This window comes from Spartinivicinus marinus (assembly GCF_026309355.1).
Classification (GTDB): Bacteria; Pseudomonadota; Gammaproteobacteria; order Pseudomonadales; family Zooshikellaceae; genus Spartinivicinus; species Spartinivicinus marinus.
The window spans coordinates 5106108-5163778 of the sequence record NZ_JAPJZK010000001.1 but is presented as its reverse complement, the minus strand read 5'-3'; the positions used below and the strand labels follow the sequence as shown (position 1 = coordinate 5163778).

Genomic DNA, 57671 nt, shown 5'->3' with positions numbered 1-57671 from the left:
ATGGAAAACCAGGCACCGGTAAAACCACTCTAATTCAAATGATTGCTGGATTACTCCACCAATATTGCGAAGTAGCAGGATATCCTTTTTATTATGAAAACTTTGGTCCTGACAATATTGACTCCTACCAAGGAAAGTCCGGCCAAAATGCCAAACAATTTATTCGTAATATCACCAACCCTCAAGTCATCAGTTTTGGTACCATTGACGATATAGACCAAGTAGCTGGTAAACGGGGTGATAAGCAAAGTTCTGCGGGTCAACAGGAAGTAACTGCGGTATTAATGGAGTCGTTTGCCGGTTCTGGTACCCGAGTATTAGGCAATTGCAGTTTTGGGCTATTTTCTAACTATCCAGAGAATGTTGATGATGCTTTACGCCAACGTGCCAGTGCTCGATTTTTAATTGATGGCCCACAAACCAAGGCAGATTATATTGATATCCTCGCTTTATTGTTAGGTAATAATCATACCATTCCGACTGGTGATGTTGAGCTATTCGCCAGCCAACAAATACAGCAGTTGATTCAATCTAACTACGAACAACATAACTTGCCCCAAGAAGAAAAACTGCTGGATGTTTATCAGCAAACCATTAAACAGCTTGGCTGCCTAGACTCATTAGAAAAACTTGGCCACTACTTAAAAAACATCCAACAAGCCGATGAGCGTTTCACCGGTCGGGCTATTAAAAACATTACTGATGCTGTCAAAGTACGCAGCATGGATTTTGATATGCCTGATGAGTGGTTTAGTGAGCCTGAATTATTTCTGCATAAACCCTATGATGAAAAACTACAAATGATTAAGTCCTTGCAGCAACCAATTACCGCTGAGATGGTTCTGCAGGAAATCAATCGCTATGCCGACTCTGAGTTTCGCTACGCCGCCTCATCTGATGAAGCATACATCAGCGACCGGGTGAGACAACTGACGTTAGAACAGCAAGTTCAACAGCAGTTTGCCAATCAATCACTCTCTCCCGTTAATAAGTAACAACGAACTAAGAGCACCCCATGAAATTGGATAGCGTACCAGAAAAATTGCTCTATGGTGACTTAATGGAAGTCACCAGCCCGCATTTAATCAACCGTTACAATAGTGCACTTACGCTATTAACAGGCAAGACTACCCAACTAACAGCATTTCACATCGACTGTAGTGGTTATTCACCAGAAGTGGCAATGGAGCTAAAGGAACCTGACTATCTTGATGATGCAGGAGCCAACCCCAAATTTATTTTATTATCGATAGCGCAACGAGATTTACCTTCTCTCAGTGAGTACTTCTCGTCTACCAGTGATTGTCTAAAACGGTTTATCAATGATAATCACCTAGCATTATTTACTTTAACAGCCTTAGATGCTATCTACGGTGAAATAGACAACAAGTTATATCGTATACAATCAATAGACGATATTATCAATGTTGATGAGGTGCAATTTCAAATTGACACCCCTAAACAGCTTATTTCTAAGGCGCTCAATTTACAGCAAATGATCGAGCAGCTATTAAACGAAGATAATCAACGTTGGTTAGATGATGATTATCTGCAAACCATTATTCAGTTAGGTAAAACTGTAGGTAATGTGCAACTGAATAAAATCGTTCCTGATACGCTCAACTACCAACAAAATAATTACTATACCTCTCATATGGGTGGGATTTACGTTTTTAAGGATACTCGCCCCAAACCCACCTTAATAACCATAGACCCACAATTTCCAAAAGATCAGTTACCTAACGATTGTAAGCACATTCATGGCCATGAATATCAAAAAGTTTCTCAGTTTTTAATTAAATATGGCTTAATAGAACCACTACAGAAAAGAAAACTGCAACAAAAGGTAGACCAACTTCGTTTTAAAAAACATCAGGTGATTATTGACCACTTAATTTCTATCGGCCAGTATTGCGACAAGCGACTCACTGAATTTCAGTTAAAGCAATTTATTAATCAAAATTTTGAAGACTTACCAGAAAGCTTTCATAAACTGCATGATTTAGTCGCCGCTATTGAACGACAGGAAAGGACTATTCCAAATAAAGACGAGTTAATGTTTCATACTTGCCAGGTTGCCAATAGCCCTAGAGCACAGCAATCTTACCGCACTATCAATCATCTGTTGAGCCATTACACGCCTTATAATTACTTACGGCTATATGTGTTTAATCGGCCCCGCTTTAACTTAGAATTCAGTCAATGGCCTGAAGCAAAACAACAATATGTTATGGATTACCTACAGCAACATCAGGCGATGATTGAAGCAACCACAAAAGCTGAACAAAAGGGCTCATAATGAGCCCTTTTGTTCAGCTTGATCATTACCGCTAAAAATGATTCATAACGGAGGGAATCAATTACTTGCGAACAATTTTCTTTTCAGACTGATAATCTATCACTGTAATGGGGCTATGCCGGCTCATATACTCACTGAGCACCTCTGCATCGACAAAGCCACTATTAACATAATTAGGATGATTATCTAGTTTGGGATACCCATCGCCGCCTGCGGCAATATAACTATTTAAAGCCATCCGATAAGTTTTTGCTGGGTCAATTGATTGACCGTTAATGGTGGCTTTAATCAGTTTACCTTGCTTTATCAACAAATGAACACCAGAAAACTGTGCAAATGCACCCGAGTCTGCTGGCTTAGCAGCTAACACCTTGAGGTAGTCCAATAACTCTTTACCCGTTAAATCGACCTTAGCCACTAAATTACCAAATGGCTGTACTTTTAAAACATCTTTATAGGTAACAGAGCCTGGCTCAATACTGTCACGTATTCCTCCAGAATTCATGACTGCTAAATCTGCCTGCATTTTTTCTTGTTGTGCCTTAGCAACCAGCTCACCCAAATTAGTTGGCTGGAAACGGACCACATGACGATCGCCTTCTAGTTTACCATCCAGTTTAGCAACCTCTTTACCTAACTCCACCTGCCCTTTTTCCTGATATGGCGTTAAAAAGGCTTTCAACTCACTGTCTTCAGCAATTACTTGGCCGATTAGTACCCGCTCTTCTTTATTACCCTGCTTAACCTTTTTCTTTAAATTAACCGGAATAAGCTGGTAGTTGGTCAGTGTTAATTCTCCACCTTTAAACTCAAAGTCAGCCCGACCAACATACTTGCCCCATTCATAGGCCTGTAAAATCAATGTGCCATTTTGCTTATCTGGTTTAAATAAAGGGTCTTGAGAGTGACCACCCACAATAACATCCAACCCTTTCACTTGCCTCGCTAGGCTGACATCACCGGGTGCATTAATACCATGCTTGGCATTAGGGTAATGCCCCATATGGGTTACCGCAATAACCACTTGAGCTTGCTGCTTTAACTTAGGGACTAATTGGCTAGCTTCAGTAATTGGGTTACGAAAATTAACCTCACTAATATATTCCGGATTACCTAATTTAGCAGTATCTTCTGTTGTTAAACCTAAAACAGCAACTTTTAACCCATCTAAATTAAACGTGGTATGAGCAGGAAACAGCCGTTTACCCTGCTGATCATAAATATTGGCCGATAAAAATGGGAAGTCGACCCAAGTCTGCTGTTTATGCAATATCGCTAGTGGATTATCAAATTCGTGATTACCAAGTGCCATCGCATCATAGCCTAACCGTTCCATTCCTTTAAAATCTGGCTCAGCATCCTGCAAATCGGATTCTGGCACCCCTGTATTAATGTCCCCCCCAGACAATAACAACACATGGCCACCCTCGGCAGCAACCTCTCGACGAATTTGGTCAATTAAGGTTTTTCTTGCGGCCAGCCCATATTCACCATGGCGGTTTGGCCAAAAGCGTCCATGGTGATCATTGGTATGTAACAAAGTGATTTTGTATGTTTTTTCATCATCATACGACGCAGGCAACCATGCACAACTCGATACCACAGCCGCTGCAGCAGCTAATACCCCTAACCGATATAAACGTGACTTCATTATGTATTTCATATGCTTTACTTATTTTCTCAGTTTTTTAGGCAGCCGCTACTATACCAAAACCATTTGTCACGCTAAATACATAAAACACATGATCTAAACTAGAATGGTAAGTTAATAAACAAAGCGTTGGATGAAAGATATCTTGTAGGCTCACCCCTGATCGGCGCTCGATTATAAGTGTAATTTGCAATATCAATCACTTACCAATATTAGAATGAGGGTTAAAGAATGCGTATATGGTTATTTCTTGTTATAAGCCTAAGCTTTCCCCTATTCGGAGCCGAGCCCGTTAATTTTTGTGATGATGAAGCTGGATGGCCCCCTTACTACTACCACCCCCGAGTGGATGGCAAACCTGATCGAAGCAAAATTGTTGGATTTAATATTGACTTAATGAAAGAAGTCGAAAAAATCACCGGACTTAAATATACACTAGAATTAATGCCATGGAAACGTTGCTTAGACTCCGTAGCGAATTTTGATAAAGAGAAGAAATATGAAGCCTTCATGGACGGCACTTACAATAAAGAGCGTGCTGAGAAATATTACCTAACCACCTCTGTTTATGAAACTCACGAAGGCATTTGGTTTTCTCAAAAAAAATACCCTGATGGCATTCCAATTACCAAATTTACTGACTTAAATAACTTTAGTATCTGCACAATACTAGGATACAACTCAGACATTTGGTATGAAAAGTATCAAATAAATAAGACCAAAAAATTTGTTTGCTGCCCTAAAGACCCGTTAGGTGCTTTGAAAATGGTGTCCCTGGATCGATGTGATTTATTAATTAGTAGCCTGGAACCCATCTTTGGTAGCGTAGCTATTGGTCAATATACAATCCCAAAAGATATTAAAGGTATTCCACTAATAGGCGCTGAAACAATCAACTTTTACTGGTTTGTATCGAAAAAATCCCCCAGAGCTTATGAACTGACGACTAAGTACAGTCAAGCTATTACCATTTTGAAAAGTAATGGGGTAGCGGAAAAGATTCTTCGTAAGTACATTCCCAAGTAAAAAGGGTAATTGACCAATACGTGGCTATGATTTTCAGCAAGTACAGTAATAGCCCCATTGCGCGTAAGTTTCTGTTTATAACGATTGGCGTTAGCACTTCTATTGCACTCATTATTACTATTTCCCAACTTTTATATGATTACTACCATGATATCAAACGCATAGAAAATACCTTACAACAAATCAAGACAACTAATGTGCCAAGTCTTGCTGTATCGATATGGGAGGTCAATGATGAGCAAATTAGTATACAAACCCAATCTTTATTAAACATACCAGAAGTAGATCGTGTTGAAGTTATACAACTTAATAGAAAAAATATCTCCCAAGGACAAACTTCCGCTGAAGATAAAAACTATATTAAAATTTACACATTTAAGTTAACATTTAAAGACACTAATAAAAAAGAAACCACTCCTTTAGGCGAACTAAAAATACACTACAACTTTAAAACGGTCTACTCAAGGCTGCTAAAAAAACTAGCGTTAATCTTTTTTTCTAACTTCGCCAAAACTCTGATTGTTTCATTTACTATACTGTTTATTTTCTGGAAGTTGGTTACCAAACACATTGTAAGTATATCAGAGCAGTTAGGCCAATATGAGAAAACACTTGACAAAAAACTAACCATTTCACTCACCCACCAAGAGGATCTAGGTGAAATCAATGAGCTTATTATGACTATTAATAAGCTTTGTAGTTATGTTTCAACGTTAAAGGAACATTCCAAACCGCCTGAATCCACTGACGCCCATGTCAATGAATACCAATTACTTTTTGGTTTAGAACAAAACTTAGCGACAGGCCTAATAACCGCGATCAATGAGGAATTCATAAAAGCCTTAAAAGACTTAAACGAATTAACCACCATCGTTGACAAAATAAATAAAAACGGTATAAAAAATGAAAATACCAGCAACTATATTCAACAGCTTATTGAAAGCATAGAAGCTTATAAGCACAAATACAGCCAATTTTCCAAGTTATCAAAACAAATTAAACTCGCCTATCAACACAGCACTATTGATAAGCAACTCTACTACAAAAACGATTTGATTGAATTATGCAACAACACATCGTTATTCATTAATAAAAATGATTTAATCATCGATGACCAAGTTGTATTCAGCACAAACTTTGCACCACTAAAAATATCACTGCAGATTATTTTTTCCCTTATTAAAGACATCGATGATCCAAAGTTAATACAAACCCGAATTTCAAAACAAAGTATGAATATGAATATAATGATATCCTATTTGCTATTACATCAGCCCGACGATAGTGATCAAGCATTATTGAACAAACTAGACTTTGCAATAAACACTATCGATACTTATATTAAAAACCAATTACAAGGTTATTTTTATCGTGATTTGACGGGTGAAACAACTGTAAATTGGGTAATGGTTTTTCCCTCACAGGTATAACCTGTTGATGTCATTTAGCTCAAAAGCTTTCAACAACATTGATCTGAATAACCCCTAATTTTTTCAAAACGCCAGTGGCATTATCCAGTGAATGGTATAGTTTCTCGTGACCATGTTGATCAGTTAAAGGGAACTGATGACCACTTAAGTCTTCCACCACTACTGCCCAGCCATTCCCTGTTTCACTGATTTTGAGTAATCCTTCCCTTACCTGGTGACAGTCCACCATGGATTGTAACTTGGCATATTCCATACTCACACCTATAACGATGGCTACTTCCTAAAGTATAGCTAATATAAAAGCTATGCCCTTCTCGAATGATTTTTAGGGTTTGTTGTCGTCGCTTGACCATCATGGATGATGGGAATGCAGTTCATACAGGAGTACTTTACTGCCTTCGCCCCCATTATTTATAAATACATAAACTCATGGGGCCTCATCGCTCGACGGCCGCCCCTAAAAACCATTCACTTTGGGTATATATTTAGCCTCATTAAATATCCGTTAAACAAGGTAAGCTTATGGATGACCCTGTTTCAGTTTTACGTATGGCAGAACGCCTCTTGGTTGTCTTAATTGGGGGGTTCACCATCTATTTGGGTTATCGATTATTTTTTCATTTACCATTAGAAAATAATCAATCAGGCAAACTGACATTGCCTGGCGTTAAAATTGTACTTTCACGGGTTGGACCAGGTACCTTCTTTGTGGCATTTGGTAGCTTAGTGCTCTATTACTCACTGACTCATGACGTGGAGATTTCTCGTGTAAATACCCAAACAGGTCATTATCAATCAACATCAACAGAAGCCTTTATTGGTATGGCACCAGTCCCTAAACAGCATGCAGTAAAACATTTACAAAATACACTGGAAACAAGAACAAGGATATTAACAACCATCGAAATGCTAAACTGCGCAAATCATTTACTGAAACAACAACCTTCAAACAATAATACTCAGCAGCAAATTGCCTTAGCGATACGCAATGCCAAACAAGTGCTACTTCTTTCTGTATGGGATATTGAACAGTGGGGACCCGTTAAACAGTTGAGCACAATTACTTTCTCTGAGTACCCTCCGCCAGTCAAAGCATTATTTGATGCACTTTATCCAAACTGTTCCCCATGAGCTTATTTATTCATATTGTTTGGCTTTTATTATCCTTAGTTACATTTTCAACAGCAGCCCGTGACTATAGCCAAATGTACTCTCAGGAAACACTCCAACAGGCCCATCAGGTTTATACACCAAATGTGCATGGCATGTTATTTAGTGATATCGCAGGCTTTTTAACTAATAATGAACTAACCAGCTTACGTCGTGTCAATCTCCTACAACCCTGGTATAGAGCGAATGATCCGTTTGAGTTTGCATCAAATCCAGTCACTGGAGATCTACTCGCACCCACTTTATCAGTTAAGTTTCTTGATGACCTAGCTATTGCTGTTGTATGGTTTGAGCGTTTTCATTGCGATAAAAAAATTGTGTTTGACTATATCGCAGCACTTGATTTCAGTCATTTAAAACTACCAACTCCATTGCAAGCACTGGGGATACCAACTAATGCCTATAAACTTGACCATTTTGTTGATGACGTTTCGCAAAAAATACTTAAATCAGCACTAACATTTATTATTTTACACGAGCTGGGCCATATTCATTACCGGCATCGGCCCTATCATACGATAAATAGCGAGCAAGCCATCGCTCAAGAAATTCAGGCTGATCACTTTGCAATCAATATTTTGAGGAGAATGCGCCTGCCTCCAACAGGTATGGTCGTTTGGTTTATGGCAACCAGCATGAGAGACCCGCTAAAAGAGGGCTCACCCCAGCAAACACATCCATTAACTGGGCAGCGACTTCAAGCTATAGTAGATGCCCTAAGACTTAATCCAAATGATTTTATTGAACCTGCAAATAAAGCTACCATGACGGCCAGAGATATACGGCAGCTTGCTAATGAAATTGAGACAATTGCCAACGGACTTGCTAACCCTAAACTTCGTTCACTATTACAAAAAAGAGGTAGTGAGATTACTTTATTACCGTTAGCAAACAACTGTAAAAAGCCTACAAAAAAATAACTTTAGGGCACCTCTAATTTATTCATGGGCTAATAGCCAGATTTTCATTAGTTTTGCCAGTTGTTCTTTTTCTTCTTCACTAAAACAAGCCAACATTTGTTGTTCATTTTCAACATGGGCTACCACAGCAGTATCAACTAGCTGCAAACCTGCTTCAGTTAACTCAATCAACAAACTTCTGCGGTCTGTTGCTGAAGGCTGACGCTGAATAAACCCTCGTTGCTCAAGTTTATCCAACCTTGCTGTCATGGCCCCAGAAGTTAGCATGGTAGTATTATAAAGCGTTGTCGGTGTAAGTGGTTGGCCGCCTCTTTTTAAAGCAGCCAATACATCAAACTCAGCTAAAGTTAAACCATACGACTTAAGCACGGCTTTTATTTTTGGTTCAACAATGCTGTTCATTCGGCTTAGCCGACCAAAAATAGCCATTGGGTTTGCATCCAAGTCAGGCCGCTGTTGTTGCCACTGTTCCAACACCAGATCCACATGGTCTTTTTTCATACATTCCACCATAGATGAAAAATCTGAGCTAGTCTGCCAGCGCTTAACTATTTTTGAAAGTACAGGAAGTAGCTTGACACTATCTTTATACTAATTTACTTTACATAAAGATAAATGATTTACAAGGAAATGCAGTACGATGAAGTACCTAATTGCTGCCCTTACGCCTATTTTCTGGGGAAGCACCTATGCCATTGTTAACTTATGGCTAACTGACTTATCTCCATTATGGGTTGCTACTTGGCGTGCATTACCTGCGGGCATCATTCTAATTTTATTGACACCTAAATCTTTACGGACCCTTCCCGTCAGTGCAGGCAAATTAACTGGCCTAAGCCTGCTTAATATTACTGCATTCTTTGCACTACTCTTTATCGCGGCTTATCGACTACCAGGATCAGTTGCTGGTACCTTAACTTCAACGCTACCACTACAACTGTTGTTACTTAACTGGCTTTTTAACAAAATCAGGCCCGCTTGGTCTTGGTTATCGCTTTCAACACTTGGAGTTGCAGGGATTGTATTACTATTAAATCCTTCTGCTAACCTAGACCCTATTGGTGTGATGGCTGCCTTAGGCGCGACACTATTAATAGCTACATCAGCCACTTGGGTACAGCGCTGGCAAGTTGAGAATATTATTGGTTTGACCGCTTGGCAGTTACTGATTGGAGGCCTATTACTAGTGCCACTGGCTTGGATAGTTGAAGGCCCTGTACAAATCCCAGCTATAGATCAAGTACCCGCCCTTTTATGGCTAAGTCTAGTCAACACCCTGTTAGCTTACTTGATTTGGTTTTGGTCTTTAAAACATTTGGGTAGCCATATCATTGGCTTATTGGCTTTACTTAACCCAATCACTGCTGTTGGGTTAGGCCTGTTACTGGTAGGCGAGTCGTTGTCTTTTATACAATGGTTGGGTGTGGCACTTGTGTTAAGTGCATTGATTTTAATGAAGGTAATTAATCGCAAAAGCCTGGTTAAAGCAAAATCTTTAAAAGGCACCGCTTCGACCAAAGTGAGCTTCCGAGAGCGTAGCTCAACTTAACTTTTTAAATCTGATTAACTGACTACCTCACTTATTAAGAGGTAAGCCTATGTCAGTTTCCCCCACATTAGAAAGCGTTGCAGCGGCGTTTAAAACTTGGCGAAATAACCCTCAACTGGGTCGCAAGCAAGTTCCACTGACCCTTCGCCAACAAGCCATTGCATTGCTGGCGAATTACCCCATATCCCAGGTGATTAATACCTTGGGGTTAAGTCACTCAGCATTAAAGCGCTGGCAACAGTCAACACCCGAAGTCGATGAGGCTCCTGAGGCTAATCAGTTTATACCTTTACCCGAGTCACCAGAAACACCCTCCTTGTTGTGTGTGACCGTGTGTATTGGCGACGATACTCAACTGGTGGTTGAAGGTGAATTAACCAGCCATCAGCTCAGTGCTGTCGTGCGAGAATTACAGGCGGTGCGAAGGAGGTAAGCATGATTGCATTAACAGCCACCTCACGTATTTTATTGTCTACCCAACCGGCGGATTTTCGCAAAGGCATTGATGGGTTTGTTGCCTTATGCCAGCAGGTTTTAAATCAAGATCCTCGTTCAGGCGTGGTATTTGTTTTCATTAATCGGAGTAAGACCATGGTTCGAGCGCTCCACTATGATGGCACCGGTTTTTGGCTAATGACAAAACGGTTATCAAAAGGGCGTTTTTTAGGCTGGCCTTCAGGAACAGCCCCTATCAACCCGTTGGCGGCTAAACAACTCAGTCTTTTATTACGAGGGCAAGCGTTAACACGAATAGTGCCTTTGAGCTAAATAGTGCAGCATGATTTTCATTATACGACTTGCGTGTTATGTATAAAGGCGTATGCTACTGGGTGAATAATAAAAAGGGATTGCAGTGACTCAAACCACTACAATTAATCGCACAGAACTTCAAGCACTGAAGCAGCGGATTAGTGAAGCCCAAGCTTATGGTTTATCGCTGAGCCAAGAGGATAATCAGTATATTTTAGATGCGCTGATGACCCTTGAGCATTTACAGCAACAACTGCATACCCACTCAATTACCCTCCATAAGCTGCGTAAATCACTGGGTATTGAAATGAGCTCTGAAAAGCTACGTGATTTATGTGGGGAAAATACCACAGCAGGTGAGAGCAAGGACAAGCTGGCTAAGCCACCCCGTCAGCGTCCCCCTAAACCGAAAAGCACCACACCACCGGTGACCATCAATCATGCGCTAACTCAATACCAAAGTGGTGAGGTGTGCCCTGCCTGTGAAATAGGAAAACTGTATTCTACTAAACCCGCCCGTTTGTTGCGTATTACCGGTCAGAGCCCCTATGCCCGAGAACTACACTTAGCAGAACAACGCCGCTGTAATGCGTGCGGAGCCTATTTCACTGCCCCTTTACCTGAAGCGGTCACCGTGGATGGTGAACCACAGCAGCAATATGGTTACTCAGCGCGCTCATTAATGGTGTTAAGCAAATATTTTGCAGGCTCACCTTTTTATCGGCAAGAATGTTTACAAGGGTTGTTAGGAGTCGCCATCAGTAGCTCTACCTTTTATGATCAAAGCAGCTATGTGGCAAATGATGTGACGCCACTGTTTGATCGGCTAAAAGAGTTAGCGGCTAATGCCGTCGATTATTTATTAGATGATACGGGGCACCGCATATTAAAACAGGGCCCGGTGATGAAAAAGCGGCTTAAACAGAAAAAAGCCAAACGACGAACAGGCATTTATGCCTCAGGTGTGATTGCGAATTTAAGCAATCAGCACCAAATCGTGTTGTTCCAAACCAATGTGGGTCATGCCGGTGAGCTCATTGACGAACTGCTGGAAAAGCGTTCACCTGATCAACCCCCGCCCATTTTAATGAGCGATGCCTTAGCCAATAATAACCCGCAAAGCGGTTGCGAAACCATTCGCTCGCTCTGTAATACCCATGGGCGCCGCCAATTTGCGGATGTGTTTAATCATTTCCCCACACAGGTGGAGTATGTGCTTAAGCAATACCAAACGATCTGGCTTAATGAGGCAACAGTTGTCCAGGAACAGTTGTCACCTGAACAACGGCTAGCCTATCACCAGACTCACTCTTTGCCTGTGATGGCTGCGCTACGAGAATGGGGTAATCAATTAATCCAAAGTGGCAAAATTGAAGACAATAGTGGGCTAGGAAAAGCTATCTGTTACTTTGATCGACACTATGAGGGACTTACCCGGTTTTGTACCCATGTAGGCGCGCGACTGGATAATAACTTAATGGAAGCGATGTTAAAACTCATCGTTCGAGGTCGAAAAAATAGTTTATTTTATAAAACACAAACCGGTGCCAATGTAGCGGATGTATTGACTTCAGTGATTGCTACCGCTGCCAGTGCAGGAATTAACGTGTTTGATTATTTAAATGCCATTCAACGTAATAAAGCGGCTGTTAAAGCCAATCCTGATCAATGGTTGCCATGGGATTTTAAGGCAGAAAAATAAATTAATTTACACTAAGTCAGCCATTTTAATTGTTTACACTATCCGCTCGGAAGCTCACCGACCAAACACAAAGCAGTTTAAAGGGCTCCTTGAATAATGCAGCAAATACATCTGCTGCATTATTGAATTGTTTAGCCTTACTAAAACAGGCTAACTAAACTGCATATTCTCAACTTCTCTTCGTTTAGCCGCTAAATTGACAAGGTACTGAATATTATCTTCACCAAAAATAATACCAGCATGTACGTCTTGCCCAGCTTCTAAGGCAGCTGCTTGACTAAAATCTTGAGCATCATACATTTTTAATGTGAGTTTCGGATTATTTTCTTCAAAGTCAGGTATGACTACCTGCAATTTTTCACCATTCGCATAAGGGGCAGTGCCCTCTATCACAAAGTCATTGCCACTAAAATAATATTCCGCCCCGATGCTGATATTAAACGGCAACCAGAGGGTAATATCATCATTTTCATTGACGTCCAGTGTTTTTACCCCCTTGGCAGCTGCTGTGAAGCGCACCTGATCCTGTCCACCCTGTGGTTTAATACGATCATTGCCTACCGAAGCAATAATGATATTATTGTCCTCACTCCCCAAAATCACATCGGTTGCTTCCGTGTCGTTAACTGTTAACTGTTCAGCCGTTGCTTGTATCGGCTGATGCCGCTCATTACCAACATGTTCGTGTAAGTGATCCTGGTCAATAATAAAGTGGAAATAGGTTAATAATTGCGCTTTTTCTTTATCATCAGGATAATAGAGCTCTCCTTTACTAATATCCGTCATTACCCCTTTATCTTTGATGATACGCTGAAATTCAGCAACAGACACCCCCTGTGTCTGATGGTTAGTTAAGCGATTGCCCGGCCCAGACCCACTATCAACAATTAAATGCTGGCCCCTAGCCCCATCATAACGAAACCACATGCCTTTTAATGGTTCTTTATCATCAGCGTCCTGATAAATACGCCAAGTAGTAGGGTCCACTATAAAAGATTGGTTCTTATCAGCGGTATCACCAAACAACCAACGCCCATCTTCCAACACCTTAGCTTCATAAGGCGCAATGCGGGTATTTTCCTGATTGGGGTCTAAGCGTTGCTGGCTATTTTCCAGGGTGTTAAATACTACACTATGATTATTGATATCATAGTGTGCATTCGTATATCGATTCCCCTGTAAATCATAAACATCCCCCGTTAAGGGGCTAGCAATCATGCCATTAGCAAAACGCCATAAGGGACCATCCAGCTGCGCTAACCCTACCGCTGCCTTATCTATTTCAGAAACACCTGCAGGCTTTGTTAAGCCTTGCTGTGATTTTGCCTCAAACCCATAGACAGATAACTGCCCCTGAGCATTGGTATGAAAGCTGGCTACCCCATCGTCAAACTGGGCAACAAAAGAGGTATAGCCCGGTATCTGTCCAACAGCTAATAAAGCGTATTTATCTTTGCTCATCCATAAGGTATTACCAGACTGTTGAATATCGGCAAAGTTAATTCCTTTAAATCGTAACTGACTGCCATCATTAATCGTATCTAAAGCCACTCCCACACCTTTATCAACATCCATCAGATTCAGTTGACTACCAGCTGCGCGAATATGAAAAGTTCCATTTCCTTTTAATGACAGCTGGCTCTGAGCAGTCGATAAATTAACCTGTTGAGTTTCCCTATTCACATAGTGAATCGTTTGTGGCAATAGTTGGGTTAACGATTGAGCTTGTTGTGTGAGCGATGCTAATTGGCTTGGGCCAAGGGTAATAGCAGAACCAGTCTGTCCCTGTACATTTAACACAACAGAAGAGCGATCTTCAATACGCATAAATCGACTATGGTTTTGCTTATCCCGAATACGCATCCCTTTGCCATCATTCGTAGCAAACACTTCCAGATTATCTAACGCCACCCAATCAGTTAAATCAATAGTATTGGCTTTACCTGAGGATAGATTGCCATTGTTAATTCTCAGTGATTGTACATCTTCCGTAATATAAAAGGCGTTATTGTCTCCTTCTGATTTAACGACGCCTTTTTTGCTGGCAATATGGAAAATATTATTTTCCCCTTGACCGGTTCTTAGCTTCAGGTTATCAGCATTGCCTAAAATAAATGTTTTATCAGCAATGGTGGGTTGGCCTGCCACAGTTCTTAAATCTGCATCAATTTCGGCAGTTTTCGAATTACCCTGAATTAATAGGGTTTCTGTTTCTGCTGCAATAAGACTTGAGCCAGTAGCCGTTTCAGTAATTTTTACAAAGGGTTCTTGTCGCTGATCATATCCAATAGCTATTCCACCCAATCCAGAGTTATCAAAGTCCCTTTGAAGCCTGACGCGTATTGCATTAGGACTTTCCTCAATTTGCTCATCAGCCACTGCGGAAATACTAAAGCCAACTGTATCTCTCCCCTTATTACCTACAAAAGAAACTTGGTTATTTGGACCTCCTTCTTTTGCATCAGGCTTTATTGCTGGTGCAACATAGCGAACCACGTCCGAGTCATCACCACCAATATAGAATTGATCAACCGCTTCATCTGTATAAAACGTATTTTGCTTATTCCGAAAGCCTTCTACCATTGGCACATCATTATTAGGTTTTTTATAAGTAGATAAAAAAGTACGAGAGCCAGTATTAATCGTTTCTTCTAATCCTAACGCACCTAAATTGCCTGTTTTAGAATATTGGCCAACATCCCAATCAAAGCCACTTGGGTTTGGATCAAAGGCTTCGTTCACATTAAAAAACGTGACCTTTTTTCTATCACCAAAGCCTCGTTTTTCTGTTAGTACATAAGCTGGATTAGTCCTTACCTGGTGTACTTCATCACCATGTTCATCTTTTTCTTTAATCCTTAGGGTATGAGGGTATTTACCAAATAAAAATAATTCACTGGTCGGGAATAGCCCAGAAGTATCGGTGACTGAATCGCCTATAGTTCTAAAAACCTGTTGTGATATCTGGTCCTGTTCTGCTATCAATTGTTTACGCGCATTAATCGCTTTTTGTCGCCGAGCGTCTTGTAACTCCTGATGCCATGACGTTTTATCATCCAGACCAAAGAATGCTGCCGCCCCATAGCCTAACTTCTCATACCAGGCTAACGGGCGCACCTCCTTTTCAAAGGTATCAACCGTTTTCGCCGCTTGAATACCTTGACTGATAGCAGATGCCACTAACGCACCTACAGCCAAGAAAGGTCCTGCAGGTGTTGCAGCAAAGGCAACAGCCGCTAGCCCTAAAGCACCACTGGCAATGTCAAATGTTGATGAGGCAATTCCATAACCGTCACCATTTCTAATCGCAGCATCTAAACCAAACGCGCCATTAACAATATCAAAACCACTGGTAATCACTCCTAAAGGGCCTGCAGCTTTGCCGAGTTTACCTAACTTGCCAAGCTGGGATAAACCATCTGAACCACCAAATACTTTTGCCAATGCCTTAGTGGCAGAACCCGCTTTTGGTAATTTTAAATTAAATTTCTTGGCTAAATCACCCACACTGGCAACACCCGATAATACTTCTTCGGCTGCACCTAATAACGTTGATGATGCTTGTAAACGCTCTAATGGTGAATTACCAATCCCATATTCACCGAGAATTCTTAAACCATTGGCAGTACCAAATGCTGAGTAAGCGGATAGTGCTCTAGACCCTTGACCACTATCAATGATTTTTTTCCGTGTTTGATATCGTTTCTGTACAATATCAGCCAAGTTGAGTGTTAATTTGTCTGCTTCCGACAAATTTGAAACCGCATTTGCATCCACTGACCGAGTCACTGACTCTGCTTGATTGCTATTACTAGAGCCTACTAGATTGTTTCTATCGTATGTTATTTCATAGCTACCACCTGCATTAATATTGATTTCAGTAACATGTGGGCCAGCAAAAGGATCTACAGCAGTTGTAGTATCTGTATCAGGTTGGTTGTTAAGTTTGCTGATAATCGTTGATTTTTGATTGTCAGCCCAAGCACTTAGCTGACCAAGAAACTGATCATAATCATTGGTTGTTGCCAACAATGCTTTGGTTTTATCAACAAATGTTGTTTCAGATTGCGTTAATGGAGCCGTGGTTGCTGTAGTGAGCCTTGCGTTTTGCACTAAATGCCGATTACGAGCAAAATTAGTTGAGTCATGCAATAAGGCCAATGTTGCTTGGTCAAAGTCCCAACTTAGTCGATGCGAAGCATCACCTAACAACGCATCTGTAAAGTCAGTGGTACTGGTAATTGGTTTGCCATCTACTTTTAAGCCAAGTGTATAAGCCTCTGATTTTTTTAGGCTAACCCAGCCGTTTTTCTCACTCCACACACTAATGGTGGCATCGTTGGCCTTGATCCGCTCATATTCGGTAACAACCTTGGTTACACTACGATCAGCTGGATTATAAGTACCTTGACCCACCACACTGGGTCGATTTGTCTGGCTGTCTTGTGTCATATAATCAGGCGCTGGTTCGTAAGGTGGTTGTGCAGCTATTTTAAATTGCTGGGCAAACTCTTTTTTCGCCACAAATACTTTAAATCCACTGCCATTACCTTCTGCTGTCACCAGCTTTTTCAAATAATCATCAATTGCTCCATCTTGTTGATGATGTTTATTATGAAATGCTTTAATTTGCTGGCCCTGGGCATTATACACTTTCACCTGATCATGTTGGCTACGCGTTAACGTATAAACCGGCAACCAATGCTCGCCCACCTGTTGCATAATGACTGCTCCACCCGCACCAGGTTGCTTCATTTGACTAGCCGCTTCTGATGCCGCCTGAGAGGCTGACGCTTTCCCTTTAAAACGGCTATGATCAATGGTTTCAAATAAACCATTGGTACCAAAGTTAGCCTCTTTACCTAGGTTTTCTTGATAAGCATCAAAGTGAGCGATATCAGCGAGTTCCTGTGGTGAAGCCTGACCGGAGGCTTCCAGTTGACGAATCTTGGCTATTTCCTGGCTATTCTTCACAAAATCCTTTTGCCTGGCATGAGCGCTTTGACCTAAATCATTATAAATTAACTGTAGTGCACGCCCTCTATTTTGAAATAACGATGAAATGCCACGGGTTTTATCAGTAATATCGGAAACACCTAATTTATGGTTGACTGTTTCGGTGTAAATGGAGTTTGTGAACTTCATTTCATTAGTGCTATTCACACTAATAAATACCGCTCCTACTCCTCTTTTTTGTTTAATGTTTCTATCTTCTAGCAAATTATAACCAGACAACTCAAAACTATCTTTATTATCTAAAACAGCCTGAATTTTATTTTTATCTGCTTCTGACAAAGACTCAAAAGTCTGACCAGCAAGGATATTATTGATTTCTTGATATTTATTATCCCGTAGCCGAAACTCAACATTTAGCGATGTTGTGCCACCTTCTGTTTTATGTTTTAACGCATTCTGTAGTCGCCACTTAGCATCTGGGTCATTTTGGAAGAATCGCTCTAAGGAGGGATACTTTTTAATGGTGTTATTAAGACTATCCGCTGTCAATGGTATACCTGTAATGTTGACAAATCGATTGGTCTTAGCAATATCATCTGCAGGCAAAACATCCGTTGGTTTGGGCGACTCGGTTGGTTTAGTTTCACCTTTTAGATCAGGAAGTTTTTTTTCACCAAACGTATAGCTAAGAAACGAACCACCGACTGTTGATGAAATAACACCATCGGGGCTGATGGAAGGATAAGTCACTTTTGTTGGCCTACCCCATAAAAAGCCTGATATTTTAAATTCTGTATCAGAAAAATAACTAGACAGTTTGTCGTTCTGATAAGTTAAACTAAAGTCAGGCTTATCGGCATCAAAGGCTGAGTCTGCTTTCCATCGCAATACGACATCTTTGGTCACATGCAAAGAGATACCAGGGACGAGCCCAGCGGATTTGCCCAAGCCTACCGCACCTGAATCCCCCGTATTAAATGGAGAATCAACCCCACCACCAAACTTACCTGCCAAGTCACCTTCAAGCGTCAATGGTTTTATCTCAAGCTCTTTACTGACTTGAATAGTATTTTTACCATTTGGTTTGCGCTGGGCATTCTCCACTACCCAGCTCAAGTCTAGTTTTCCTGAGCCATCTACATTCGCCAATTTATTAATAAATGTTGTTAAGTTTTCGTCACTAAAATAAGCTGAAGCTCGTTGATCCCGTTTTGTTTTAGCCAGTGTAGCATCCACTTCCACATGAGCACCTAACATGTATTTTTCACCTGGCTTTGATGCATAACCTCCTACCTCTAAAGTAAGCCCTTTAAAGGTTGACGTGCCTCCCATCGTTACTTTAACGCCTGCAGCATCACGACTAAACTGAATACTGTTATCCCCTTCTACACCCGTTTTGACCATTACACCAATATCACCAATGCCTGAAGGGTGAGCCCAGACACCCGTGCTTGGCCATTTTAAGTCGATACCACCTCCTGCACCTAGCGAAAAACTGGCCCCTTCTGGCATCGACTGAATAAACTTATTAAATTCACTGGCAATGGTTTGGTTAGATGCATTGGATGGCAGCCCAAGTAAACGCTTTAACTGTTGTTTAGCACCATCACGATGAAACAACTCAGCACTATCGGCTACATTACGTTCAATGTTTTGCTGAACCGTAGGATCACCACGAAATAAATTCCGAAAGGCAGATTTAATGTTTTTTGCACTTTTAAACCAGCTAACAACGGTGGGTACAACCCCTGCTTGGTTATTAGTATGTGAGCCTTTCTGGTCCTGATCAAAAACCCCAATAGCAATATCCACTTTGCCCAGTTTACCCGTGGTATACATTCGTTCCCAGACACTTTCCCAAGCGGTTTTATCTTTTGTGCGGGTAGTTTGTTGTTCATTAGCGCCTTGCTGCCCATCAACTGCTTGTTGTACACCATCAGAAGAATGGTTTAACAGGGCATCTAAAATTTTTCTTGCGGCAGGGCTCCAACGATTTATTTGATTGATTTTACTTCTGTCATTCGCATCAGGGCGTTCCTCATCTTGGTTTGCTTCAGCAACGGTTGCCTCAGATGCTTGTAAAGAAGACTTGGATTTAGTTAACAGCTTGGTGAGCTGTTTCATGGGTAATTTGGGTGTATTAATCCCTTTATGACTATTAACTGAATCGTCACGCTGATCCAAATCAGACTGGGTAATAGGCTGGTTTTTATCTGAGTTCACAGAAGTTGTTATTATCATAGATTGCTCCTATTAATTTAGAACTCAATCACTTGGTACCCAACAACCTCCTTGTTACACCAGTTAGTTTGAATTTTTTAAGTTAACGAATGATTGATTAAACAAACTGCATATACGTAAAAAACACTATATTGTTTACTCATCAATCAATGTACTATTTCTGAACAGCCTTCCCTGCTTGTAAACTTTTGAAAACTTAACCTACATTATGCAAGTATTTTGAGGTCACCAATACTTAGCTAACCCACTATTTGTGTTATCTAAATCACGTTAATTTCAGGAAAATCACTTTTTTATGTGGGTAAATTCATATAATCGCTTAAAGCAAACAGCAATTCCTAATATATTACACTTTTAAATAAAATGATATTATTATAGTAACCTATAATGTTGCTGTACCTGTTAAATAATACCGTTTATCCACCTTATTAAAGAATTTACCCACTATTAAAAAAAAATCTAAGCAAACTATTAGTTTAGCTTCACATTTTTTTTCCATTAGGCTCTTTTTTTTCTTGAAAAGTACAATTACAGTCTTCTTACTAAATCCAATCTGATTAGGAGAAAAGCAATGAGTGGTGTACAAGGTATTACTGGTTCAGGCTGTGTTCAACAAACCCAACCAACATGTTGTCCTCAAGATAATAGCCAGGGAAAAGGAGATAAAGGCATAAGTCAGGATGACATCATGAAGTTGATACAAATGCTAATTCAACTACTGATGCAAAGTATGCAAAATAACGACAAAAACTCAGAAAGCAACCCAGAAGACAATAGTCAATGTGGTAGTAAAGGGCCAGAGCAGTCTTCTGCCAGTCCAATAAAAAGTGCGGAGTCTTCAGCAAGAAGCTGAAGATGATTAAGGGCACCTCTGAAAGAAATCTTTTGAGAGATGCCCTTAAATATGGTTATTTTTAAAAAATTAAGCCTAATACCCAAAAAAAAACCAGTAAAAATTAAATATCACTTATTATTAAACAAAATTTGATAAAATGTTTTTTGGTGCTCTACCCAGTAAATACATATAATCATCACTGACGGCTGCAAAGTGATTATTCATTGCTGCCATAGTTAATAAAATAAATTGATTACTATAATAGTAAGAATAACCTAATCTACTATAAAACGACTTTAGGTTATCAATTGACACATTTTTATACAAAAATGGTGTATTAAGACATTGGTTAAAAAGAAAAGATAGCTCCTCCAAATCATAGTTTGTAGGACCTGTTAGATGAATCTGATGGTATTGCTGATCGCATTCAAAACCTAAAAATATAAGCATTTCCGCCAAGTCGTCAAGCATAAAAAAATTAATACGTTTATTTTCAATAGCATCATAATAGATTTGGTTAGATAATATAAATAAAAAGGGGTGAATGAACGAGTCAAAGCAAACACCAGGTCTAATATAGAAAATTTGACCTGATGAAGCAAAGCTGTTATTAACCATGTTTTTTATTAAACATGCATCATATTCATGAGGAAAGGAGTACAACATCGGTTGATAGACGACTACTTTGTCAGGTGTATAATCAGCAATATTCTTAAGCTGACATTTAAGTCGATTAACATATTGTTTAGAGGCTATTGGCGGACATAAAATATACAATACGTGTAAGTGAGATTGGTTTGGCAAAATAGATTTATTACCCAAACTCATAGAATAATAATGAGTAGACTCACCAGAACAGATTATTACTTGACCAGCTTTTTTCTTATGACCCAGCTCACTAAGCAGCTTTTGTTCAATTTTATCATAGTTGAATAAATCAATAATCATAATCAACACCCTATACTGCCATCAAGCGGCTATACTCTTATAAGTCTGGCTATAGTTATGATCAACCAGTTACCGCGTTTAGTTATAAGTTTTTATTATTAGTTATTGCCGTACACAATATTGATTTTATTCTTCTCTTTTTGTCGGTATTTTTTTACTATTTTGTTGATACTTTTTATATATATATCGGGGCCTCTTATATAAATGACAGACTCCAATGGATGGTGCTTGATTGTAAATTTACTGTCATAAACCTCCAATTCTTTTAGCAAACTTACTAGTTTACGATAACTAATGTTTTCTATACTCAGAATTTCATTTTTAATATCATCTTGTTTAATAATGTATAGTTTATATCCATCAAAATACCAAGTGGCTCTAGCCAAACGACAGAGGTAGTTCAAGTATTCTAAGGCAGTCATTTCAGGCAAATCGATAGGCTTCACTCCATTAAGATTATCCTCTGGTAGTTCTAATGGTGTATCCATATTGAAAGAAAAGTCAAGTAAAGCCTGCTTTATTGAACGGTCGTTACTTTTAAACAAGTAAGGTGTATCTGCCCAATCAGGTTGAGCCAAAGCAGCATAACTACTGATTAATAAAAAAAATAAAACTAACCCATTAGTTAATTTCATAGTTGATCGTATCGATAATATTCAATTGATAGTCAGGATGAAGCTCTTCTAGCGATAAGACATAGGCATAAATTTGGTTTTGTCTTAATAGCTTAAACAAATAGCGCCTAATCTCCTTGGAAACAACAAACACCGCCTGTTGTTTATCTGATTCAAATGGGAAGTTAGCCACTTGCTGGCTTAAATAATTAAAGAGATTCTGGGTTTGTTCCACTGGCAAGTCAAGAAAATAACTACTACCCGTAGCACGAATAGAGTCTTCAATGATTTGTTCCAGTTGGTAACTTAATTTGTATGCGGTAATTTTTCTAGAGTAAGCAAATTGGTTAGATATTTGCAGAGCCAGATCAGTTCTTACCAGTTCAGCCAATTCTTCTATATCTTGCTCATTTTTTCCATGCTTGACCACAGCCTCAAGAATCGCTCGAATATGCTTTAGTGGTACTCGTTCATCCAATAACCGTTTAAGTAAATCTGCTAACCCAGCTATTGGTAGCACTTCTAATGTTTCACTCACTAGCACACTATACTCTAAATTGATTTGATCAAGAAGTGAACGAGTTTCTTGAATACCCATAAAATTTGCAGCAAAACGGATCAAGGTGTTTGATAAATTATGGTAAAAAAATGACATCGCTTCAAAGGCAGGTCCCATATTGCCACTATCATACCTATTGGGATCAACTAGATAAAACTGATGATAACCCCAGCATTCGTTAACAGGAGTGAAATCTTTTTCATTATAAGACTCAGGTAATTGTTTGAGTATTTTTTTATCTTTGTAAAATGTTCCTTCATATAAAGGGACATCATCTATAGCAATGAGATAATGATCATTTTCAATCTTTGAATCAATGAATTGTCTATGGGAAGGTAAACGTATTCCAAACACACTGTGAAAGCTTTCCTCAAATATCTGAAATTGTCTAACAAAAATCTCATCTTTACATAGAAAGTCTAAGGTAGGAGAAACCTTGATAGTGATACCTGGAAAAGGCTTATATTTTTCTTCATCGGTTAAACTATCATCTCTATCATCAAACCAGGCGACTTCTTTTAAAGCTTTTTTGTTTTTTTCTTTAAAAATAATGTGAGTGCCTATTGCTCCTAGGCTAGCTCCAATCATTATGAATAAAAATGTAGGAAATCCTGGGAGAAAAGCAAATACGAAAAGTAAGATACCAGCAAATACCAGACTTTGAGGATAAATGGATATCTGCTTGGTAATTTCTGTACTTAAATCATCTTTTTCTTCATTAACAACCCGAGTGATAATAATGCCTGCTGCAATAGAAATAAATAATGCAGGTATTTGTGCTGTCAAGCCATCTCCAATCGTTAGAATAGAATAAATATTAAGTGCTTGGTTAAACTCTAGCTGATGCTGTGCCATGCCAATGGAAAGCCCACCAATTAGATTGACTACAGTAATCACTAAACCAGCAATTGCATCACCTTTAACAAATTTCATTGCTCCATCCATAGAGCCAAATAATTCACTTTCTTTCTGTAAATGGGATCGACGTTGTACCGCCGTGTGCATATCAATCATCCCACTCCGTAAATCTGCATCAATACTCATTTGTTTCCCTGGCATACCATCCAAAGAAAACCGAGCACATACTTCTGCTACCCGCTCTGAGCCTTTAGTTATTACAATAAACTGTACCAACGTGATTATTAGAAAAATAATTAGACCAACTGCTACATTTCCCTGAATAACAAAATCACCAAATGTAGAAATAATGTCACCCGCTTCCGCATCAAGTAAAATTAACCTGGTTGTTGTTACCGACAGAGCCAAACGAAACACTGTAGCAAATAACAACACTGCTGGTAATGTAGTGAAATCAACTGGGTCTCTCAGGTAAATTGCTACAATAATTGTAATAACTGCAAAGCTGATATTTAAGGCAATCAATAGGTCAACTAACAAGGTGGGCAATGGAATAACCATCATTACCACAATAAGCAGAATTAGCCCAACAAAAATAACATCTTTACGTCCACTAAGAATGGTAAATATTTTCTTTTTATTAAGGTGACTAGCTATATTCATCAGAGTTAACCAAAATTAGGTTGTTGAGCTAATCTTTTCACTATGTTATTAACCGCTGTCCAACTAATTGCAAATTTTCTACTTAAGCTAGCAATGGGGTATCGTTCAGAAAACTCTGCCACACGCTCCTCGAATGACGTGGTAAATCGCGAACGAGGATTTGCCCAGTCAACCATTAAAGAATGACAGCCATGGTTAGAACAGTTTACTCTAGGCACCATCGCAGTAATATAAGTTTTAAAATCACATGTGTCTAAATGCCGCCATTTACGGGTGCGTTTATCGTAACGTGAACATGACTCACCACAAATTGGACAAGAAAAATGTGCTTCATCCTTAAAATCAATAAAAATGTAAATAAGTCTTTTTTGCTCATCAACATGGACTGCTGGTATATACCAAGGGTGTTCTAACGATAATAGCTTAGAGAACAGATCAACATCATACATTATTATCTACCTCAAACTGCTCTTCAGTTTAGTCAGCTGGCGGTTAAAATACACTTTATCAGGAATAACCTGCATTAATTCATGCAGTTTTTGCGATTGACCTGATAAACTATAAACAATCGCTAAATTATATAAGGCATTTTTTGGATAAACACGTGAAGCAATTAATTGCCTTAAAATCTCTTCTGCCTCATGATATTGCCCCTGTAATAAGTATGAAACAGCTAAATTATTATATACTTGCTTATCATTACTATTTTTAGTGAGCAATTTTCTATAATAATTTCTTGCATGCTGGTACTTACCTAGTGAATCCAACGCAACAGCCATACCATTAAGTGCTTTATAGTCATTTTCATCTATTTTTAATGCTTGAGCAAAATGATTCATGGCTTGATGGGCATTGCCATGTTGTAGAGCAACTTTACCCATACCTACCCATGCAGCCACTTGTGTTTTGTTATCTTTTGTTGCTTGCTGATAATAAAACTCGGCATTTATTAGGTCACCTAACTTCAGGTAATTTTCAGCCAGTTGCAAGGCAACTCTAGCTTCTTTTCGCTGTTGATAGAGTGGCTGCAAAATCTTTATTGCATTGACATAATCATCAACAGAACTCGCAGTTGCTGCTAATTCTTGATGAGGTTTAGTATAGTCAGTTGAAATTGCTGTTTCTTCTGTAAAAAAAGCCCTATCAACGCCTTTATTTAAAGAGCAGCCTGTTAATAGAATAATACTAATGAGTATAGTTACATTTTTCATTAGAATACATGCCCCACTGATGCAGGTAACTTAATGGCATTATTATTTGGCTTTCGGCTAATTTTTCGTTCAAACGTATTAGGTAAGCGAACTGACTCAACCCAACTGTCTTGATAAGATTGCTGCGATAAATCGTAAACTTCAGGTGTTACGATTACAATTAATTCTTTAGACGTTTGGTTTTCCTTTTTTTGCTCAAATAAGCTACTAAGTAAAGGAACACCTTCTAATCTGGGTACATTACTTCGCTCAATTTCCTTTTGCTTATAAAACAACCCACCAATGGCAAAGCTTTGGCCAGATAAAAGTTCAGTTGTTGAAGTAACTCTTCTTACATTATACCCTGGTAATACAGTTTGCCCATTATTATAAGTGACTGGGCTTTGATTACTCACTTCCGCGTTAAAGCTAACATGTATTCTATTACTAGGTAATAGCTTGGGTGTGAAATCAAGAATAATACCATGGGACTTATAGCTAACATTAGAGAAACCATCTTGGTTAATAATTGGGATAGGTGTTTCCCCACCCACTAAGATTTTTGCTTCTTGGCCACTAAGAGTAGTTAAGCTAGGCTCAGAGACAATGGATACTAAACCTTTTTGGTGTAATACATTGATTATCGATGAAATATCAGTTTTTGACGTATTAAAGCCAATTGAGCTTGTAAAACTACCTGCATCCACAACATTGTTTGCATTAAAGAAACGCAAAGCATTACCAATTGCTAATGTATAATTACCAAGCCTAAAAAGTGATCGCCAGTTGGTTCCAAATACTTTGCTTAAGTCTTCTTTAACTTCAACAATTTTAAGTTTAAGGTTAATTTGTAAATTATTTTCGACTTGCGTCTTGTCAACTAGGTTTATCGTTTTTGGTATAAGTGTTTGAATTCTATCAATCGCTTGTTTTTTATCAGATTCAGTTTTAAAACTCCCCTCTACAACCAAGTTGGTTCCATTTATTCTTAACATTAAAGCGTTATCTCTAATTGTATCACTTATTAAATATTTTAACTTATTAAGATCATAATAAACTTCAACATGCTTACGCCAATACTCATTACCATCAACATCAATAGCAATTACATCAGTACTTCCAATACCAATCGGAATCAGATAAAAGCTATTCTCGCCAATCTGCTTTAACTTTGCTATATTATCAGACTGAACAAACAGTGTTTTTACTTGACTTTTTACCGAAAGAGTGAACCCTTTGTCTAAAGATAGGTAAATCTTATCTACCTTAGAGTAAGCATTCGTGATGAACAACACATGAGCTATTATTAATATTATTATTTTATTCATTATAGCCAACTATACTGGTTAAATAAGACACTGGTATTGGTTCACCTATTTTAAGATTATCAAACAATTCTTTAGCAATCTTTGCGTTATTTACAATTTTCATATTTTTACTTCGTCCATAAGCCAAGATATTTTTAATACTGGATTTGTCGGCTTTACCTACAACAACTGGCATCTTATCCTGCTTGATAGATAAAGCTACAGCAACGCCATTATTGTCAGTAATAACAAAGTTAGCACTGCTTAGTCCAAGTACTTCACCATAGTTAAGTAACTCATTACCTTGCCGTCTAATTTCAGACTTAGCTTCTGGGCTTCCCTGAGTATCTTTGGTTTCTTGTTTTAGCTCATATTGAGACATTTTCATTTCTTTTAAAAATAGTTTTTTCTGAACGATCAAATCTACTACCATATAAAAAGCCAACATTAATACGATAGCAATAATTATTTCTTTTAGCGATTCCTGCAATAAGTACCAAAAACAATTTTTCCCACACTCAACGATATTAAGCGCATCATTTATATATTTCATTACAATATAAGTTACTATGCTTGCCACTAACATGGTTTTTATAAAATTAAATATAAACTCAATTAAATTCTTCTTCTTGAATATATTCTTTAAATTTTCTACTGGATTAATTTTCTTTACTTTAGGCTTTAGCGGTTCAAAAGAAAAAACAAACCCTGAGAAACCAATACTTACTATCAAATTAACCAAAATAATTAACACATACAGAGGAAATATAAAACTCCAAAAAATATCAGACAATACAACCAAAAATGACTCACTTTTTATTAAAAAACTATACTTAGCATCTGCTGCTATATTTACAAACTCGGCAAGCTTCTCATTTAAACTTGCATAAAATATAAATACATATACAAGCAAGCAACTAATAACGACAAAATTTGAGACTTCTTTGCTTTTGGGAGCCTGACCTTTTTCTCTCGCTTTATCTAGCTTATGATCAGTCGCTTCAAAAGATTTTTCTTGACTATCATCACTCATGTTATTATTTTCCTCACAAGTGTAGAATAATAATCAAAATCCATATACTCAATAAAATCGACCTTATTAATTAGTAATATCATAAACCCAGATATTATAATTGCTTTTACAGGCATAACCAGCATTGTAGGATTTAATTGCGGTAATTGCTTGGCTATCACCAAAGTACAAACATCTACTAGAATTGAAATAATGATCACTGGAGCAGTGATTAATACTGCTATTGAGAATAATTCGTTCAACAATATAAAGGTAATTGATATATCACTTTGATCATAAACAGGATAAAAGTCTATAATTGGCCATACTTTATAACTTAGTAATACATATTGAATGACTTCTAAAAAATACCCAGAAGTAAACATCAATATGACAATATAATAACCCAACAATGAAGAAGTTGCAGTTCCTTCTCCACCACTCAAAAATGCACCACTGTATGGCAATTGTGCACCTTTAAATGCATCAAATAATGAACCAGATAAATTAAGTATCTGAAATGGTATTGTAAATATAACTCCCATTACTATACCCAGTATAATTTCTTTAAAGTTAATGCTAACCAAACTCACTGGATCATTTATTTCACTTATATCAATATCTGCATATATATAAGGCACCAGTGACAGTGATATTGATATGACAATACCTGTTTTTACTACTGCTGGAATATTTTGTTTACTGAAATATATAAACCCAAAAAATACACCAGCTAACCTTGGCACTGGCAGTATCACCGAGTAAAATAGCTCAAGTAATACATTACTATTATTCATTTACTGAGTTGCCATTATTTCAAAAATTTTATCTGTATAACTTGTAATCAAGTTAGAGGACCAACCAATCGTTGCCATTAGTACAATAGAGATAGTAATAATTTTTACGCTCATTGCTAAAGTCTGTTCTTGCACTTGAGTAAGCGCTTGAATCAAGGCAATGATTAGTGATGCAAATGTTGCTACTAAAATGGGTGGAAATGATATTATTAGCACTAGCCATAAACCTTCCACTACTATAAACTGTATTAGATCACTACTCATTGCTCATACATACCCTATTTAAATACTATAACTTAGTAGCAAGCTTTCAATTAAAGTTGTCCAACCATCAACTGATACAAACAACAACAACTTAATAGGAAGTGATATTAAAGAAGGAGACATCATCATCGACCCCATTGCAAGCAATATATTTGTTACAACCAAATCTATAATTAAAAATGGCAAAAAAAGTAAAAACCCTATTTCAAATGCCCTTTTTAACTCACTTAACACATATGAAGGTATGACAATAAATATTGAATTTTCCTCAGCTTTATACTTAAAATCTTCTGGCCATACTTCTTGACTAACAGTGATAAACATTTCTTTTGATTCTTCTGTAGTAAACTTGTTTAAATAGGATTTTATTGGTGCACTTACTTTATTTACTACAACATACCATTGTTTTAAATCTTTATTAGAAAAGTCTTCACCATCAAATTGTTGTACTGTTTTGTCAATTACTGGTGCTATTAAAAATATACTTAAAACTAGAGCTATGCCCATTAATAAGATACTTGGTGGTGCTTGTTGTAAACCTATTGCATTACGTAATAGCATAAAAACGATGCTTATCTTGGTAAATGCAGTCATCATTACAACAATCAACGGTAAAATTGATACAAAAAAACCAATTAATATATAAGGTATTGACTCTTGCATAACACTTTACTTTTATGAACACAAACTAGTTATTTTCACACCATAGTGGTCTTCGATCGCCACTAGTTTACCTTGACCAAATCTATAGCCATTTACATAGATATCTATACTTTCATTAAGTTGCTTTTCAAGCTTTATATATTGATTATCACTAAATCCTGATAAATCATCTACATTGAGAGTTAACTCATCAATAACAAATGATATTTTTGCTTTTAAATTACTCTTATGGCTTTTCATAGTCATGTCTTTATACCAATTGTTATTTAGTTTGTAACTGCAGTTATTTTGGTGTAGCGTTAGCTTTGAAAACAGGTTATTTTGTGGTTCCCAAAGTCTTATTTCACTATCTGCTGTATTTAATAAAACAATATCTCCTTCACTAAGTGACTTTATTGAAGCAATTTCTCCATATAACCTATACTGTTCTACTAGACATTTAAAATTAATTTTATTAGTATTTTCTAGATCAAGATACTTTAACCACTTTCCACAGCTGATTTTTATGTAACCATTTTTTATTTGCTTGATTTTCAACCACATCCAATCGACTAATTGTGGTTGCTTCGAAATACCTATAAAGTGAAAGTCTGTTATTTTAATGTATTTACTAACTTCTAAAACCATTCCTTCAATAAATATTTTTTTTAACTTTTCGTTTAAATATTCGACACCTGTATATATTTTTTTGTTAACTAAATATTCATTAACTATTTCTACATTTATTGCTACTACTAATAAGTTGTTTTTATATAACAATTTTAAGTAAATAAACTTTATTGACTTTATTTCTGTTTCAACTTTTTCGATAGGGAAAATTGATTTATTTATAAACTGATAACCATTATTAACTAAGTTGTGCTTAGCACACTCTTTAGTGTTTTTATTAGACAAAAGGAGCTTCTTGATTTTCATAAATCAATTCATACTTATATATTTTTCGGCTAATAGCTAATTTTTTTTGTTTAACATCGGCTAACTCTTTATTTTTTTCATTAAGCCTTTGTTGGAGCTTGTTTGTTTGGTGAGAATTATTATCAATCTTATTATTAAAATATTTGATATTCAATTTATTATTTTTTATTTCCTCAAGAGAGGTTGCTTTGTCTATACGATTGATGCATTGCTTAATTTCACTATAAAGCTTTTGTTGTTCCTGTTCTTGAATGGATATCTCATTTTTTAGAGTGGATATTTTTTTTTCGATGCTTTGTATTATTTGGCAAAGCGTTAGCTCTTTATAGCGATAGATATCGAGGAGGGATTGGATGGATTTGGCTATTGTGGGCCAAGTTGTATTAGCCATTGCATGGTTTCTTCCATATTAGTTTTTTCTGATAAACCTTGCTGTAAAAATTGATTAATTGCATCTTGATTAGCTAATGCTTGATCAAGTTTCTGATCATTACCAGCTTTATATTCACCAACACGTATAATAAACTCATTTTCTTTTATCATGCTCAGTTGACTCGTTACTGTGTTTGCAAGGCTAAGCTGTTGCTCATTAACCAATTGAACCATTAATCGACTCTTACTTCTCAGTACATCAATAGCTGGATAATGCCCTTTTTCAGATAGTTGTCGTGATAAAATCAAATGGCCATCTAGCAGCGAACGAGCTTCATCAGCAACGGGCTCATCAGGGTTATCCCCTTCCATTAACACCGTATAAAAAGCTGTGATACTGCCTTTATTGGTTTTACCTGGTCGCTCGACCAATTGAGCCATACGCAAAAATACAGAAGGTGGATAGCCGCCTCGGGCAGGAGGCTCTCCAGCCATTAAACCCAGCATCCGCTGGGCCCGCGCATAACGCGTTAAACTATCGAATAGTAGCAACACTTTAAGCCCCTGGTCACGATAATGCTCAGCGAGTCGGGTGGCTGAATTAGCTGCTTTAACCTGTTCTAAAGGTGTTTTATCTGAGGTGGCGCAAACAATAATAGTTCGATTAATTCTCTCTGTATCTTTAATCAAATTCACAAAGTCTTTTACCTCACGACCCCGTTCACCAATTAAAGCAATTATGACCAGGTCTACTTTGGCATGAGCAATCAGCATTGCAAGTAGCGTTGACTTACCAACACCAGCCGCAGCAAAAATACCTAAGCGCTGACCAACACCACAGGTGCTTAAACCATCTATAGCACGCACACCTGTTTCAAAGGTTTCATCAATCTCTTGTCGATCCCAGGGAGATGGTGGCTTGGCTTCAATATTGATTGTAGTAGGTTGCAAGTGCTGTAAATGAATACAGTTGAGAGCTTCTCCACGATAATCAATGACTTTACCAAACAAAGCCGATGACACCTGTAAGGTTAAACCTTCATCCAACTTAACCACTTGAGCACTTAAACTCAGTTGAGAAATATGGTCTGTTGGTGCTAACACAGATTTGTTTTGTTCAACTGATATGACTTCGGCAAAAAAAATTTTTTGATTAAAGTGATCAATGATTTTACATAGTTCCCCTAGCTTTAAATCGACCAAACCTGTCTCTATAGTTGTTTGCGAAACCTTGGTTACAGCACCCGCTTGGCTATAGGAAACAAGCTGGTTTAGCTCAGAAAGTACTTGTGAAAAATATTGATCTAACATCAGGGCATCTCTAATAATAGAAATTCAAATATTATTATTGGTTGCTTGACTCAACTGCTGTTTTGCACGCTCTAATACTTGATTCAATAGTTGCGTTTGAGAAGCATTATCGGCAACAATTGTCATGTCTTTGGTCTGAATAATAAACTCATTTGGCTTTAAGTTGATATCGGTCTTAAAGAATAATCCTTTACAAATAGGATTTTCAGCAGACTGCAAATTAGTTTTAGCTTCAGCAAGTGTATCAGGGTGAACCACTATCGTTACCTCATTTGCTCTAAGCAAACTAGTGAGCTCATCATGAAGCACCTTATTAATCCTGGCAGATACCTCAAGTGTTCCAATCATTTTGTGATGTAATTGTTTTATAAGCGCTTCAAAAAAAGGAATAGCTGAAGTAATTAGTGATTGCTTCATTAATTTACTAGTTAGCATTTCATTTACCATATGCTCATAGGCATGAGTATAGGCATCATAGTAAGCCTGCTGTTTAAGCTGCTGGGCTTGTTCTTGTGCTTCAGCTATCAGTTGTTGAGCTTGCCCTCTTGCCTGCTCAATTTTATTATCTAATTCTAACTTTATTTTATCCGCAATCTGTTGTGAGGTAATAATTTTATTATACTCATTACTTTTTATAACTTGTAAAGTCATTATCTATCCAGCACCCAGTATAAGTTATCAAAATATTGGCTTTGATTACAAAAACTTGAACAAAAATAACGATGAGGAAACTTTAATTTCATACGTACTGATAAAGGATTGGGTAACATTAATAACCATGTGCTCATCATTTCACACAACATAGCGTAAAGCTGTCGCCTTAAGGTAAAGTGGTCTCTAACAATTTTCTTAATTTTTTGTTTTGGTGGGTTACTAATGATAAGTGATAAATCATCTTCTGTGATAAGCTTATTGAGAGCTATCAGTTTATTTTTGTCCATAACAGCACAAAGTGAATTATAGTAATTACGCAAAGCTGCCATATAAAAAGCTTTAACAATAAAACTTCGTGATTCCAGGGTTAGCTTCAGCTCCAGCTTATTATCAAAACTGTAAAAAAACTGATTATTATAAACTTTTTTATTAATATAGAGAGATAAATCTCTTATGTATATTTCATCATTTAGTAAGCGTTTATGCAAAGCGCTATTGATTTTATAATGCCGACAAGCAACTTTAGCTAGCTCATTGGTATGAGAGTAACTAATTGGTCGAAAGTTTAAGTCAACAACTTTACTTTCCATGGGCAAAATTCTGTTCATATAGTCGAAACCCAAGTAAAGATATACCTACAATAGAGCACATAACTAGCAGTGTGATTAATAAGTTTACGCCTGTGCTCCTTCCATTACTTTCATTACTTTCATTACTTGCTACTATACCCATCTCACCGGTATTAGTTTCAGTTATATAAGGAAATACTGTAACAGCCACATTCTTGTATATTACTCCAGTGATACTTTTTGCTACCATTTGCTTTATCTGAGGTACGTAATGGTTAACATTATACTTAGGCAATGCTTTTATCATAACTGAGGCAGTATTTGGTACTTTAGTCTCTTTTGAATAACGTTTCTTTTTATCATTAATCACTATATGAACACGTGCCTCTACCACTCCATCAATCATCGAAATAGTATGGCTCAGTTCCTCACTTAATGCATATACCGTTCTATTTTTTTCTTCCATTTGACTAGAAATTAAACCGTCTTTCTTAAATACATCACCAATACTTGCATATTTCTTTTTTGGTAGTCCATAGCGTTTTAATACCATTGAAGCCTTTATAAAGTCATCTTTTTCAACTAAAATTTTTATTCCCAGCTTTTTTGTGGAAACCACTTCAGAATTTATATTATGTTTAAAAAGTGTGACCGAAACTTCATTAGCTTCCCTTTCTGTAAGCCCAGTAACAAGTTCTTTATCACAGCCATACAGCAAAAATAGTAACAATAGAAAGTATATCTTTATTCTCATGATACTCTTGTAAGCTCATTTATTTTTGTTGAAATACCACTTACTAAGTTTTTACAAAAAGCAAGGTTAGCCATTTTTTTCGAGTAACTATAATTTTCCAAAACAACTTTCTCTGAAAATTTTATATTATTAATTATTTCCTCTTTATAACTCTCTGGAATATTATCATTACTCTCGATCATTCCTATCCATTTGGCTGCTTGTTTTTTATAGTTATTAAAGATGTCATTCATGCTAAGTGGCAGAGAACTTGAAAGAAACCTGTAAAGTTTTGGCAAAGCTTCAATTTTGTTTATCTCATTTAACCCATTGAAATCACCCATGGATTTATAAGATATTTCTCTATTTGAAGCAATTTGTAGCTCAGCTTTAGTGAGATCTACTTCACTGGCAATTGGAATCATAACACCCTCTTTTTTAGCTATCCCATCTCAGCAAAAATAATTTTGATATTGTCTTTGCTAACTAACTTTCCTTCCAGCATATTTTTTGCCTCATACTTAGCCTCGTTTACTTTTCCAGAAGCAACCATCGCATAAAGCAGAACAATTCTTGCTTCTTCTAAACAGTTAATTGATTTTTCAAGTGTATTTTTTAATATGCGAATAGCTTTAGAGAAATTACTGTTCATTATTTCTATTAATGCATATCCTATATCACTAGCTGCTGATAATGGATAATTTTTTGCCAGTGCATCTAAAATAGATTTCGCCTCATCAATACAACCATTTTCAATTGCCTTGAATGCTACTTTGACAATTAACTCTCGAATATTTTCTGGTATTTCGTAACTAACCTGAGTCATGACATGCACCTTAAATTACCAGTGTAATTTTCTTATCTTTCTTAACAAATTGTAGTTTTTTTTGTTTAATACTATCTAGCTTCCACCCTGATGGAAGGGTTTCTCTAACACTATATTTAACCTTATCGGACAACTTAATATAAGGTTTATTCCCTCCCCAAGTTGAAATCAGCTTTAGCTCCTCAAAAACCAACTTATTCAAGTCAGGCACAACCATATCAATATTATTAATTTCGTATTTTACTTCTATAGTTCTCAATATTTCAGAAACCAACTTACTATTTATTTCATTGTGCGGCACATAAGCTAAAAACTGCCCTAATTTATAATCAATCTCTATAAAACTCTCTATTTTATGATTTTTTAATAATTTAAGTAGAAAACTGTTTATCTTACTTATAGAATGCACTCTATCTACTTGAATATTTTCAATACCAAGATCTTTACTGATATAGTTGATAATTTCCTTAAGCTCTTCTTGTTTATATATAAACCCAGAGAGTACCACTTGGCTTTCACTTATATAATCAATACTTAGATTATTTTCATATTGTTTTAACAAAATATTTAATGATTTAACCAAGGCACTATTATCAAAATAACTTACACTTTCAATGCCCGAACTATTTACTCTGTACTGGCTACCACCAATATCAGAAAATACTGTTGTAACAAATATCAAGGGTATAGCAAGCAAAGCGCACAATAGCCTTTTACTTAAGATATTTTTAATATTATGGCCATCATTTAAAGAGTATTTTTTCTGTAATTGACTCTTAGACTCCTTTCCAATCTTAACAGTGACAATGTAATTTTCTAAATTATATTTTATATATTTTTTATTTTTAGATAAAAGCTTATCAGCATATAACTCTACACCTTCATTTCCAATTTTTAATCGATACTTACCTTTAAGACCTGATAAGATAATATCACTATTTAAGTCACAGCCTATTTTAAATTCACCACCTTTCAATTTAATTTTATTGATTAGATTATCTTTATAATAAGCTGTAAATTCCATAAATTTTCCAACCTTATTTATTGATTAGAAAAATAAGAGCAGTACATAAGTACTGCTCTTATTAATTTTAGTTAATCCTCATATTACCTGTTTGTCCTAATACTGCCATAGCAGCTTGTGCAAACTGTCTTGCTTGATCAGCTTTTGACTTTGCAATTTGCATTTGAGCAGCTCTTTTAATTTGAGCTGCAGCGTTTGCATCCTGTAACGCCATCATATCTAATGCTGCTTGTTGTGACTGATTAAATTGGCTTGATGCATTTTCTAAAGTAGGCATGTTCTTGTCTCCAAATTTATAATTAATTCTAAGTAGATTTAATTATCTGCTCGATATATATGAATTCTCTCCTTTTTATATAGTTACCAATCCATTGTTTAACCCATATACACCACACTTAGATTTGCGCACATACTGCACACTAAATTTGTATCACAACTAATTCATTTTTTCCAAAATTTTTTTAGATGCATTATATGCTTTTTTAATACTCGTTATTTTTTTCTTTTCTTTTGGTGACATCCCTCCCCTTTCAATCTCTGCAATTGTTTTTAGTTCTTCAGCTAATTTATCAATAGCTAATTTACTTATTTTTTTGTCTGATAACTCTTCTGTTTGAAACATAAGAAACCTCCTACTTAGGTATACTATGTCATGCTTCTAATGAAATACTATGAATCAACGCATATTTGAGTAAATTTTCATTATTTAAAATCATGATATTTTATTTTTTAAACCCGCGCACCAAAATATTAAAATGCAAGCTCTTATTCTTTAAAGAGACTACATATTATTTTTCAAAAAAAACTTAAAACAAACCAACCTATTGATTTTTATATACTTTATATATTCCGCAGACAATATAGATTTAATTGCTAGTTTGACTATACATTTTTGGCTGTTATTACATATGCCTAAATAAGAAAAGAACTCATCCTACCAAACTTTATTAGTAATTCAGAATGTTTATCAGCAGTCTCCTACTTTGTAGTAACTGTATTAGCTAAGTATGACATTATTATTTCTATATAAATTAGCTTGCTGTATCTTCAAAGACTAACACGCTTTTTACCCACACAAAAAAATGATAATACTAATAAACTGATGACGCAGTTAACAGATATCACTGTGTTATTGTAGCCACTATTTTTCACTAACACTTATCTATACCAATGCGAAGGATTTTTAGGTGAGACCATCGAGTAACGAAGCCCCATGAGACGATAGAAATAGGTGACTGGGGTGTAGAGCGACGATAACAAAACCTAAACATAATTCACAACGGGTATACAAGGAACCAACACTACATTGAGGCTTTATACACCATTTTTAGTGCCTTTCAATACAAGCAGAGTTTCGTTATCCAAATTTGTTATCGACAAGTTCCAACCAGCTTGGTTAGCTAACTGTTGAATGGTGTTTACTGAACGCACATAATGTTTATTTGGTAAGCACGCGATTATCTGTTTAAAATCAGCTGTTTAATAACCAATGCCAAGTCAGGATTTAAACCAAAGTGCAATAAATAGTCAGTAATAGGGACCAGCTGATCCCATTGCGCTGCTGATTGTTGATTAGCTTCCATCAGTCAACGATCTGCTATCTTCAGTCAGAGCAAACATTACCTTTTCATGTATTCTTCAGTCGTTACACCCTTTTCTTTAATATCTTGATAAAAGTATTTCAAGACTTTCGCTAACTCTGGCTTATCCTTATAGTAAGCATCTGTTAGGTATTTATCATCATGGCCAGGTACCCATCGACTATAAAGGAACATTTTTTCTGGTCGATCAGCTGATCCATCACCAGGTAAGGACTCAAATCGTCCTTTGTCTAAGTTGCCATGTTTCGCGTTAAAAATGGTCTTATAAAACTGGTCTGGTGTTAATCCTACAACCTTTTCATTACTATATAGATAACCAGGGCCAGTAGCCGAATCAATAATCAAATGTTTCCCTCTGGCACCATCGTAACGAAACCAAAGATATTTAACAGGGTCATCATTTACTCTATTCATCCCTTGATGACTAAACCAGGCGTATTCAGAGAAACCATCAGTGCTCGTTACTTGCTTATACTGTAAATTAGCGTAATCGTATTGACTGACATAAACACGCCAATTTTGTGGATCGACAATAAAATTATCAGTTACTCTTCCACCACTGCGATCAGAATATTCATCACTTGCAAAATACCAACGCCCATCAGCTAATACTTCGGCTTCGAAAGGTGCAATCCTTGATTTTATGTTGTCTTGGTTAGGATTAGAAAAGTCAATTTCAAGCTGATTATTATGTTGTGTACTATATGTAATCTTTTTATTTTCTGCATCGTAGGTTGCATGCTTATATTGATAGCCTTGCTGATCAAATACTTTTCCTGCTTTAGCATCAATAATCAAGCCATTGGGTAAACGCCATAATTCGTTGACGTAATGTTGGAATAATACGGGTATACTAGTATCCAATTTATTAAGCACTCGAGCCCCTTTAAGCATAGCAGCAGGCTGTTGTTGCTGTGCGGTATCAGTTGCTAGTGGCGTCGTTGGTTGTAGTCTTAGTCGGCCAGCGTCATCTGTATAATACCTTACTAGTTGATCATCATACTCAACGGTAAACTGCAAATTAGCAGCTAGGGTTTTTGCAGCATCAATTTGTACTAAAGGCTGCTGTACTGCTGAGTGACTAATACTATTATTAATAATCTCCGTATTCTCAAACTTGATACCATTCAGTTTAAAACGATCGCCATTGTGAATATCACTTAAGTTTAACTGAACACCTTTATCGACGACAAATAGAACATCCTGATTTGCTGTAGAGCGTTGTATTGTAGCTATACCTTCACCCCGTAGCTGTAACTGAAAGTCTTCTGCATCTAACGTGATAGCTTTACTGCCTTGAATATACTCAATATCATTAGCGATAAGATTTGTACCAGCAAGTCTTTGGTTCAATTGTAGTAACTCTATTTGTTCCTGGCCAAGTGTCACCTCACGCCCCTGACTATCTTTCGCCATCAATAACACACTTGATTTATCATCGATATATAAGCTTCGCTCTGACAATGCATCAATCACTTTCAATCGCCCATCACTTAACTCAAATCGCAATTCTTCTATCGACTTCCAAGCAGAGATATCAATGACAGTTGTGTCATCGCCTTCAGCATTTTTATTATGAAAAAATACATTACCTTTAATTTGATTACCCAGGAGAAAGGCTGATTTACTATGTCCAACATTAATTATTGCAAACTCAGCATTTTCTATTTGAAATACATTGTCTTTTCCTGTACCTGTATTAAGTTTTACAACGTCAGACCCTCCAAGCATAAATGTTTTGCCAGTAATCAATGAATCGTCATGTTGGGTGTTTAAATCAACATCAATTGTGCCTGTTTTATGATTCCCCTGAATTATGAAACTCTCAGTACCAGTGGCTGTTAAACTAGAATCACTCTCATTTTCACTAATCACAATTTTAGTCTTTTCTCCCAGGGCAGCCGTCGAAGGAGGAATATGTACAACATCACCCGCTTGTAAACCTTTTTTGACTATATTGGCGTTAGCTTGCTGTAATAACCTATATTTTTCTCCGTCTCCATAGTGTGATCTCGCAATTTACCACCATGTATCACCCTGCGACACTTGATGAGTAACCATAGGGATTTTTAGCACATCACCAGGCTGTAACCCTCGTTTAGCAGCTAGTTGATTAACCTCTTGTAGTGCTTCATATTTATGGCCATTATTTGCTCCAAAATATTGTTGGGTTATTCCCCACCATGAGTCACCTGGCTTAACAGTGTAGGTAACAGAAGCTCCAGCAGTGACTGTAATTTGATTATTCTTTTGGGTGCGATCTTGCGGATTGGCTGGATTCAATATAAATGAAACGGAGTCCCTACCTTCATCACCATGAAAATCAATCTGCCTAGATTTTGTTATACTTTCCCCTACATTTCCTAATTGTTTTTCAGTTAAATAAACCCTAGCTGCATTTAGAGCATACTGGTCTTGTGCTACTTCGTTAAAAACAACTATCTCTGATCTTTGACTTCTATTAAGTGCATTCCTTCGATCATTGCGTAAGGTATTATCAATGGTTTTATCATTTTCTATTTCATGTAGCTTATCCCAGTATGCTTGATTCGGTAATTTACCTGATTTAAATACTGCAATAACTTGTGCAGCATCACCATTAGCGCGCTCATAAATCCAGTCAAATGAGTAATTTACATTCTTCTCTAGTGCTTTATCATTTGTTGATTTTGCTTCTTCTAGCAAGACTCTTTGTAAGTTTTCCCTACCTTCAATCAGTAATGCCGATCTTCCTGTTGTAAATACACTGGAATCGTCTTTTGTTTTACCAAAATAGCTTTGACCAACCGCTTCGGTGGCAATAAAACTATTTGATTTGTCCTCAAACCCATTTACAAAGCGATCCTTAGCACTACCACGATAAGCAAATGCTAACGTTCTTGAGCCTGTATTTTCTCTAAGTTGGGTATCAGTCTGTTGGTTAACACGCTGGTAGCCCTTTGCATTATTAGGATCAAAACCATCATTAACATCATAAAAGATTGCTTTTTCTACACTACCAAAACCCCGTTTTTCAGTCATTATACTTCCAGGGCCATCATCCAACGTATCTGGTGTGAGACGTTCAATTTCTTCATCACTTACCCCAAGCTCTTTTAACTTTTTATTTGATGCTTCAAGCTCAGCTTGGGTCATTTTTCTCATAGAGGGGTGTTGACCGTATAAATAGGTAGCAGCTCCAGGGTACATCGCGGAGGTATCTGTTTTCATATCACCTGACATGCGAAATACTTGCTCAATCAGTTCTTTTTGATTAGCAATCATTTCTTTGCGCTCAGTCATTGCTTTCTCGCGGCGTACTTCTTTCAGTTTTTTTCCCCACTTAGTCACATCGCCCAAGCCAAAGAAAGAAGCTAACCCATAACCAATTTTATCGCCTGTTGAAAGTGGTCCTACTTCTTTTTCATATTCTTTGATAGCTTTTGCTGCTTGTAGCGATTGGGAAATGGCCCCCATAATTAATGCACCAATCGCTACAATAGGTGCAAAAGGAGCTGTGGCTGGATTTAATAACATGACTCCAGCCGCCATACCCAGGCCACCAGCAATCACATCAAAACTACCTGAAGCAATATCAAATTTTGCTAATTCATCACCTGCTCGTAACCGTAGCACACCGTCTTTAATACTGAACGCACCATTGACAATATCTAGCGCTCCGGTGACGACACTCAGTGGGCCAGCTACTTTGCCAAGCTTACTTAGTTTGCTTATGCCTCCCAATGCTTTCATACCTTTTGAACCACCAAACATTGAGCGCATTAGCTTCATTGCGTTGGTACCTTTAGGCATGCGTAATTTAAGGCGCTTGGCAATATCACCAATATCTGCCGCTCCAGACAACAATTCCTCTGTTGCTCCTAATAAAGTGGATGAAGCTTGTAAGTATGCAAGCGGGTTGTTAGGATCAAAGGTTCCTTGCGCTATACTCGTACCAAATAATCGCAAGCCATTGGCAGTACCAAATGTGCCATATAAAGACATGGCTCGCTGCCCCAGCCACTCTTTAAGGTACGATCACGTTGATCTCGCCGTTGTTGAACAATATCAGCTAGATCTGTATTAACTTGCTCTCGACCTAGTATTGTTTGAGCTTTATTGGCTACGCTTTCAGGTAAATCAGCAGCAAGCTGATGACGTAAGCCTTGAAAATCAGTTATCGGTTGTTTGTCATTAATTATATCTTTTATTGAACTACCAGGATTACGCAAAATGTCATTGGTTAACGACTCCTGTGCTACACGTATGATAGACTCTGGAGGCCTAATGCCAGCATTTTCTCCGTTAAAACCCCAGTAAAATGCCCTGAATAAAGCATTTACATCACTGCGTGTTTCACTGGGTTGTACATTAACAGCTGCAGCATGTCCTGAAAATTTCACCTTAAATAACTCGTTTCCTTGAGCATCTATAGTTCTTATTAAGTTAATTGGTTCATGTAGGGAACTAGTATTTTTACCAAAGCTTTCTATTTCCCCTATTCGATTACCATTCGCATCAACATTTTCAATTTGTATGTTGCGCCGATAGTTCTGAGTTAACCTTTCAAGCATGTGGCGATCATTATTGGTTAACGTTACTTGTGGCTCTCTATGATTGATATAATTGACTAAATCTTTTGCTGCAACCCTACCTTTTCCTTCCTCAGTGTAGTGAATGATAAACTCACCTTTATCATTAGTACTAACACGCTCTATCAAGCTATTTGGACTATTACGTAACTCTCTGTTGATATCCTCAGCTATATCTCTCTTATTTCCTTTTGCCCATTCATTTAACTTTCCTAAAAAAGCATCATAATCATTGGTTGTACCCAATAGCTCAGCAACTTTTGCTTCAAATTTTGCTTCATCACTGGTTAATGGAGAACCATTCCCTGAAATAATGGATGCTTTTAAAAATAATTGGCGATTCCGACCAAAATTGACCGAATCCTGTAACAAGGCAGCTACTGCTTTATCAAATCGCCAAGATAACTCTGCGCTAGTACTGAAATCAGTCGTAGTGGTAATGGGTTTGAAACTAGGCCTTCCTGTTTCTTTAACATGAATATCCAACGCATAAGCTTCTGCTTTTGTTACATAAACAGGCTGATTATTTTTTGTATTGTGCTGAAGTTCAATTTTATTTGCTATTGATTGATACAGGTCATTACCTGATATTCGCTCAGTAGTTGTTGTGACTTGGCCAGGGTTAGCTTCAGTTGGGTTTCGGCGTGTAATGGTAATTTCGTCACTTGCTCGATCAACAGTGATAACCCGGCCATCAGCAAGCACTTGAGTAATTGAACCTCGGTAAGCATTGGTTCCCAAGGTTAAATCAATTTTAACTTTTTGATCACTTCGTTGTAATCGATCAAATTCAGTTTCAATTTTTGTTGAACTAGACGAAGGGTCATAATTATTTTGTTTTATACTATTAAACTCATCTACAAAGTTTGGTTTACCCTTAAGTACTTTATATTCATTAGTGACTCCTTCGCCTTTCAAAAACTGCTCCAATACTTTTCGGAAGCGGTTATCACCTAATACATTACGATGATGGTCGATGAGCTTACCTTGAGAATTGCGCAGTTCTATACGTCCATTACTATTGCGCGTAACAATGAAAGCGGGCAACCAGCGGTCTTCATTATTAATAGTAAATTTCCGTTGGATAACAAACCCAGCTGCTGTATTTTCTTTATTGTTCGTAGTAATACCTTCTTGTATTACACTCGCAGTAGCATAAGGGTCCATTACTTCATGCAGTTCCCCATTTTCAAAGTTCGATTGACCTACACTTGTGGTTTTAACTGTTTCTAAAATATCTAAATTGCTACCCAAGTTAGATAAATATCGGTCAAACCGTTGAAGATCTGCTAACTCTTGGGGAGAAGCCAAGCCATTTATCGCTAATTGCCGAATTTTTTCTATTGTTTCTTGGTTTGCTTTGAATTGTTGTCGACGCTTAATAGAGTCATTACCCATTGCATCACGGGCTAGTTGTAATGCTCTGCCTTTATTTTCCTCCAACGAGCTGATTCCTCGTTGCTCGTTAGTCATTCTCGAAATCCCAATTGTTGGGTCAATCTCCTCTCGAAATATCGAATTAACCAGCTTCATGCTATTTTTGCTATCAAGTCCAATTATGGTGACATTGAATCCACGCTTTTGCTCAATACTGCGTGTTTCCATTACCTCATAACCACTAACAGCAAAATTATCTTTATTATTTAATATTTTCTGTATGTTAGTTTTGACCTCTAAAATATCCTTACCAACTTGCTCTATTTGTTGCTGTAAGTGTTGTTTTTCTGAATCTGTAATATCACTTGATATTCGGCCATTCAACTCCATCAGACGCTGATTAAAACCTTCACGTTGAGATGACAGCTGCTGCACCTGCTGCCATTTATCATCTTTTAATTTTCGCTCTATTTTAATAAATGTTGCACCTTCTGCTTTATGTTTAAGTGCATTTTTTAAGCGCCACATAGCGTCTGGGTCATTATTCACTACTTGATCAAGATCTGGGTAATAGTTAACCCTATCAGCCAAGTTACTACCACTAAGACTGCCTGTAGTATGATAGAATCTGTTGTTATTAGACAACTCATCTACATTAGGATTATTATTGTTCGTTGCAGCTTTTTTTGCATCAACATAGTCTTTTATTTTTTCTTTCAGATCACTAATCAAAAATGAGTGACCACCGCCACCCCATGTTGTTGAAACGCTATCACTGAAATCAGGATATGTAATTTTTGTTAAGCGAGACCAGAGGCTAAACGCTGTTTTTAAACCCCAATCAACTTCTCCTCCCTTATATTTAACTGAAAAGTCATCAGACTCACCATTGGCTTTTGCTTCCCATTTAAATGTATAACTCCCTGAGGCTGCTATCCCTGTACCAAGTTTTAAGCCAGCAGACTTTCCTAAACCAATAGCACCTTGTTCTCCGGTTTGAAAAGGTGAATCTACATCTGTTGTACCTGAAGCGACAACACCTGTTACACTCAAGTCTACCGGTTTAAAATCAATTCCTTTGGTAGCCTCAGGATTCCGCCTTCCATGGTTTACTAACCAATCAAAGTTTAACGCTTTGTCTCCCTTGCTCAACATATCAATTAAGCTAGTGACATCATTACTTTCAAGGTACGCGGTTGTTTTAAGTTTTTTAGTCGTTTCAAATAACTTTAAGTCACCTTCAGCATAGGGAGCTACAAAGTAATTAACATTATCGACTTTATTAGTGAATTGATAAGTCCCTACTTCGAGGGTTAAGCCTTCAAATTTTCCATTGGCTCCCATAGTAACTTTCATACCATTAGCATCTTTTTCAAACTCGATGCTATTATCACCTTTAATGCCTGTTTTAGCTAATGCACCAATATTAAGGTTATCGCTAATTCCTGTACCCATAATATCTACTATTGAGGTTGTACCCCACTTTAAAGAAATTGTTCCTTCAGAACCTAGGGTAAACTTAGCGCCTTCAGGCATAGTATTGATAAATGCACTAAATTTTTCTGATAGCTCTTTACTGTAAAGCGCTTTTTGGTTCGCATCACCATGTATTGGGGGAGATCTTAAACCAAGCAATCGACTCAACTGTTCCTGTACTACATAACTGTTGAATATTTTTTTACTATCACTCACACTATTTTCTAAATTAGCCTGGTAGTTTTTATCCAGCCTAGAAAATAAGTTTTTTAGTGGCAGCATTAAATTTTTTGCGGATGCAGCATAACCAAATAATTTGCCAGCAATCGTTCGTTTACCAATTGAGTGGGAGCCTGTTCTACTTTGATCCCAAGGGCCAACGCTCACACCTAGATTTTTTAAAGAACCGGTAGGATACATCCTACTCCAAACTTCTTCCCAAGCAGTTTTGCCTTCAGTACGCTGCGACTGCTGATTATCGGCATCCGTCGTCCGTTTTAATAATGCATCCAAATTACTGATAGCACGCTGTTGATTTTGCCAAGCACGAACCCTACGCCTCATTTCTTGGTAATGCGAATGAGGTATATTGGCTTGCTCATCGACTTCTTGAACATCTGGTACTGTTAACACATCTGGTAAACGAACAGGGTTGGGGTTAGTATTTTCCTCACTATGAGGTACCCACCTTGCCTGCTGCCACCATGAAATGCCTTGCCCTGGCTGACGAGCAGGCGACTCAGCATCTGTGAGATAGTAGCCTTTGCCACGCTTATAGGTTTTACCCGTTTCCTCAAGGGTACCCGCAGCAAAATCAACCTTATATCCTTTCCCGTTTGAAGAAATCGCATAAAGTGCATTATCACTTCCTTCCCGTAGTGCTGATAGCGCAATAGGTTCCATTATGCCTAATTTATGCCCTTGAGGTGATGTAAAGCGTGTTACTTGTTCTACTTTCCCTGATATTGGATCTATTGATGTGAGTGTGTTGGGGCTGGATAGCATTAACACTTTCCCATCACGTAAGACCATATCCCTTGCAATATCACCAGACTGAGTTACATCAGCGTTAGTATCAACCCGCGTAGCATACCAAGACTTGCTTGGATCTAATCGAAAGACGGTTAGTGTTTCCCGATCATGTTGGCTTTCTCTAAATTGATTTTTGTATGTACCAACAACTACCGTACCATCATTTAGAAATGCAAGTGCACCAATATATCCATTCTTGTTATAATCCCAATGGAAATTATTCACTCGACAAAGATCACCACTTTCTGTCAGCTTTAATAACTCTTTTCCGCCATTAGAAAAATAATAGCTACGATCTTTAGAATTATATGCTATCGCTGTAGTGGGAAATAAAGGACTCGCTTGCAAATAAATATCATGAGAACTCCCTAAGTAATGATCGACTCTTTGTTCATTTTTATTTAGGGCGCTAATATATAATCCACCATCAGACGTAGAGTAAATAACTGGCATATTTACTGGATTTAATAATTCTGATAGCTTTATAGAGTTTATTATTATTTTTTTATTATCACCTTTTATAGCTACTGGATCAAAGGCAACCCTATCAGTGGTTAATACATTATTTTCAGTTTTATCTACTGGTGAAAATGCTATTGATTGAGCATCAACTTTTGCTGATTTACTAGCACTATTGTGATTATTCTCTTGATACTCGCCTTCTTTATGCTCACAAGCGATTGCTTTAGTAATACTTGAAAAACATAAGTTACTCATACTTTTTAAGTTTTTACTGGATTTCTTTGTTTTATTTTTTAATTGAGTTGAACGGCGCTGGTGGGATGAATGAATGATTTCTGGAGCATCAATATCATTTTGTGTTGTTAAACTACCATTAGGTTGGTGGTCAATTGGTGACATAGACATACTGCTTGCTCCTAATAACCGTTCAGTTTATTATGTTATTGTCTTGTAATTATGAATTTATTAGTTTTACTCCATTGTTAATTGAGTAACCAGAATAATTAGTGAGAATAGTCACAATAGTTAATGAGAAATATTTTATTAGAGTGGGTTGACTCGACTAGTTGTCGGCATTTATTTGATGTAATTCACACTCAACTTTTATATTGCTATCGATAATAAATTAGAATGCACTACATATACCCAATGCATAGGATTTTTAGGTGAGGCCATCAAGTGACGAAGCCTCATGAGGCTATATTAATAGGTGATTGGGGTGACACCATGCATTAACTGCATTCCCACCTTCCCTGAAGGTCAGGAGCGACGATAACAAAACCTAAAAATGATTCGCGCCGGGTATATAACATCATTATTACCGTTTGGGTAAAACACTCATAAAGAAGCTGGTAATGACATTTTATTTAACCACTACCCACACAAAAAAATGAGTGATGAGAAAGATTAACGACGTAGTTAACATTTATTACCTGACTGACTATTGCAGTTCAGTTTAATATTTTGTTTTATATAAATATATTTTGGGGTGTTCACCCCATTACTGCCTTACCCACCTAGTTTTAGGTGGGATTTTTTTATCAAAACTATCTTTAGAGAGCTTATAAAAAAGTGTATTTTATGAGATGCTTTTTATCAGCTAGTTTTGTACCCACTTAACACAAGCAGTGCCTTACTTTCCAAGTCAACAGGTGATAATTGCCAGCCAGCTTGTTTTGCCAGCTGTTGAAGTGCTTTCCGTGATCGAACATAATGCTTACTTGGTAGACAAGAAATTATCTGTTTAAAATCTAACTGCCTTTCATTACAAAGTAGTTCTAAATCTTTGCCTAAGTCTAACAATGAAAATTTTGTAGCAGCCTTACTCAACACTTTGCGCATATAGCTGGCTATCACAAAGCAGCGGTTCAATTGTTGTTGGTGTATTATTTTCCCTTTAAAGGCGCCTAACCACCAAAGTTGTTTTAATAAAGTTTGAGAGTAATGATGGTAACACAATAGAATCTGTCCATCTTGCTTACTCGCCTGATAACACTGAGCCAAGATTTTTATAACTGCTTGATCATTGATATGATCTAATATTCCAGTCGCAACAACAATTAAGTCCATACTACGATTTTTCAATGGCAATTTAGCTGCATCTGCTGCTATCTGATTGCTTTTTTGGGAAAGGGCTAACATTAGCTGAGCATAATCTACTCCAACCCAATGGGCATTATCTGCTTGCTGAAATATCCCTTGTATTTCACCACCACTACAACCCAGTAATAATGCATACTGATATTCCCACTGATTGAGCAACTGCTGTTTAATCTCTAATGCCAAGTCTGGATTCAATCCAAAGTGCAAAAAATAATCAGCAATAGACGCTAGTTGATTCCATTGTTGTGCCCCTTGGCCATTATCATTTTGATTGTTTTGTTGTTGCTTCGACATGACCACTAGCCTTTAATAAGCTAATTTTCAAAGTTTAGTTCGCATACTTCACCATAACATATTAGCCATTGATATATATCCAATCCAAATGGGTTTTAGGGCTAGTTATCAGTTATCGAAGAGCCATGAAACCATATGCTTTGGTATTCGTTTCCTTGTAATTAGCTACTACTGTTATCCTCTCTAAAAAAAAAGCAGGCCTATGGCCTGCTTTTTTTACTCATACAATTTTAACTGACTATTGAGAAGCTCTCTTAAAGAGTTCTTCTACAATACTCGTTAATGGTTGGCTATAACGAGACATCCAAGTTGCTTGACTTCTCCAGTTTTGAGGAATGCTTTCACCTTCTTTCCACTCACCGTTTCCAGTCACATAGCTCATCGCACGATCGTTAGGGCCAGGTGTCCATAAGAAATCTGGATGCTTATTGGTATACCACTCACCACCAATAATATTACCATTCTTATCCAACTCTAGGTCATAGGTATAACGGACAGATGTGATACCATCAAAACGAGAGTCGTCATATTCACGATGAGATGGGCTGGTTTCAACCACATAACTCATCCGCATTCTTACCCCTACAACATTTTTAGCATTTGATGCACGATATTTCTTAAATTTGTCTTTTGAGTAATTTTCAACAGCAATCATTGCATCTTTGGCATTGTCATAGGCAACACCTGTTTCTGGGTTAAAATACGTATAAGAATAGCTGTAAACAGGCTGGTTCCATACTTGATAATCATAGGTTGCATCAATAATGAAGCTACGCTTGCTTACACCCAATTGGTTAACTACAGATTGGTGCCAGCTGCCAGGGTTAGTATCAAAACATTTTTGATCTTTTACCCGACCATTTTCATCTCTAGCTGGGTTTTTAGTATTACAACGACCACCAATAAAGCGAACACCAGGTGATGCTTCAGCCCACAGTAAAGTACCTAGTGCTTTGATATCAGATGGGTAAAACTTAATATCTTCGCCATTAGCACCTTTAACTACAATGCTATGTTTTGGTCTAGGTAACATATAGGCAGCTGGAGCCCAACCATGACATAACCCCATCCAACGCTCAACACTACCATTACGGTCGTAATAAGACTTACCCATATTCCAGTTTGAAGCCGTCATACTATAACCACTATCACCAACTAGTAGGTCATATTTTTCAGAAGGCGATAAATCATCAATATTGCCAGCCATTACATAACTGTCAGGTGTTTTAGTTTGGTTTGTGTAAGTCCAGTAATCATTCCAGTCGCTACTATTCCAAAACCCTCTGTCAGCATAACGAGCTCCTAGTCCACCTTTGTATAAAGCCCAGTAGTCATCAGACCAAGGTACTTCATCTAACTTAGCACTATGTAGGTTTTGCTGATCCATCGTATGCACATTACGAATTAATTCATAGCCACTATCAACTAAACGAGCTGGGTTGTCATTATACTGACTGGCTGCTCTCGCATACCCTACTCTTTTTTGTGTTTTTACAATGGATTTTTTAAATTGGTCTTTTTTAGTTACATAAGCTTTTGACTCAATTTCTTCTTGAGAAAACTTAGATACGACAGTAGCTGCTTGCCCTTGGTAGTTTTCTTTAACTGGAACCTCATCCATTACCTGTTGAGGGTTTTGGTGAAATCTATCTAAAAATTGTGTTATATCAGCTTGCTCTGCCTGGCTGACACCTGCATTAGCTTGAATTGTTGCAGCTAATAAAGTCATTGCAAAGAGAGGTTTGTAAGTTTTCATTAAGTCTTCCTTTATTTAGTTTTTTATTACTGCTTTTTTTAACAAAAGCAATTCCCTACCAGCCTTAATTAAAGTAGCTAGTAAACTTTTTATTTATGGCAACAAATATATACCACATTAAAATTATTTTTCTATTTAAAAGCATTATTTAAAGCGAACACCCACTTTAAGGCATCTTTAATCTATTATCTTTTTAAGTATAAATAACTCTGTAAAACACCATATAAAATAAAACACCAATTAGTACCCAGCTTGGCAAAGTGCATACTAAAGCGCTGAAAGTTAGTGTTATTGCCTATTAAACATAGCCACTAACCAAGATAAGTCTGGCAGGAATACTGAAGATACAAATATACAGTTTTTTAACCGATATGGTTTCAAGTTTATCCTTGTACTTCTGTACTGGATCATCATTGCTGCTATCACCTAACTTTTGAGAAATTAACTTTTACAATCTCTCAAGCAATCACATCATTTAGGTTTATTATAATCATCAGGTGTTAACGTAATCATGACATAAATCAACCGCCAACACCCTGTTTAATGGGCGGGATTATGTCACATTCATGTTTTATTTGGCTAGTTTTCCTTTAAAAAAAGAGTACGTCAGTTAATACATAATATAAATAGTATGCGAGCGCTCACAGCTGTATAGCATTAGAACAATTTGACGTTTTTATAGCTAAAAAAATATTATATATACAACTAACGTCTAATACACCATGACCTATATGATTTATTTTCCTACTTATTATGAATAATATTTATTTGGTTTGTTTTGTATACAGCTTTATCGCTGGAAATAGCTAAATAACGGAAGCAACTTTATGTGATTACTTACTTTATTACCTAGTTAAATTGTGCTGCGGAGAGTTATTGAAGAGTATAGAAGCTATACCCTTCATTTATTGATATATTTTTAGACCGTGGCAGCTTCAGCCAACTCAAAGTGCTGCCGATACCTAACAATATCTTCAATGGATACAATAGGCATATGGTGAGCATTAGCAAACTGTAGAATTTCTTGCTGATTCGCCATCGTACCATCAGCATTCATTAGTTCGCATAAAACGCCAGCAGGCTTTAACTCCGCTAATGCCATCAAATCAATAACTCCTTCGGTGTGCCCCCGGCGAGTCAGTACCCCACCTGGCCGTGCCCTTAAAGGAAATACATGGCCAGGCCACCTCAAATCAACTGGTTTGGCATCAGAAGCAATTGCCGTTTGAATGGTTTTGACCCGATCAGCAGCTGAAACACCAGTGGTGACACCTTCTGCTGCTTCAATGGATATGGTAAAAGCCGTGCCATAATGACTGGTATTTTTAGCCACCATCATGGGTAAGTCCAACGCTTGCAGGGTTTCATCAGTGAGGCATAAGCAGACAATACCGCTACATTCTCTTATCAACATGGCCATTTGCTTTTCTGTGATAAATTCCGCAGCAAATATCAAATCAGCTTCATTCTCTCGATCATCGTCATCAACCAACAGAACACCTTGACCTTGCCTCAGAGCAGACAGAGCCCGTTCCACTCGTTGAGTAAAAGCATTTAACTGCTTACTTAGAAACTGATTCATGATAGTACTCCAATGCATAAACATGAATCAGGGCATGGGAAAATGCATACCTTTAGCTATGAGTACAACCTAGCGGCCCATGCGCAAAATAAAGTAACAACTTTACCAATATCACCCATGCACCACTAGCAACAGCTGAACAACAACCTTCCAACCAAATAGATATCCAACATCAATATTTTTGGCCGTAATCACTCACACTAACTTAATAGCATGCTGTGTTTTCAGCTACACCTATATTGAATCCATAATATATTGCATCCATAAAGGTTGCACTTATAACGAGCAATATAAGCTGTACTACATTATGCAACTGTCGTAGTAGCATACGCTACCCTCTCCCATCCGGACTATCACCGTCGGCTTTGGAGTTACACCAAATCTGCTGACCTTGGTTATATAGCGTTCAACCTTGTAAAGGAGAGCTATTAACCAAGCGCTCGCGGGCTTTCTTATTGGCTGAAACCATTTTCAGCCAATAAGATCACCGCCGGTGGGGAATTTCACCCCGCCCTGAGAATAACGAAATTGATGGGTGCTAATATATAAGAAGAGATAGAGAAAAGACAAGCTACTTTAGGAAAACTGGTATCAGTAAGTCTATACTGAGCAATAGCTTGTTGTTAATAAGAATAAATGAAGTATAAATGCCTCAGCAACTCCCCACGCCCAATGTAATTAATTACTTAGTATTTTGCTTTGTTTTCATACTAGGAACCCCACTTTCTGCCTCTCAAGATCAACTTGAAAATTTACTAGAACTTGAACTAGAAGAGCTTATGACGATCAGTGTGGTATCTAAGCGAGAAGAGTCTATTGAAAATGCGCCAGGTATTGTAACCATTATATCTTCTGATGAGATCCAAAGGTTTGGTGGACGAAACTTACGCGATATCTTAAACCGGCAAATCAATATGATGGTTGTTGGTAACCATATATTCCAGGAAAACCAAGTATCTCTTCGTGCAGCGTTAAATGGACTGCTAGATAACCAGATTCTGTACTTGTTAAATGGTCGTCCGTTAACAAATTCACAAGGTCAAGGCGTTCACATGGACTTATACCTAAACTTTCCAATAGACCTTGGTAAATTCACAGAAAAAAAACAACTATCTGATGTTAAATTGAATTTTTATATTGACAACCTGTTAAATAAAAATTTATTTTTTCCAAATTATGCAACAAGAAACGTTAGTACTTTTCCAAACTATCAAGGTAGATCAGTTTATGGCACAGTTGAAATTTCTTTTTAGTGGCACCCATGATCCAATAGAACAATCCAACAAGCATCAAAGGTTTAGTACTATTTGCAATAAAACTGGTCGTTAATTGAAATGCACACTGTTAATCAGCCCATTTACAATCTGCCTGATAAAATAATAGTGTCCCTTAAAGGCCTAATTTCATGCACAAAATAGTATATACATCAATAAAAACTATTACCGTCTTATTATTGTTTATAACACCATTTGCTCAAGCACATGATTCAGTTCAAGAATTAGCCTATTGTGAAGCTGAGCCAGATGGTAGAAATCCTGATTGTTATAATATTAGTGACAGAAGACGAATTAATAGTAACTTGCGAGACATGCTAGATGATGGTTGGCAATTAACTAGCGTAGTAGCAAATTCAACCACTGGATTAAACTATTTTTATTTTACCCGGTTGAGAGAATAATTACAGAAAATGGCTATCAACTGCCAACTTTCCCCTTCGCAAAGGGTTTAGTCCTTTTTGCATAGGGGAACGTAACATTAAAAATCAGCTATGACAATACCACTCATAAAAAATATAGCTTTTTATTTTAACTCCAACTTATATTTAGCAAAGTAGTCTTTCACTTTCCCTGATTCAACCAACTCTTGTATTACTTTATTAAATTCATCCTTTAATACCGCATGAGGTGACCCTTTGGCAACAGCATAGTTATGTAAAATTATGCCTTTGGGCCGATAGTTTAAATATCTAAAACTTATATTTTTAACGTTTAATAGCTTTTCAACGTCTACAATTTCTGACTCAGATGCCGTTAAAATATGAATTTTTCTTTCATCGAATGCTTTAATTAAAGCGGGTAAAGACCGGTAATAAGTTTTTCTTAGCGACTCAGCTTGATCCAGTGCTTTAAAATAGGAGTTACCTTGGATTAAACCGAGCCTGAATTTAAACTTCTCTAGTGTAACAAAGCGCCCTACTTCTATTTGACTTGTCTCTTTGACTAAAAAGTAGGTTTTATGCTGTTGTTCGCCAATCGGTTTAACAAACTCAACAACTTCATCTGTTTGCAGCTTATCAGGTACATTCGGTATGATATCTACTAACCCTGTTTTTACATCTCGTAAAGTCCTGTCCATAGAAGACTTTCGCCAGATCACTTGGTAACCAAGCTCTTTAGCTGCCGCATTTAAAATATCCACTAACGCACCAGTTGGCTCTCCATCTTGTTCATACATTAATGGTGGGATATTTCTGAAATCACTTCGCAATATTTTCAAGTTAGCCAATGCGATCTGTGGTAAACAGTAAGCAACAGTTAATAGTGTAAAAAACAATCTCTTCATACTAGCCTCATTAAGCTTAGTATTAATTGTAACATGTTTCGAATGTATACGAAAAACAGTCTCTCCTAGGGCCTGTTAACACTATTTGAATCATCACTGCCGGAGGCTATTATTTTGTCCAGCAAGGCACAAGGAATGCCGTGTAGTCATTCTACATACATAACTACACGGCTGGGCGGAAAAATAATCTCGGCCCGAGGGGTTGTGGCTGTAAAAGTGCTACTCGTTGTTGCTCATTGTTTATTTAGAACAACTAAATTTCTCTCTTCGCACCTAGATTAGCGTTTTTACAGTCACAACAGTGACGGTTACAAATAGTGTTAACAGGCCCTAATTGATTAAGACCAACAGATAGCCCATTCGTTATGTAAAATTTGTTGAATCAGTTTGTATATTGAAAATGTCTTAATTATTTTGTTAAAAAACAAATAGCACTATTATTTGAAATACATCACATAACAGCCTCATCGCACATTTTTCAACCTAACTTAAGCATACCGTTTACTGTGCACTAAGTAGCCACATTTGCTTTCTTACAACAAACCATGTAGTCATTGAATATTCATATCAACTCATACTAAATGAACCAGATAGGGTCCAACATAGACTTTCAAGTCAAACTACAAGAACTTTAATTTGAAGAGCAAATACAAGCTGCTACTCTAAATCAGCGCAATATCATCTAAAAAGATGTCAATTGTTGTATTTCTATCTTAATCAGATAGAAAGCTGTACTTATAAGACATTTATGATTACAACTTAAAATACAGGTTATCAAGTGCATTAGCCCTTTTTCTCATAAGTTATTTATACTTTTAAAGTTAAAATTCAATAGTGATTTTATTGTGATTATTTTTACCATCATCATCCTAGGGCTTGGACTCACTACTGGTTTTATTGCAGGTTTTTTGGGGTTCGGTGGAGGTGTCTTACTGGCTCCTGCCTTAATCCTATTAGCCCCTATAATGACTGGCAATGTATTGAGTTTAGAGCAGATTACCGGTATTACCGCCACACAAGGGTTAGTTGGCTCTATCAGTAGCTGGTATTTTCATCGCCAGCATACCCAAAATGTAAAGTTTGGTTGTACTATTGGCGTCCCAATGGGGTTAGGAGCAATGACGTCCAGTTGTTTTATATTACAGCTTGGTGAGTTATGGATTTTAACGACCTTTACATTAATGCTATCTTTTGCTTTGATTACTAGTATTACTGTACCTAGTTTTATTGAATATAACGAGTCAAATAATTCACTATTATTCTCTACTTCTTTATGTATCGGGCTGCTAAATGGTGTCATTGGCCAAGGTGGTGCTTTCTTTTTTATTCCTTTTTTCGCTTATATTATAGGTCTACCAATACGCCAAGTAGTCAGCTCAGCTGGTATTATTGGAACATTTTCAGTCAGCAGCAGTTTAATGCCCCGGTTATTTTGTGACTTAATACCTTGGCTATGGGTTATGATAATTACACCAGCTGTTATTTTAGGTAGTTATATTGGTACCCACCTGCACCACAAAGTAAGTGATCAAAAACTACGATGGTCTATCACATTCTTTTTAGGACTGTCACTCATTCAACTGATTAATAAGATGAAAGGGCTTTTGTTTTAATGACTTATAATGATATTTTTCGTCACTTATTACTATAAACACAAGTGTAGTGTTCTACTTCAGGAAATGGCTCATAAAAATGATGTAATAGTCTTTTCCACTCTTGATACTGATCAGACTGTCTAAAACCCACTGTATGATCTTCAATTGTTTGCCAGTTTACTAATAAAATATAGCGGTTAGGCTTCTCTATACATTTCTGCAATTGATGTGATATATAGCCAGGTATATTCACAATTATCGTCTGTGCTTTACTAAAGGCTTGTTCAAAATCTCCTTCTTGGCTAAGTTTTACGTAAGCGCCAAATAACCCGCGTACTTTGATAAATATTCTAGTGGTTCATAATGGGCTCATTGTTCAGAGGAGTCAATTATGGCAACACATACAGCCCTTCAAAATAAGTGGTATAAACATATTCAAGCATGGAAGCAATCCAACCTCACTCAAAAAGCGTATTGTGAGCAACACAATTTAAAAACTAACCAATTAAGTTATTGGTATCGTAAGTTTGAACACGCCGACGTTCCACAAGCCGCTACACTAGCTCCCTCTAACTTTGTCCCTGTGACAATGAGCGAAGAGAGCCAAATAAAAGACAATAACACTCCCCCCAACCTAACACTTCAGTTTCCCAATGGAGTTTGTTTGACGGGTATACAGCTGTCGAATATAGAAATTGTCCAAGCGCTATTGAAGGTACTGTGATGACATTGATTATGCGTCCTTCAGCGTCATTAACAGCCGTTTACCTTTATCGTCCTCCTATCGATTTTCGTAAGTCCTACCAAGGGTTAGCCGCGATTGTTGAGCTAGAGTTAGGGCATAACCCTTATGAAGGACACCTCTATGCTTTTACCAATAAAAAGCGTAATAAAATTAAATGTTTGTTTTGGGAAAACAATGGGTTTGTTCTGTATTATAAAAGTTTAGTTGAGGAAAAATTTAAATGGCCTAAGCGGACAGAGTCACTGATTACCCTATCAGGTGAGCAAATAAATTGGCTACTGGATGGGTACGATATCAATAAAATGGTACCCCATAAAAAACTGCATTATGAGTCGTGTTTTTAATCTTTAAGGCGTGAGTTTCAGGCGTTAATTGGGTATAATTTATCTACGATGAAATTACCCAAAAATATCGCCTCTACTAGTCAGCAATTCTCCTCTTCTTATGTAGAAGAACTCAGTAGTTTGCTCCAAGAAAAAGAAGCCATTATCGCTGATAATAAACGGCTTATTGATCAAAAATGCCATATTATTGAAGAGCAGCAAAAGCGCATTGCCATATTAGAGGAGTATTTACGTTTAGAACGTCACCGCCGATTTGGACCCAGCAGTGAAAAAAATACTGCTCAAGGAGAGTTGTTTAATGAAGCAGAGCAGCTTGAGCAACAGGCTAACACGGCTGATGGAGAAGAGAGTAAGCCACAACCGCCCAAGAAAAAGGGTGGCCGGAAAGGGTTGTCACCTGCTATTCCAAGAGAGCAAATCTACCTCACACTCAGTGAAGAAGATAAAGCGGGGGCACTTGATACTTTTTTTGTCAAAGTGAAAGAGGAGCTGGATATTATCCCAGCCAAAGTGCGTGTCCTGGAATACTTGCAAGAAAAAGCCGTATTTGAAGATGATAACGCGCAACGCACAATCAAGTCAGCCCTACAACCTCAGCATCCCTTACCCAAATCGGTAGCAAGTACTGGTATGCTTGCTTATATCATTGTTGCCAAATACATGGATGCGCTTCCTTTACATCGTTTAGAAGGTATCTTTAACCGCTACGGAGGAAGCGTTACCCGAACGACGATGGCGAACTGGTTAATTAAGCTCGCTCGGCCATTGCAGCCATTAATCAATCTACTGCGAGACCACCAACTGGTATATGAACTTATTCAAGCCGATGAGACCCGCATCCAGGTATTAAAAGAGCCTGGTCGT

51 protein-coding genes and 1 riboswitch (2 of these 52 cut by a window edge) are annotated in these 57671 nt (G+C 37.3%); of the genes, 17 read left to right on the top strand and 34 right to left on the bottom strand.

The annotated features are described in order from the left end of the window. Together OQE68_RS23205 and OQE68_RS23200 are read left to right on the top strand one after the other, a co-directional pair. Positions 1–995, top strand: the 3' portion of a protein-coding gene (locus tag OQE68_RS23205; protein ID WP_180569745.1) for an ATP-binding protein. It extends 922 nt beyond the left edge of the window; the window shows 995 of its 1917 coding nt (coding positions 923–1917); the start codon falls outside the window, past its left edge; it ends in the stop codon at positions 993–995. 20 nt (positions 996–1015) lie between these two features. Beyond that, positions 1016–2299: a DUF6638 family protein gene (locus OQE68_RS23200; RefSeq protein ID WP_180569744.1), complete on the top strand. Its 1284-nt coding sequence runs from the start codon at positions 1016–1018 to the stop codon at positions 2297–2299. Between the two features lie 61 nt (positions 2300–2360). Here OQE68_RS23200 and ushA read toward each other — a convergent pair whose 3' ends face one another. Beyond that, positions 2361–3962, bottom strand: a complete 1602-nt coding sequence (gene ushA / locus OQE68_RS23195; RefSeq protein ID WP_266195802.1) for a bifunctional UDP-sugar hydrolase/5'-nucleotidase UshA — start codon at positions 3960–3962, stop codon at positions 2361–2363. Between the two features lie 219 nt (positions 3963–4181). On the opposite strand from ushA, the gene OQE68_RS23190 reads away from it, so the two are divergent. Further along, entirely contained in the window at positions 4182–4976 is a 795-nt protein-coding gene (locus OQE68_RS23190; RefSeq protein ID WP_163834275.1) for a substrate-binding periplasmic protein, read from the top strand. Positions 4977–5002: 26 nt separating this feature from the next. After that, the gene (locus OQE68_RS23185; protein WP_255490963.1) at positions 5003–6406 is read left to right on the top strand and encodes a hypothetical protein; all 1404 of its coding nucleotides are present in this window, start codon (positions 5003–5005) and stop codon (positions 6404–6406) included. Between the two features lie 19 nt (positions 6407–6425). Here the strand turns inward: OQE68_RS23185 and OQE68_RS23180 are convergent, their stop codons facing one another. After that, entirely contained in the window at positions 6426–6659 is a 234-nt protein-coding gene (locus OQE68_RS23180; protein ID WP_180569741.1) for a hypothetical protein, read from the bottom strand. Positions 6660–6928: 269 nt separating this feature from the next. Between OQE68_RS23180 and OQE68_RS23175 the strand changes: the two genes are divergently transcribed. After that, on the top strand, positions 6929–7537 hold the full coding sequence (locus OQE68_RS23175) for a hypothetical protein (protein ID WP_180569740.1): 609 nt from the start codon (positions 6929–6931) through the stop codon (positions 7535–7537). Beyond that, positions 7534–8496, top strand: a complete 963-nt coding sequence (locus OQE68_RS23170) for a phage exclusion protein Lit family protein (protein WP_180569739.1) — start codon at positions 7534–7536, stop codon at positions 8494–8496. The genes OQE68_RS23175 and OQE68_RS23170 overlap by 4 nt, the downstream gene beginning before the upstream one ends. 18 nt (positions 8497–8514) lie before the next feature. On the opposite strand, the gene OQE68_RS23165 is transcribed toward OQE68_RS23170, so the two are convergent. Continuing rightward, entirely contained in the window at positions 8515–8997 is a 483-nt protein-coding gene (locus OQE68_RS23165; protein WP_180569738.1) for a MarR family winged helix-turn-helix transcriptional regulator, read from the bottom strand. 139 nt (positions 8998–9136) lie between these two features. On the opposite strand from OQE68_RS23165, the gene OQE68_RS23160 reads away from it, so the two are divergent. The 4 genes from OQE68_RS23160 to tnpC all read left to right on the top strand — a co-directional run bounded on the left by OQE68_RS23160 (position 9137) and on the right by tnpC (position 12497). Next, positions 9137–10045, top strand: coding sequence for a DMT family transporter (locus OQE68_RS23160; RefSeq protein ID WP_180569737.1), 909 nt, complete (start codon positions 9137–9139; stop codon positions 10043–10045). 49 nt (positions 10046–10094) lie between these two features. Continuing rightward, the gene (locus OQE68_RS23155) at positions 10095–10478 is read left to right on the top strand and encodes a hypothetical protein (RefSeq protein WP_180571848.1); all 384 of its coding nucleotides are present in this window, start codon (positions 10095–10097) and stop codon (positions 10476–10478) included. Between the two features lie 2 nt (positions 10479–10480). After that, positions 10481–10813, top strand: coding sequence for an IS66 family insertion sequence element accessory protein TnpB (gene tnpB / locus OQE68_RS23150; RefSeq protein ID WP_180571849.1), 333 nt, complete (start codon positions 10481–10483; stop codon positions 10811–10813). A gap of 85 nt (positions 10814–10898) precedes the next feature. Further along, complete coding sequence (tnpC, locus tag OQE68_RS23145) at positions 10899–12497, top strand: IS66 family transposase (protein WP_266195801.1); 1599 nt, start codon at positions 10899–10901, stop codon at positions 12495–12497. A 150-nt stretch (positions 12498–12647) separates the two neighbouring features. Here tnpC and OQE68_RS23140 read toward each other — a convergent pair whose 3' ends face one another. Continuing rightward, positions 12648–19694: a hypothetical protein gene (locus OQE68_RS23140; RefSeq protein ID WP_180570764.1), complete on the bottom strand. Its 7047-nt coding sequence runs from the start codon at positions 19692–19694 to the stop codon at positions 12648–12650. 571 nt (positions 19695–20265) lie between these two features. Here OQE68_RS23140 and OQE68_RS23135 point away from each other — a divergent pair. Then, complete coding sequence (locus OQE68_RS23135; protein WP_180570765.1) at positions 20266–20547, top strand: hypothetical protein; 282 nt, start codon at positions 20266–20268, stop codon at positions 20545–20547. A 120-nt stretch (positions 20548–20667) separates the two neighbouring features. On the opposite strand, the gene OQE68_RS23130 is transcribed toward OQE68_RS23135, so the two are convergent. From OQE68_RS23130 to ribB, 28 genes are all read right to left on the bottom strand, one after another. Continuing rightward, the gene (locus tag OQE68_RS23130; protein WP_180570766.1) at positions 20668–21477 is read right to left on the bottom strand and encodes a Rossmann-fold NAD(P)-binding domain-containing protein; all 810 of its coding nucleotides are present in this window, start codon (positions 21475–21477) and stop codon (positions 20668–20670) included. A 98-nt stretch (positions 21478–21575) separates the two neighbouring features. Next, a complete protein-coding gene (locus tag OQE68_RS23125; RefSeq protein ID WP_180570767.1) occupies positions 21576–22112 on the bottom strand; it encodes a hypothetical protein in 537 nt (178 codons plus the stop codon). Continuing rightward, positions 22099–24171 carry a type III secretion system export apparatus subunit SctV gene (gene sctV / locus OQE68_RS23120; protein ID WP_180570768.1) on the bottom strand — a complete coding sequence of 691 codons (2073 nt, stop codon included), beginning with the start codon at positions 24169–24171 and terminating at the stop codon, positions 22099–22101. The genes OQE68_RS23125 and sctV overlap by 14 nt, the downstream gene beginning before the upstream one ends. A gap of 5 nt (positions 24172–24176) precedes the next feature. Then, positions 24177–24620: a helix-turn-helix domain-containing protein gene (locus OQE68_RS23115; protein WP_180570769.1), complete on the bottom strand. Its 444-nt coding sequence runs from the start codon at positions 24618–24620 to the stop codon at positions 24177–24179. A 6-nt stretch (positions 24621–24626) separates the two neighbouring features. Then, positions 24627–25382 carry a tetratricopeptide repeat protein gene (locus tag OQE68_RS23110; RefSeq protein ID WP_180570770.1) on the bottom strand — a complete coding sequence of 252 codons (756 nt, stop codon included), beginning with the start codon at positions 25380–25382 and terminating at the stop codon, positions 24627–24629. Then, a complete protein-coding gene (locus OQE68_RS23105) occupies positions 25382–26689 on the bottom strand; it encodes a type II and III secretion system protein family protein (RefSeq protein WP_180570771.1) in 1308 nt (435 codons plus the stop codon). Before OQE68_RS23105 ends, OQE68_RS23110 begins: the two co-directional genes overlap by 1 nt. Further along, positions 26682–27701, bottom strand: coding sequence for an EscU/YscU/HrcU family type III secretion system export apparatus switch protein (locus OQE68_RS23100; protein WP_180570772.1), 1020 nt, complete (start codon positions 27699–27701; stop codon positions 26682–26684). The genes OQE68_RS23105 and OQE68_RS23100 overlap by 8 nt, the downstream gene beginning before the upstream one ends. Continuing rightward, on the bottom strand, positions 27698–28477 hold the full coding sequence (locus OQE68_RS23095; RefSeq protein WP_180570773.1) for an EscT/YscT/HrcT family type III secretion system export apparatus protein: 780 nt from the start codon (positions 28475–28477) through the stop codon (positions 27698–27700). Before OQE68_RS23095 ends, OQE68_RS23100 begins: the two co-directional genes overlap by 4 nt. Then, positions 28478–28741 carry a type III secretion system export apparatus subunit SctS gene (gene sctS / locus OQE68_RS23090; protein WP_180570774.1) on the bottom strand — a complete coding sequence of 88 codons (264 nt, stop codon included), beginning with the start codon at positions 28739–28741 and terminating at the stop codon, positions 28478–28480. Positions 28742–28759: 18 nt separating this feature from the next. Next, a complete protein-coding gene (gene sctR / locus OQE68_RS23085) occupies positions 28760–29404 on the bottom strand; it encodes a type III secretion system export apparatus subunit SctR (RefSeq protein WP_180570775.1) in 645 nt (214 codons plus the stop codon). 12 nt (positions 29405–29416) lie between these two features. Beyond that, on the bottom strand, positions 29417–30298 hold the full coding sequence (locus OQE68_RS23080) for a FliM/FliN family flagellar motor switch protein (RefSeq protein WP_180570776.1): 882 nt from the start codon (positions 30296–30298) through the stop codon (positions 29417–29419). Then, positions 30291–30710, bottom strand: a complete 420-nt coding sequence (locus OQE68_RS23075) for a hypothetical protein (protein ID WP_180570777.1) — start codon at positions 30708–30710, stop codon at positions 30291–30293. The genes OQE68_RS23080 and OQE68_RS23075 overlap by 8 nt, the downstream gene beginning before the upstream one ends. Then, positions 30683–32002, bottom strand: a complete 1320-nt coding sequence (locus tag OQE68_RS23070) for a FliI/YscN family ATPase (protein WP_180570778.1) — start codon at positions 32000–32002, stop codon at positions 30683–30685. Before OQE68_RS23070 ends, OQE68_RS23075 begins: the two co-directional genes overlap by 28 nt. A gap of 24 nt (positions 32003–32026) precedes the next feature. Continuing rightward, positions 32027–32653 (bottom strand): HrpE/YscL family type III secretion apparatus protein, encoded by a 627-nt coding sequence (locus OQE68_RS23065; protein WP_180570779.1) that lies wholly within the window; start codon positions 32651–32653, stop codon positions 32027–32029. Then, positions 32653–33246 carry a hypothetical protein gene (locus tag OQE68_RS23060; RefSeq protein ID WP_180570780.1) on the bottom strand — a complete coding sequence of 198 codons (594 nt, stop codon included), beginning with the start codon at positions 33244–33246 and terminating at the stop codon, positions 32653–32655. The genes OQE68_RS23065 and OQE68_RS23060 overlap by 1 nt, the downstream gene beginning before the upstream one ends. Further along, positions 33236–33979: a type III secretion system inner membrane ring lipoprotein SctJ gene (gene sctJ, locus OQE68_RS23055; protein WP_180570781.1), complete on the bottom strand. Its 744-nt coding sequence runs from the start codon at positions 33977–33979 to the stop codon at positions 33236–33238. Before sctJ ends, OQE68_RS23060 begins: the two co-directional genes overlap by 11 nt. After that, positions 33976–34383: a hypothetical protein gene (locus tag OQE68_RS23050; protein ID WP_180570782.1), complete on the bottom strand. Its 408-nt coding sequence runs from the start codon at positions 34381–34383 to the stop codon at positions 33976–33978. Before OQE68_RS23050 ends, sctJ begins: the two co-directional genes overlap by 4 nt. A 17-nt stretch (positions 34384–34400) precedes the next feature. Continuing rightward, positions 34401–34784, bottom strand: a complete 384-nt coding sequence (locus OQE68_RS23045) for a hypothetical protein (protein WP_180570783.1) — start codon at positions 34782–34784, stop codon at positions 34401–34403. A gap of 10 nt (positions 34785–34794) precedes the next feature. Next, complete coding sequence (locus OQE68_RS23040; RefSeq protein ID WP_180570784.1) at positions 34795–35808, bottom strand: SctD/MshK family protein; 1014 nt, start codon at positions 35806–35808, stop codon at positions 34795–34797. A gap of 67 nt (positions 35809–35875) precedes the next feature. Continuing rightward, entirely contained in the window at positions 35876–36085 is a 210-nt protein-coding gene (locus tag OQE68_RS23035; protein ID WP_180570785.1) for a hypothetical protein, read from the bottom strand. Positions 36086–36244: 159 nt separating this feature from the next. Further along, positions 36245–36430, bottom strand: a complete 186-nt coding sequence (locus OQE68_RS23030) for a hypothetical protein (protein ID WP_180570786.1) — start codon at positions 36428–36430, stop codon at positions 36245–36247. Positions 36431–37265: 835 nt separating this feature from the next. Further along, positions 37266–37391, bottom strand: coding sequence for a hypothetical protein (locus OQE68_RS23025; RefSeq protein WP_255491039.1), 126 nt, complete (start codon positions 37389–37391; stop codon positions 37266–37268). Between the two features lie 36 nt (positions 37392–37427). Further along, positions 37428–39284 (bottom strand): hypothetical protein, encoded by a 1857-nt coding sequence (locus tag OQE68_RS23020; RefSeq protein WP_180570787.1) that lies wholly within the window; start codon positions 39282–39284, stop codon positions 37428–37430. A gap of 144 nt (positions 39285–39428) precedes the next feature. Beyond that, on the bottom strand, positions 39429–41393 hold the full coding sequence (locus OQE68_RS23015; protein WP_180570788.1) for a LysM peptidoglycan-binding domain-containing protein: 1965 nt from the start codon (positions 41391–41393) through the stop codon (positions 39429–39431). Next, positions 41333–46732 carry a hypothetical protein gene (locus OQE68_RS23010; protein ID WP_180570789.1) on the bottom strand — a complete coding sequence of 1800 codons (5400 nt, stop codon included), beginning with the start codon at positions 46730–46732 and terminating at the stop codon, positions 41333–41335. Before OQE68_RS23010 ends, OQE68_RS23015 begins: the two co-directional genes overlap by 61 nt. A gap of 690 nt (positions 46733–47422) precedes the next feature. Next, complete coding sequence (locus OQE68_RS23005) at positions 47423–48223, bottom strand: class I SAM-dependent methyltransferase (RefSeq protein ID WP_180570790.1); 801 nt, start codon at positions 48221–48223, stop codon at positions 47423–47425. Between the two features lie 238 nt (positions 48224–48461). After that, entirely contained in the window at positions 48462–49979 is a 1518-nt protein-coding gene (locus OQE68_RS23000) for a peptidase (protein WP_180570791.1), read from the bottom strand. 919 nt (positions 49980–50898) lie between these two features. Beyond that, on the bottom strand, positions 50899–51561 hold the full coding sequence (ribB, locus tag OQE68_RS22995; RefSeq protein ID WP_180570792.1) for a 3,4-dihydroxy-2-butanone-4-phosphate synthase: 663 nt from the start codon (positions 51559–51561) through the stop codon (positions 50899–50901). Positions 51562–51890: 329 nt separating this feature from the next. Beyond that, positions 51891–52086, bottom strand: a riboswitch (FMN riboswitch). Positions 52087–52208: 122 nt separating this feature from the next. Between ribB and OQE68_RS22990 the strand changes: the two genes are divergently transcribed. Together OQE68_RS22990 and OQE68_RS22985 are read left to right on the top strand one after the other, a co-directional pair. Continuing rightward, positions 52209–52814 (top strand): TonB-dependent receptor plug domain-containing protein, encoded by a 606-nt coding sequence (locus OQE68_RS22990; RefSeq protein ID WP_180570793.1) that lies wholly within the window; start codon positions 52209–52211, stop codon positions 52812–52814. A 152-nt stretch (positions 52815–52966) separates the two neighbouring features. Further along, on the top strand, positions 52967–53239 hold the full coding sequence (locus OQE68_RS22985) for a hypothetical protein (RefSeq protein ID WP_180570794.1): 273 nt from the start codon (positions 52967–52969) through the stop codon (positions 53237–53239). Positions 53240–53361: 122 nt separating this feature from the next. Here OQE68_RS22985 and OQE68_RS22980 read toward each other — a convergent pair whose 3' ends face one another. Further along, a complete protein-coding gene (locus OQE68_RS22980; protein ID WP_180570795.1) occupies positions 53362–54123 on the bottom strand; it encodes a substrate-binding periplasmic protein in 762 nt (253 codons plus the stop codon). Between the two features lie 845 nt (positions 54124–54968). Here OQE68_RS22980 and OQE68_RS22975 point away from each other — a divergent pair. Beyond that, positions 54969–55736, top strand: coding sequence for a sulfite exporter TauE/SafE family protein (locus OQE68_RS22975; RefSeq protein ID WP_180570796.1), 768 nt, complete (start codon positions 54969–54971; stop codon positions 55734–55736). A 22-nt stretch (positions 55737–55758) separates the two neighbouring features. Here the strand turns inward: OQE68_RS22975 and OQE68_RS22970 are convergent, their stop codons facing one another. Continuing rightward, entirely contained in the window at positions 55759–56061 is a 303-nt protein-coding gene (locus OQE68_RS22970; protein ID WP_180570797.1) for an antibiotic biosynthesis monooxygenase family protein, read from the bottom strand. A 48-nt stretch (positions 56062–56109) separates the two neighbouring features. Between OQE68_RS22970 and tnpA the strand changes: the two genes are divergently transcribed. The 3 genes in view from tnpA to OQE68_RS22955 are tightly spaced (at most 48 nt apart) and all read left to right on the top strand, a layout consistent with a single transcriptional unit that may run on beyond the window. Further along, the gene (gene tnpA, locus OQE68_RS22965; RefSeq protein WP_266195399.1) at positions 56110–56442 is read left to right on the top strand and encodes an IS66 family insertion sequence element accessory protein TnpA; all 333 of its coding nucleotides are present in this window, start codon (positions 56110–56112) and stop codon (positions 56440–56442) included. After that, complete coding sequence (gene tnpB / locus OQE68_RS22960; protein WP_180571953.1) at positions 56442–56807, top strand: IS66 family insertion sequence element accessory protein TnpB; 366 nt, start codon at positions 56442–56444, stop codon at positions 56805–56807. Before tnpA ends, tnpB (OQE68_RS22960) begins: the two co-directional genes overlap by 1 nt. A 48-nt stretch (positions 56808–56855) precedes the next feature. Beyond that, a protein-coding gene (locus OQE68_RS22955; RefSeq protein WP_266195519.1) for an IS66 family transposase crosses the window boundary here: on the top strand, positions 56856–57671 show its 5' portion. It continues 297 nt past the right edge of the window; 816 of the gene's 1113 nt are visible here — the first part of the coding sequence; it begins with the start codon at positions 56856–56858; the stop codon falls past the right edge of the window.

Coding starts and splice junctions, on each gene's coding strand:
- OQE68_RS23010 (WP_180570789.1), bottom strand. CDS start 46,732: ATGTCTATGTCACCAATTGACCACCAACCTAATGGTAGTTTAACAACA.
- tnpB (WP_180571953.1), top strand. CDS start 56,442: ATGACATTGATTATGCGTCCTTCAGCGTCATTAACAGCCGTTTACCTT.
- OQE68_RS23065 (WP_180570779.1), bottom strand. CDS start 32,653: ATGACTTTACAAGTTATAAAAAGTAATGAGTATAATAAAATTATTACC.
- OQE68_RS23005 (WP_180570790.1), bottom strand. CDS start 48,223: ATGTCGAAGCAACAACAAAACAATCAAAATGATAATGGCCAAGGGGCA.
- OQE68_RS23160 (WP_180569737.1), top strand. CDS start 9,137: ATGAAGTACCTAATTGCTGCCCTTACGCCTATTTTCTGGGGAAGCACC.
- OQE68_RS23000 (WP_180570791.1), bottom strand. CDS start 49,979: ATGAAAACTTACAAACCTCTCTTTGCAATGACTTTATTAGCTGCAACA.
- sctV (WP_180570768.1), bottom strand. CDS start 24,171: ATGAATATAGCTAGTCACCTTAATAAAAAGAAAATATTTACCATTCTT.
- OQE68_RS23125 (WP_180570767.1), bottom strand. CDS start 22,112: ATGAAATTAACTAATGGGTTAGTTTTATTTTTTTTATTAATCAGTAGT.
- OQE68_RS23025 (WP_255491039.1), bottom strand. CDS start 37,391: ATGGAAGCTAATCAACAATCAGCAGCGCAATGGGATCAGCTGGTCCCT.
- OQE68_RS23180 (WP_180569741.1), bottom strand. CDS start 6,659: ATGGAATATGCCAAGTTACAATCCATGGTGGACTGTCACCAGGTAAGG.
- OQE68_RS23135 (WP_180570765.1), top strand. CDS start 20,266: ATGAGTGGTGTACAAGGTATTACTGGTTCAGGCTGTGTTCAACAAACC.
- OQE68_RS23140 (WP_180570764.1), bottom strand. CDS start 19,694: ATGATAATAACAACTTCTGTGAACTCAGATAAAAACCAGCCTATTACC.
- OQE68_RS23200 (WP_180569744.1), top strand. CDS start 1,016: ATGAAATTGGATAGCGTACCAGAAAAATTGCTCTATGGTGACTTAATG.
- OQE68_RS23110 (WP_180570770.1), bottom strand. CDS start 25,382: ATGAAAAATGTAACTATACTCATTAGTATTATTCTATTAACAGGCTGC.
- OQE68_RS22980 (WP_180570795.1), bottom strand. CDS start 54,123: ATGAAGAGATTGTTTTTTACACTATTAACTGTTGCTTACTGTTTACCA.
- OQE68_RS23095 (WP_180570773.1), bottom strand. CDS start 28,477: ATGAATAATAGTAATGTATTACTTGAGCTATTTTACTCGGTGATACTG.
- OQE68_RS23130 (WP_180570766.1), bottom strand. CDS start 21,477: ATGATTATTGATTTATTCAACTATGATAAAATTGAACAAAAGCTGCTT.
- tnpB (WP_180571849.1), top strand. CDS start 10,481: ATGATTGCATTAACAGCCACCTCACGTATTTTATTGTCTACCCAACCG.
- tnpA (WP_266195399.1), top strand. CDS start 56,110: ATGGCAACACATACAGCCCTTCAAAATAAGTGGTATAAACATATTCAA.
- OQE68_RS23175 (WP_180569740.1), top strand. CDS start 6,929: ATGGATGACCCTGTTTCAGTTTTACGTATGGCAGAACGCCTCTTGGTT.
- OQE68_RS23190 (WP_163834275.1), top strand. CDS start 4,182: ATGCGTATATGGTTATTTCTTGTTATAAGCCTAAGCTTTCCCCTATTC.
- OQE68_RS23165 (WP_180569738.1), bottom strand. CDS start 8,997: ATGAAAAAAGACCATGTGGATCTGGTGTTGGAACAGTGGCAACAACAG.
- OQE68_RS23115 (WP_180570769.1), bottom strand. CDS start 24,620: ATGTATGATGTTGATCTGTTCTCTAAGCTATTATCGTTAGAACACCCT.
- OQE68_RS23155 (WP_180571848.1), top strand. CDS start 10,095: ATGTCAGTTTCCCCCACATTAGAAAGCGTTGCAGCGGCGTTTAAAACT.
- OQE68_RS22985 (WP_180570794.1), top strand. CDS start 52,967: ATGCACAAAATAGTATATACATCAATAAAAACTATTACCGTCTTATTA.
- sctR (WP_180570775.1), bottom strand. CDS start 29,404: ATGCAAGAGTCAATACCTTATATATTAATTGGTTTTTTTGTATCAATT.
- OQE68_RS23015 (WP_180570788.1), bottom strand. CDS start 41,393: ATGTCTTTATATGGCACATTTGGTACTGCCAATGGCTTGCGATTATTT.
- OQE68_RS22990 (WP_180570793.1), top strand. CDS start 52,209: ATGCCTCAGCAACTCCCCACGCCCAATGTAATTAATTACTTAGTATTT.
- sctJ (WP_180570781.1), bottom strand. CDS start 33,979: ATGAGAATAAAGATATACTTTCTATTGTTACTATTTTTGCTGTATGGC.
- OQE68_RS23035 (WP_180570785.1), bottom strand. CDS start 36,085: ATGCCTACTTTAGAAAATGCATCAAGCCAATTTAATCAGTCACAACAA.
- OQE68_RS23045 (WP_180570783.1), bottom strand. CDS start 34,784: ATGACTCAGGTTAGTTACGAAATACCAGAAAATATTCGAGAGTTAATT.
- OQE68_RS23100 (WP_180570772.1), bottom strand. CDS start 27,701: ATGAGTGATGATAGTCAAGAAAAATCTTTTGAAGCGACTGATCATAAG.
- OQE68_RS23060 (WP_180570780.1), bottom strand. CDS start 33,246: ATGGAAAGTAAAGTTGTTGACTTAAACTTTCGACCAATTAGTTACTCT.
- OQE68_RS23105 (WP_180570771.1), bottom strand. CDS start 26,689: ATGAATAAAATAATAATATTAATAATAGCTCATGTGTTGTTCATCACG.
- OQE68_RS23070 (WP_180570778.1), bottom strand. CDS start 32,002: ATGTTAGATCAATATTTTTCACAAGTACTTTCTGAGCTAAACCAGCTT.
- ribB (WP_180570792.1), bottom strand. CDS start 51,561: ATGAATCAGTTTCTAAGTAAGCAGTTAAATGCTTTTACTCAACGAGTG.
- ushA (WP_266195802.1), bottom strand. CDS start 3,962: ATGAAATACATAATGAAGTCACGTTTATATCGGTTAGGGGTATTAGCT.
- OQE68_RS23170 (WP_180569739.1), top strand. CDS start 7,534: ATGAGCTTATTTATTCATATTGTTTGGCTTTTATTATCCTTAGTTACA.
- OQE68_RS23030 (WP_180570786.1), bottom strand. CDS start 36,430: ATGTTTCAAACAGAAGAGTTATCAGACAAAAAAATAAGTAAATTAGCT.
- OQE68_RS23040 (WP_180570784.1), bottom strand. CDS start 35,808: ATGGAATTTACAGCTTATTATAAAGATAATCTAATCAATAAAATTAAA.
- sctS (WP_180570774.1), bottom strand. CDS start 28,741: ATGAGTAGTGATCTAATACAGTTTATAGTAGTGGAAGGTTTATGGCTA.
- OQE68_RS23050 (WP_180570782.1), bottom strand. CDS start 34,383: ATGATTCCAATTGCCAGTGAAGTAGATCTCACTAAAGCTGAGCTACAA.
- OQE68_RS23075 (WP_180570777.1), bottom strand. CDS start 30,710: ATGGCTAATACAACTTGGCCCACAATAGCCAAATCCATCCAATCCCTC.
- OQE68_RS23185 (WP_255490963.1), top strand. CDS start 5,003: ATGATTTTCAGCAAGTACAGTAATAGCCCCATTGCGCGTAAGTTTCTG.